The sequence below is a fragment of the Tenacibaculum sp. M341 genome (assembly GCF_004337695.1).
Classification (GTDB): Bacteria; Bacteroidota; Bacteroidia; order Flavobacteriales; family Flavobacteriaceae; genus Polaribacter.
Window position 1 is genome coordinate 210,148 of record NZ_SJXJ01000007.1, and the last position, 57,671, is coordinate 267,818.

The 57,671-nt window shown below is 30.3% G+C and carries 52 protein-coding genes (1 of these 52 running past the window's edge); 40 read left to right on the plus strand and 12 right to left on the minus strand.

Annotated elements, in window-relative coordinates:
• From EYW44_RS09925 to EYW44_RS09940, 4 genes are all read left to right on the plus strand, one after another.
• On the plus strand, nt 1-7,124 hold a 7,124-nt coding region (locus tag EYW44_RS09925; RefSeq protein WP_165872196.1), incomplete at its 5' end, for a gliding motility-associated C-terminal domain-containing protein.
• A 30-nt stretch (nt 7,125-7,154) separates the two neighbouring features.
• On the plus strand, nt 7,155-8,072 hold the full coding sequence (locus EYW44_RS09930; RefSeq protein WP_243643634.1) for a PorP/SprF family type IX secretion system membrane protein: 918 nt from the start codon (nt 7,155-7,157) through the stop codon (nt 8,070-8,072).
• Between the two features lie 18 nt (nt 8,073-8,090).
• A complete protein-coding gene (locus EYW44_RS09935) occupies nt 8,091-10,058 on the plus strand; it encodes an OmpA family protein (protein ID WP_132723513.1) in 1,968 nt (655 codons plus the stop codon).
• Nucleotides 10,059-10,168: 110 nt separating this feature from the next.
• Nucleotides 10,169-11,992, plus strand: coding sequence for a DUF885 domain-containing protein (locus EYW44_RS09940; protein ID WP_132723514.1), 1,824 nt, complete (start codon nt 10,169-10,171; stop codon nt 11,990-11,992).
• 70 nt (nt 11,993-12,062) lie between these two features.
• On the opposite strand, the gene EYW44_RS09945 is transcribed toward EYW44_RS09940, so the two are convergent.
• The gene (locus EYW44_RS09945; protein ID WP_132723515.1) at nt 12,063-12,791 is read right to left on the minus strand and encodes a hypothetical protein; all 729 of its coding nucleotides are present in this window, start codon (nt 12,789-12,791) and stop codon (nt 12,063-12,065) included.
• Between the two features lie 384 nt (nt 12,792-13,175).
• Between EYW44_RS09945 and EYW44_RS22705 the strand changes: the two genes are divergently transcribed.
• The 11 genes from EYW44_RS22705 to EYW44_RS09990 all read left to right on the plus strand — a co-directional run bounded on the left by EYW44_RS22705 (nt 13,176) and on the right by EYW44_RS09990 (nt 20,022).
• A complete protein-coding gene (locus EYW44_RS22705) occupies nt 13,176-13,310 on the plus strand; it encodes a hypothetical protein (RefSeq protein ID WP_256369375.1) in 135 nt (44 codons plus the stop codon).
• A gap of 32 nt (nt 13,311-13,342) precedes the next feature.
• Nucleotides 13,343-13,513, plus strand: coding sequence for a hypothetical protein (locus EYW44_RS22175; protein ID WP_165872197.1), 171 nt, complete (start codon nt 13,343-13,345; stop codon nt 13,511-13,513).
• Between the two features lie 41 nt (nt 13,514-13,554).
• Nucleotides 13,555-15,198 carry a tetratricopeptide repeat-containing sensor histidine kinase gene (locus EYW44_RS09950; RefSeq protein WP_132723516.1) on the plus strand — a complete coding sequence of 548 codons (1,644 nt, stop codon included), beginning with the start codon at nt 13,555-13,557 and terminating at the stop codon, nt 15,196-15,198.
• A gap of 1 nt (nt 15,199) precedes the next feature.
• Nucleotides 15,200-15,868, plus strand: a complete 669-nt coding sequence (locus tag EYW44_RS09955; protein ID WP_132723517.1) for a response regulator — start codon at nt 15,200-15,202, stop codon at nt 15,866-15,868.
• An 87-nt stretch (nt 15,869-15,955) separates the two neighbouring features.
• Nucleotides 15,956-16,138 carry a YegP family protein gene (locus EYW44_RS09960; protein ID WP_132723560.1) on the plus strand — a complete coding sequence of 61 codons (183 nt, stop codon included), beginning with the start codon at nt 15,956-15,958 and terminating at the stop codon, nt 16,136-16,138.
• A gap of 262 nt (nt 16,139-16,400) precedes the next feature.
• Complete coding sequence (locus EYW44_RS22470; protein ID WP_207893767.1) at nt 16,401-16,679, plus strand: hypothetical protein; 279 nt, start codon at nt 16,401-16,403, stop codon at nt 16,677-16,679.
• A gap of 45 nt (nt 16,680-16,724) precedes the next feature.
• A complete protein-coding gene (locus EYW44_RS09970) occupies nt 16,725-17,120 on the plus strand; it encodes a TerB family tellurite resistance protein (protein WP_132723518.1) in 396 nt (131 codons plus the stop codon).
• 1 nt (nt 17,121) lies between these two features.
• Nucleotides 17,122-18,402 (plus strand): APC family permease, encoded by a 1,281-nt coding sequence (locus EYW44_RS09975; protein ID WP_132723519.1) that lies wholly within the window; start codon nt 17,122-17,124, stop codon nt 18,400-18,402.
• Nucleotides 18,403-18,409: 7 nt separating this feature from the next.
• Complete coding sequence (locus EYW44_RS09980) at nt 18,410-19,339, plus strand: hypothetical protein (RefSeq protein WP_132723520.1); 930 nt, start codon at nt 18,410-18,412, stop codon at nt 19,337-19,339.
• Nucleotides 19,340-19,408: 69 nt separating this feature from the next.
• Entirely contained in the window at nt 19,409-19,678 is a 270-nt protein-coding gene (locus EYW44_RS09985; protein ID WP_132723521.1) for a hypothetical protein, read from the plus strand.
• Nucleotides 19,675-20,022, plus strand: coding sequence for a hypothetical protein (locus tag EYW44_RS09990; protein ID WP_132723522.1), 348 nt, complete (start codon nt 19,675-19,677; stop codon nt 20,020-20,022). The genes EYW44_RS09985 and EYW44_RS09990 overlap by 4 nt, the downstream gene beginning before the upstream one ends.
• Before the next feature lie 54 nt (nt 20,023-20,076).
• Here EYW44_RS09990 and EYW44_RS09995 read toward each other — a convergent pair whose 3' ends face one another.
• Together EYW44_RS09995 and EYW44_RS10000 are read right to left on the minus strand one after the other, a co-directional pair.
• Nucleotides 20,077-21,087 carry a M28 family metallopeptidase gene (locus EYW44_RS09995; protein WP_132723523.1) on the minus strand — a complete coding sequence of 337 codons (1,011 nt, stop codon included), beginning with the start codon at nt 21,085-21,087 and terminating at the stop codon, nt 20,077-20,079.
• 17 nt (nt 21,088-21,104) lie between these two features.
• Nucleotides 21,105-21,680, minus strand: coding sequence for a non-canonical purine NTP diphosphatase (locus EYW44_RS10000; protein ID WP_132723524.1), 576 nt, complete (start codon nt 21,678-21,680; stop codon nt 21,105-21,107).
• A gap of 206 nt (nt 21,681-21,886) precedes the next feature.
• Between EYW44_RS10000 and EYW44_RS10005 the strand changes: the two genes are divergently transcribed.
• Complete coding sequence (locus EYW44_RS10005) at nt 21,887-22,105, plus strand: hypothetical protein (protein WP_132723525.1); 219 nt, start codon at nt 21,887-21,889, stop codon at nt 22,103-22,105.
• A 257-nt stretch (nt 22,106-22,362) separates the two neighbouring features.
• Nucleotides 22,363-23,172, plus strand: coding sequence for a helix-turn-helix domain-containing protein (locus EYW44_RS10010; protein ID WP_132723526.1), 810 nt, complete (start codon nt 22,363-22,365; stop codon nt 23,170-23,172).
• On the opposite strand, the gene rlmH is transcribed toward EYW44_RS10010, so the two are convergent.
• Nucleotides 23,163-23,636 (minus strand): 23S rRNA (pseudouridine(1915)-N(3))-methyltransferase RlmH, encoded by a 474-nt coding sequence (gene rlmH / locus EYW44_RS10015; RefSeq protein WP_132723527.1) that lies wholly within the window; start codon nt 23,634-23,636, stop codon nt 23,163-23,165. The genes EYW44_RS10010 and rlmH overlap by 10 nt on opposite strands.
• Before the next feature lie 126 nt (nt 23,637-23,762).
• On the opposite strand from rlmH, the gene EYW44_RS10020 reads away from it, so the two are divergent.
• From EYW44_RS10020 to EYW44_RS10085, 14 genes are all read left to right on the plus strand, one after another.
• Complete coding sequence (locus EYW44_RS10020; RefSeq protein WP_165872198.1) at nt 23,763-25,154, plus strand: glycoside hydrolase family 71/99-like protein; 1,392 nt, start codon at nt 23,763-23,765, stop codon at nt 25,152-25,154.
• Between the two features lie 480 nt (nt 25,155-25,634).
• Complete coding sequence (nadC, locus tag EYW44_RS10025) at nt 25,635-26,495, plus strand: carboxylating nicotinate-nucleotide diphosphorylase (protein WP_132723529.1); 861 nt, start codon at nt 25,635-25,637, stop codon at nt 26,493-26,495.
• 32 nt (nt 26,496-26,527) lie between these two features.
• The gene (locus EYW44_RS10030; RefSeq protein ID WP_132723530.1) at nt 26,528-26,950 is read left to right on the plus strand and encodes a hypothetical protein; all 423 of its coding nucleotides are present in this window, start codon (nt 26,528-26,530) and stop codon (nt 26,948-26,950) included.
• Nucleotides 26,951-26,953: 3 nt separating this feature from the next.
• Nucleotides 26,954-27,586 carry a CatB-related O-acetyltransferase gene (locus EYW44_RS10035; RefSeq protein WP_132723531.1) on the plus strand — a complete coding sequence of 211 codons (633 nt, stop codon included), beginning with the start codon at nt 26,954-26,956 and terminating at the stop codon, nt 27,584-27,586.
• Nucleotides 27,583-29,700 (plus strand): M3 family metallopeptidase, encoded by a 2,118-nt coding sequence (locus tag EYW44_RS10040; RefSeq protein ID WP_243643635.1) that lies wholly within the window; start codon nt 27,583-27,585, stop codon nt 29,698-29,700. The genes EYW44_RS10035 and EYW44_RS10040 overlap by 4 nt, the downstream gene beginning before the upstream one ends.
• Nucleotides 29,701-29,844: 144 nt before the next feature.
• A complete protein-coding gene (locus EYW44_RS10045) occupies nt 29,845-30,126 on the plus strand; it encodes an acetyltransferase (RefSeq protein WP_132723532.1) in 282 nt (93 codons plus the stop codon).
• Nucleotides 30,127-30,137: 11 nt separating this feature from the next.
• Nucleotides 30,138-30,551 carry a hypothetical protein gene (locus tag EYW44_RS10050; RefSeq protein WP_132723533.1) on the plus strand — a complete coding sequence of 138 codons (414 nt, stop codon included), beginning with the start codon at nt 30,138-30,140 and terminating at the stop codon, nt 30,549-30,551.
• 36 nt (nt 30,552-30,587) lie between these two features.
• On the plus strand, nt 30,588-31,292 hold the full coding sequence (locus EYW44_RS10055; protein ID WP_132723534.1) for a hypothetical protein: 705 nt from the start codon (nt 30,588-30,590) through the stop codon (nt 31,290-31,292).
• Nucleotides 31,293-31,346: 54 nt separating this feature from the next.
• Nucleotides 31,347-31,916: a pentapeptide repeat-containing protein gene (locus EYW44_RS10060; RefSeq protein ID WP_132723535.1), complete on the plus strand. Its 570-nt coding sequence runs from the start codon at nt 31,347-31,349 to the stop codon at nt 31,914-31,916.
• 135 nt (nt 31,917-32,051) lie between these two features.
• Complete coding sequence (locus EYW44_RS10065) at nt 32,052-32,981, plus strand: YihY/virulence factor BrkB family protein (protein WP_132723536.1); 930 nt, start codon at nt 32,052-32,054, stop codon at nt 32,979-32,981.
• Between the two features lie 110 nt (nt 32,982-33,091).
• On the plus strand, nt 33,092-34,768 hold the full coding sequence (gene hisS, locus EYW44_RS10070; protein ID WP_132723537.1) for a histidine--tRNA ligase: 1,677 nt from the start codon (nt 33,092-33,094) through the stop codon (nt 34,766-34,768).
• A 48-nt stretch (nt 34,769-34,816) separates the two neighbouring features.
• Nucleotides 34,817-35,506 (plus strand): GTP cyclohydrolase I FolE, encoded by a 690-nt coding sequence (folE, locus tag EYW44_RS10075; protein ID WP_243643636.1) that lies wholly within the window; start codon nt 34,817-34,819, stop codon nt 35,504-35,506.
• A gap of 119 nt (nt 35,507-35,625) precedes the next feature.
• Nucleotides 35,626-36,708: a hypothetical protein gene (locus EYW44_RS10080; RefSeq protein WP_132723538.1), complete on the plus strand. Its 1,083-nt coding sequence runs from the start codon at nt 35,626-35,628 to the stop codon at nt 36,706-36,708.
• A 152-nt stretch (nt 36,709-36,860) separates the two neighbouring features.
• The gene (locus EYW44_RS10085; RefSeq protein ID WP_132723539.1) at nt 36,861-37,052 is read left to right on the plus strand and encodes a cold-shock protein; all 192 of its coding nucleotides are present in this window, start codon (nt 36,861-36,863) and stop codon (nt 37,050-37,052) included.
• Nucleotides 37,053-37,136: 84 nt separating this feature from the next.
• Here the strand turns inward: EYW44_RS10085 and EYW44_RS10090 are convergent, their stop codons facing one another.
• The 5 genes from EYW44_RS10090 to EYW44_RS10110 form a co-directional block, all read right to left on the minus strand.
• Complete coding sequence (locus tag EYW44_RS10090; RefSeq protein ID WP_132723540.1) at nt 37,137-38,984, minus strand: DUF349 domain-containing protein; 1,848 nt, start codon at nt 38,982-38,984, stop codon at nt 37,137-37,139.
• Nucleotides 38,985-39,090: 106 nt separating this feature from the next.
• On the minus strand, nt 39,091-39,846 hold the full coding sequence (locus EYW44_RS10095) for a shikimate dehydrogenase family protein (protein WP_132723541.1): 756 nt from the start codon (nt 39,844-39,846) through the stop codon (nt 39,091-39,093).
• A complete protein-coding gene (locus EYW44_RS10100) occupies nt 39,827-40,834 on the minus strand; it encodes a DUF368 domain-containing protein (RefSeq protein WP_132723542.1) in 1,008 nt (335 codons plus the stop codon). The genes EYW44_RS10095 and EYW44_RS10100 overlap by 20 nt, the downstream gene beginning before the upstream one ends.
• A gap of 11 nt (nt 40,835-40,845) precedes the next feature.
• Nucleotides 40,846-41,766: a DUF368 domain-containing protein gene (locus EYW44_RS10105; RefSeq protein ID WP_132723543.1), complete on the minus strand. Its 921-nt coding sequence runs from the start codon at nt 41,764-41,766 to the stop codon at nt 40,846-40,848.
• Nucleotides 41,763-46,142, minus strand: coding sequence for a translocation/assembly module TamB domain-containing protein (locus tag EYW44_RS10110; RefSeq protein WP_243643637.1), 4,380 nt, complete (start codon nt 46,140-46,142; stop codon nt 41,763-41,765). The genes EYW44_RS10105 and EYW44_RS10110 overlap by 4 nt, the downstream gene beginning before the upstream one ends.
• Before the next feature lie 213 nt (nt 46,143-46,355).
• Between EYW44_RS10110 and tsaD the strand changes: the two genes are divergently transcribed.
• The gene (gene tsaD, locus EYW44_RS10115) at nt 46,356-47,384 is read left to right on the plus strand and encodes a tRNA (adenosine(37)-N6)-threonylcarbamoyltransferase complex transferase subunit TsaD (protein ID WP_132723545.1); all 1,029 of its coding nucleotides are present in this window, start codon (nt 46,356-46,358) and stop codon (nt 47,382-47,384) included.
• A 74-nt stretch (nt 47,385-47,458) separates the two neighbouring features.
• Here tsaD and EYW44_RS10120 read toward each other — a convergent pair whose 3' ends face one another.
• Both EYW44_RS10120 and EYW44_RS10125 read right to left on the minus strand, forming a co-directional pair.
• Nucleotides 47,459-48,073, minus strand: coding sequence for a thioredoxin family protein (locus EYW44_RS10120; RefSeq protein ID WP_132723546.1), 615 nt, complete (start codon nt 48,071-48,073; stop codon nt 47,459-47,461).
• 5 nt (nt 48,074-48,078) lie between these two features.
• Nucleotides 48,079-48,492, minus strand: coding sequence for a TlpA disulfide reductase family protein (locus tag EYW44_RS10125; protein ID WP_243643638.1), 414 nt, complete (start codon nt 48,490-48,492; stop codon nt 48,079-48,081).
• Between the two features lie 241 nt (nt 48,493-48,733).
• Here EYW44_RS10125 and EYW44_RS10130 point away from each other — a divergent pair, with 241 nt between their 5' ends.
• Genes EYW44_RS10130 through EYW44_RS10150 form a run of 5 tightly spaced genes read left to right on the plus strand, consistent with a single transcriptional unit; the run spans nt 48,734 to nt 51,350 of the window.
• Nucleotides 48,734-49,594: an SPFH domain-containing protein gene (locus EYW44_RS10130; RefSeq protein ID WP_132723548.1), complete on the plus strand. Its 861-nt coding sequence runs from the start codon at nt 48,734-48,736 to the stop codon at nt 49,592-49,594.
• Nucleotides 49,595-49,604: 10 nt separating this feature from the next.
• The gene (locus tag EYW44_RS10135; RefSeq protein ID WP_132723549.1) at nt 49,605-49,760 is read left to right on the plus strand and encodes a DUF4177 domain-containing protein; all 156 of its coding nucleotides are present in this window, start codon (nt 49,605-49,607) and stop codon (nt 49,758-49,760) included.
• 5 nt (nt 49,761-49,765) lie between these two features.
• Nucleotides 49,766-50,254 (plus strand): hypothetical protein, encoded by a 489-nt coding sequence (locus EYW44_RS22475; protein WP_207893768.1) that lies wholly within the window; start codon nt 49,766-49,768, stop codon nt 50,252-50,254.
• 2 nt (nt 50,255-50,256) lie between these two features.
• Nucleotides 50,257-51,180 carry an alpha/beta hydrolase family protein gene (locus EYW44_RS10145; protein WP_132723550.1) on the plus strand — a complete coding sequence of 308 codons (924 nt, stop codon included), beginning with the start codon at nt 50,257-50,259 and terminating at the stop codon, nt 51,178-51,180.
• Nucleotides 51,181-51,182: 2 nt separating this feature from the next.
• Nucleotides 51,183-51,350 (plus strand): Arc family DNA-binding protein, encoded by a 168-nt coding sequence (locus tag EYW44_RS10150; RefSeq protein WP_132723551.1) that lies wholly within the window; start codon nt 51,183-51,185, stop codon nt 51,348-51,350.
• Nucleotides 51,351-51,371: 21 nt separating this feature from the next.
• Here EYW44_RS10150 and EYW44_RS10155 read toward each other — a convergent pair whose 3' ends face one another.
• Nucleotides 51,372-53,141, minus strand: coding sequence for a CocE/NonD family hydrolase (locus EYW44_RS10155; protein ID WP_132723552.1), 1,770 nt, complete (start codon nt 53,139-53,141; stop codon nt 51,372-51,374).
• Between the two features lie 215 nt (nt 53,142-53,356).
• On the opposite strand from EYW44_RS10155, the gene EYW44_RS10160 reads away from it, so the two are divergent.
• The 3 genes from EYW44_RS10160 to EYW44_RS10170 form a co-directional block, all read left to right on the plus strand.
• Nucleotides 53,357-56,566 carry a VPS10 domain-containing protein gene (locus EYW44_RS10160; protein WP_132723553.1) on the plus strand — a complete coding sequence of 1,070 codons (3,210 nt, stop codon included), beginning with the start codon at nt 53,357-53,359 and terminating at the stop codon, nt 56,564-56,566.
• 150 nt (nt 56,567-56,716) lie between these two features.
• The gene (locus EYW44_RS10165) at nt 56,717-57,394 is read left to right on the plus strand and encodes a DUF2490 domain-containing protein (protein ID WP_132723554.1); all 678 of its coding nucleotides are present in this window, start codon (nt 56,717-56,719) and stop codon (nt 57,392-57,394) included.
• Between the two features lie 3 nt (nt 57,395-57,397).
• Nucleotides 57,398-57,671: the 5' end (the start) of a DUF819 family protein gene (locus tag EYW44_RS10170; protein WP_132723555.1), read on the plus strand. It continues 1,118 nt past the right edge of the window; only the first 274 of its 1,392 coding nucleotides appear in the window; its start codon is at nt 57,398-57,400; its stop codon lies beyond the right edge, outside the window.

The window sequence follows — 57,671 nt, forward strand, 5'->3', positions numbered from 1 at the left end:
CAGATGATGTTTGTCAGACGGCAACTTTAACAATCACTGTTACAGGTCCAGATAGTGATGGAGATGGAGTAGTAGATGCACAAGATTTAGATGATGATAATGATGGAATTTTAGATACAGCAGAGGCAAACGGACAACCAGATCCAAGTGCAGATGCAGACAATGATGGAATTCCAAACTATTTAGATACAGATATTGGAGCAGATGGAAATGGAGATGGCGTTGTAGATGCATATGATGCAGATGGAGATGGTGTTCCAAATCATTTAGATTTAGATAGTGATAACGACGGAATTTACGATGTTGTAGAAACAGGAGGAACTGATGCCGACGGAGATGGAACAGCAGATGATACAGATGGAGATGCCACAAACAATGATGGAATTCCAAGTACAGCAGGAACAGGAGTAGCAACACCAACTGATAGTGATAGTGGAACTGATCCAAATAGTCCAGACTTCTTAGATACTGATAGTGATGGAGATGGATGTAATGATGCCGATGAAGCTTTCGGAACCGCTACAGCAGATGCAGATGATAATGGAACATATGGAAGTGGAACTTTAACATTAGGATCAGGAGTTGATGCAGACGGAACTGTAACAGCAGCAGATTATTCAACAGGAAGTAATTCAGATGTGACTACAGCAGGACCAGATTTAGATGGAGATGGTATTGCAACGGTTTGTGATATGGATGATGACAATGATGGAAATCCAGATACAAATGATACGAATCCAAATACGGCAACTGTAGCAGATGATACAGCTACAGTAGATGCAGGGACTCCAGTTACAACGAATGTTTTAACCAATGATGATTATTTAGGAGATACAGATCCAAATAATACAGGAAACACGATTTTATATCAAACAGGAGGAACAGCCGCAGGTACAGTAAGTATTGATCCAGATACAGGAGAAATTACTTATACACCAACATCATCAGAAGCAGGCACAGATGTAACGATAGAGTATACAGTTTGTAATGATGTAAACGACGATACTACATTTGATGCAGTAACCGGTTTACCAAATGCAAACACAACAGATGATGTTTGTCAAACAGCAACTTTAACAATTACAGTTACAGGTCCAGATAGTGATGGAGATGGAGTAGTAGATGCACAAGATTTAGATGATGATAATGATGGAATTTTAGATACAGCAGAAGCAAATGGACAACCAGATCCAAGTGCAGATGCAGACAATGATGGAATTCCAAACTATTTAGATACAGATATTGGAGCAGATGGAAATGGAGATGGCGTTGTAGATGCATATGATGCAGATGGAGATGGTGTTCCAAATCATTTAGATTTAGATAGTGATAACGACGGAATTTACGATGTTGTAGAAACAGGAGGAACTGATGCCGACGGAGATGGAACAGCAGATGATACAGATGGAGATGCCACAAACAATGATGGAATTCCAAATACAGCAGGAACTGGTATATCGACACCAATTGATAGTGATAGTGCTATGGATCCAAACAGTCCGGATTTCTTAGATACTGATAGTGATGAGGATGGATGTAGTGATGCAAATGAAGCATTCGCTAATTCAAATGCTGATGGAGGAGATGGTGCTCAATATGGAACAGGAGATCCATTAACTTTAGGAGCAGGTGAAATAAATTCAAATGGAACCGTAACTGCAGCAGATTATTCAACAGGAACAAATGCAGATGTTGTAACAACTGGTCCAGATACAGATGGAGATGGTATTTCAACAGCTTGTGATACAGATGATGACGGTGACGGAGTGCCAGATACACAAGAAATTACTGATGGAACAGATCCAAATGATGCTTGTTCATATAACGTGGCTAATCAAGTAATCGCTAATGTTTCAGCTTCATGGAATGCATTAGATTGTGATGGAGACGGAGTAACTAATGGACAGGAAGTAATTGATGGAACAGATCCTAACGATGGATGTGCATATAATGTAGCTAATCAAGTTGCAGGTTCAGTATCGGCTACTTGGAGTGCATTAGACTGTGATGGAGATGGAGAGACGAATGGAGTAGAGTTAGGAAATTCAACAGATCCATTAGATCCTTGTTCAGGAGGAGATGTAAACTCAGTAAACTTAAATGATACAACTTCTGATTGGTTTACCGCAGATTGTGATGGAGATGGAGTGGTTAATGGAGTTGAAGTAGATCCAAATGGAGATGGAATAGCAGGACCTGGTGGAACAGATCCAAACGATCCTTGTTCATTTGATGCTTCAGCAGTAACATTAACTCAGAGTGGAGCTTATTTAACAGCGGATTGTGATGGAGACGGTGTAACGAATGGTCAAGAAGTTACGGATGGAACAGATCCAACAAATCCTTGTGAATATAATGCAGCAAGTCAAGTAGCAGGATCAGTATCTGCAGCTTGGAGTGCGTTAGATTGCGATGGTGACGGAGAAACGAATGGAGTAGAATTAGGAAACTCAACAGATCCATTAGATCCATGTAGTGTAACAACAGCTACAATACCAGTATCTACAGCTCCTAATTATGCAGTATGGGCAGCAGCAGATTGTGATGGTGATGGAGAGACAAATGGAGAAGAGAAAATAAATGGAACAGACTGTGCAGATCCTTGTAGTTATACAAATGCACCAATAGTTACGGATCCAGCTTATGCTACATGGTCAGTACTAGATTGTGATGGAGATGGCGTAAATAATGGTCAAGAAATTTCTGACGGAACAGACCCTGTAGATCCTTGTTCATACAATGTGGCAAGTCAAGTAATAGCAAGTGTTACAGCAACATGGAATGCAGCGGATTGTGATGGAGATGGTGTAACAAATGGTCAGGAAGTTACAGATATGACAGATCCTAACGATGTTTGTAGTTATAACACAGCTAGTCAGGTGATAGCAAATGTAACAGCGGCATGGAATGCAGCCGACTGTGATGAAGATGGAGTAACGAATGGACAAGAAATTACAGATAGTACAGACCCTACAGATGCTTGTAGTTATAACCCAACAAATCAAGTAATAGCAAATGTTGGTACTTCTTGGAATGTTGCAGATTGTGATAGTGATGGATTGACAAATGCTGAAGAAATTACTGGAACAGATGATCCAAGTACACCAGCCGATCCAAATGGAGTAACAACAGATCCAAATGACCCAGATACTGATGGAGATGGAGTTACTGATGGACAAGAAGCAATAGATGGAACCAATTCAAATGATGTTTGTGATTATAATGCTGCAAGTCAGGTTCTTGCAAATGTAGAGCCAGCATGGAGTTCAGCAGATTGTGATAGTGATGGATTAACAAATGCAGAAGAAACTTCTGGAACAGATGATCCAAGTACACCAGCCGATCCAAATGGAGTAACAACAGATCCACAAGATCCAGATACAGATGGAGATGGAGTTACTGATGGTCAAGAGGCAGTTGACGGAACTAACCCGAATGACGTTTGTGATTATGAAGCAGCAAGTCAAGTTTTAGCAAATGTAGAAGCTTCTTGGAACGATGCAGATTGTGATGGAGATGGATTAAATAATGAAGAGGAAACATCAGGAGTTGATGATCCAAGTACGCCAGCCGATCCAAATGGAGAAACAACAGATCCTAATGATCCAGATACAGATGGAGATGGAGTTACCGATGGACAAGAGGCAATAGATGGAACTAATCCTAATGATCCTTGTGATTATAATGTTGCAAGTCAGGTATTAGCAAATGTAGAGGCATCATGGAATGCGGCAGATTGTGATAATGATGGATTAACGAATGCAGAGGAGACTTCAGGAACAGATAATCCAAGTACGCCAGCCGATCCAAATGGAGTAACAACAGATCCTAATGATCCAGATACAGATGGAGATGGAGTTACTGATGGTCAAGAGGCAATAGATGGAACCAATCCAAATGATGTTTGTGATTATAATGCTTCAAGTCAAGTATTAGCAAATGTAGAAGCATCATGGAATGCAGCAGATTGTGATAGTGATGGATTAACGAATGCTGAAGAGACTTCAGGAGTAGATGATCCGAGTACACCAGCTAATCCAAATGGTGAGACAACAGATCCAAATGATCCAGATACAGATGGAGATGGAGTTACTGATGGTCAAGAGGCATTAGATGGAACCAATCCAAACGATGTTTGTGATTACAATGCTTCAAGTCAAGTATTAGCAAATGTAGAGGCATCGTGGAATGCAGCAGATTGTGATAGTGACGGATTAACAAATGCAGAAGAAACATCAGGAGTTGATGATCCAAGTACACCAGCCGATCCAAATGGAGTAACTACTGATCCAAATGATCCAGATAGTGATGATGATGGAGTTACTGATGGTCAAGAAGCTGTTGATGGAACCAATCCAAATGATCCTTGTGATTATAATCCTACAAATCAAGTAGCAGCTAATATAGGAGCTACATGGAATGCAGCCGATTGTGATAGTGATGGATTAACAAATGGAGAAGAATTAACAGGAAATGATGATCCAAGTACGCCAGCCGATCCAAATGGTGTAACTACTGATCCAAATGATCCAGATACAGATGGAGATGGAGTTACTGATGGTCAAGAGGCAATAGATGGAACCAATCCAAATGATGTTTGTGATTACAATGCAGCAAGTCAAGTTATGGCAAATGTAGAAGCGTCTTGGAGTTCAGCCGATTGTGATAATGATGGATTAACAAATGCAGAGGAGATTACAGGAACAGATGATCCAAGTACGCCAGCCGATCCAAATGGAGTAACTACCGATCCACAAGATCCAGATACGGACGGAGATGGAGTTACCGATGGTCAAGAAGCAATAGATGGAACCAATCCAAATGATGTTTGTGATTACGAAGCGGCAAGTCAAGTGTTGGCAAATGTAGAAGCATCATGGAACGATGCAGATTGTGATGGTGACGGATTAAACAACGAAGAAGAAACATCAGGAGTTGATGATCCAACTACACCAGCCGATCCAAATGGAGTAACTACTGACCCACAAGATCCAGACACGGATGGAGATGGAGTTACCGATAGTCAAGAAGCAATAGATGGAACCAATCCGAATGATGTTTGTGATTACAATGCTGCAAGTCAGGTAGTAGCAAATATTGAAGCATCATGGAATGCAGCAGATTGTGATAATGACGGATTAACAAATGCTGAAGAATTAACAGGAACAGATGATCCAAGCACACCAGCCGATCCAAATGGAGTGACTACTGATCCACAAGATCCAGATACAGATGGAGATGGAGTTACCGATGGTCAAGAAGCTGTTGATGGTACGAATCCGAACGATCCATGTGATTACCAAGGTTCAAGTCAAGATGTTGCTTTAGTAGATGCTGCTTGGAGTGAATTAGATTGTGATGGAGATGGATTAAATAATGGAGAGGAATTAACAGGAGTTGATGATCCAGATACAACATTAGATCCAGATGGTGTTACTACTGATCCATTAGATGCAGATACAGATAATGATGGTCATTCAGATGCTACAGATCCAAATCCAAACGATCCAACAGCACAAGATGATACGAGTTTAGCAGAATTAGGAGAATCTACATTAATAGACATTTTAGGAAATGATGATTATTTAGATAATTCTGATCCAAATAACTTAGGAACAACAAGTATTGTAAATACAGGAAATGGAACTGCACAAGGAACAATCATATTTGATCCAGGAACAGGAACATTATTATACACTCCTTTAGCTGGAGAAGCTGGTCAAACAGTAACTGTAGAATATGAAGTGTGTAACAATGAATCAGGAACACCAGTTTGTGATACAGCAGTAGTATTCATAACTGTTTCAGACGAAAATGATAGTGATGGTATTTCTAATTCGAATGATGTTGATGATGATAACGATGGTATTTTAGATGTAGATGAAACACCAGGAGGAATTGATCCTGATACCGATGCAGATGGAGATGGAGTGCCAGTATATTTAGATGATGACGATTCTGATCCGACTGTTGGAAACAATGACAACTTACCAGAAGATGGATTTGATACCGATGGAGATGGAGTAGCAAATCACTTAGATATTGATTCAGATGATGATGGTATTCCTGATAATGTTGAAGTACAACCAACTGATGGTTATGTGCCACCAACAGGAAATGACACCGATGGAGATGGTTTAGATGATGCTTATGATCCTGATAATGGAGGTACACCAATTGGAACACCAGTAGATACAGATGTTGATGGTACACCAGATTACTTAGATCAAGATTCAGATGGAGATGGCGTATTAGATACTATAGAAGCTTTTGATTTAAACGGAGATGGAGTTGCAGACATTGTACCAGATAGAGTTGATACTGATGGAGATGGACTAGATGACGCTTTTGAAGGAACTAATTTAGATGATGGTTTTGATTCAAATGATAATTTAGATGGAGGAGCAATTGATACTGTAGATTCAGATGGAGATGGTATTCCAGATTTTAGAGATGATGATGACGATAATGACGGAGTAGCAACAGGAGAAGAAGATTTAGATGAGTTTGGTAATCCAACAGGTGATCCTGCGGATATTGATACGGATGGAGATGGAACCCCAGATTATTTAGATCAGGATGATGATGGTGATGGAATATTAACAGATCAAGAGAATCCTGATTCAGATGGAGATGGTATTCCTGTAGATGCTCAAGATACAGATGGAGATGGTATTCCAGATTATTTAGATCAGGATGATGATGGAGATGGAAATGAAACAAGTGATGAAGATCCTGATCCAGATTCAGATGGTAATCCATCAGATGCAATTGATACTGACGGAGATGGTACACCAGACTATTTAGATACAAGTGATGATGACATTGAAGTGTTTAATATTTTAACATTGAATGGTGATGGAGACAATAGCTTCTTTAATATTAGAGGAATTACGAATGAGAAGTATAGAAATAATACTGTTGAGATATTTAACCGTTGGGGTAATACTGTGTACAAAGTACAAGGTTATAATAATGCAGAAAAAGCATTTAGAGGCTTGTCTAATGGTAGAGCAACAATCATAGAAGATGATAAATTACCTACAGGAACTTACTTCTATGTAATTGACTTAGGTGACGGTTCTGAACCAATGACAGGATGGTTATACATTAACAATAAGTAGTAATTCATGATAAGAAAAAATCATTATACAATGAAAAACATCATAAAGTATACAGTTGCCTTATTATTATTTATCGCTAATGTGGTAAATGCGCAACAAGACCCACAATTTACACAGTATATGTACAACACAATGAGTGTTAACCCTGCTTACGCTGGTACTAATGATTTTACCATTATAACAGCAATAGCTAGAACTCAATGGGTTGGTGTAAATGGTGCTCCTGATTCACAAACATTAAGTTATGATACTCAATTAGGAGCAACAGGAGTTGGTTTAGGTATTAATTTAATTCATGATGAGATAGGACCAGCTAGAGAATTATCTTTAGATGCGAATGTATCTTACGGAGTTAAATTAAGTGAAGATGCTAATCTATCATTCGGTTTGAAACTGGGTGGTAGAAGCTTAAATGTAGATCCTAGAAGAGGAAATCCAGAAACACAGTCAGATCAATTATTAGGAGTTTTAGATAGATTTTTACCAACTATTGGAGCAGGTGTCTTCTATTACAAACCTAAATGGTATTTAGGAGCAGCCGTGCCTAATATTTTACGTACGGAGCATTATGATGATACTATAAATGGAGGTGATGTGGCAACTGAGCGTTTGCACTTTTTCTTAATTGGTGGTTATGTGTTTGATTTAAGTGAATCGGTAAAGTTTAAACCAGCATCTTTGGTGAAAGTTGTAAACGGAGCCCCTTTATCATTAGATCTTTCTGCTAACTTTTTATTTAATGAAAAAGTTAACGCAGGTTTAGCCTGGAGATGGGATGATTCTGTTAGTGCATTGATAGGTTTTAGGTTTGCCAAGAATTTTAATTTAGGTTTTGCCTATGACTTAACAACATCTAATTATAGTAATTATAATTCTGGAACTTACGAATTAATGTTGCGTTGGCAAGGAACACCAAAGCAAACAGTGAAATCACCAAGATTCTTCTAATCATTAAAATATATACTGATGAGAAAAGTACTATTTACACTAATCGTTTTTAATATAGCAGCTGCTTTTGCTCAGCTAAGAACTGCTGATCGTTATTTTAAAGAATTCGCATATAAGAAAACAGCTGATATGTATTTAGATATTAATAAGAAAGGAGACAATTCTTATTTAGTATTGAGTAGGCTTGCTGATTCTTACTACTTTAATAGTGAATTTGAAAAAGCAGTACCATGGTACAAGAAGCTTATGAAAAATTACGCTAAGGAAGCTACAGCAAGTCATATATTTAGATATGCACAGTCTTTAAGAAGTACTGGAGATATAGAAGAATCAGATTTATGGTTGTTAAAAATAGAAGATGTTCAAAGAGATGATAGCAGGCCAAGAGCTTTGGTGAAAAATTCAGATTATTTTAGTGAATACTCATCTACAAATGATGCTTTTGTAAATGTTCATAATATTTCTTCAAATACTAAATATTCAGATTTTGGAGGATTTATTTACGATGATCTTTTCTATTTTGCTTCTACTAAACCAGTAATAGCAGAGGACAAGTTAAAGAAAAAAGATCTGTACAAATGGAATGATCAGCCGTATTTGAATATTTATAAAACTTATTTAGTAAAATCTACTAGTAAGATTTTAGAAGTAGAAAATCCAATGAAATTAAACTCTATAAGTACAAAATATCATGAGTCTAATGTAATTATTACTAAAGACGGTAGAACGATGTTTTTTACAAGGGACAATTACAATGGAGGTTCATTAAAAGGTGACAGAAAGAATATTTCTCATTTAAAGATTTACAAAGCAAAAAGAGAAGGAAATGAATGGACAGATATTAAAGAATTACCTTTTAATAGTGATGATTATTCTATTGGACACCCAGCATTAAGTCCTGATGAAAAAACATTGTATTTTGTTTCAGATATGCCTTATGGTTATGGAGAGACAGATATTTACAAAGTAAAAATTTATGAGGAAGATGTTTATGGGAAGCCTGTGAATTTAGGTAGAGAAATTAATACAGAGGGTAGAGAAATGTTTCCTTTTGTAGGAAGTGATGAAACTTTGTATTTTTCTTCAGACGGACATTTAGGATTAGGCGCTTTAGATGTTTTTGAATCTAAATTATATAATGATGAATATACGAAACCTGTAAATCTTGAAAAACCTGTAAATAGTTCGCGTGACGATTTTGGTTTTGCAATAAATAAAGAAAGAACTAATGGATTTTTTTCATCTAACAGAAAAGGAGGAAAAGGAGATGATGATATTTATAGTTTTACAATTAATATTTGTAAAGAAGATATTACAGGTGTTGTTACAGATTTAAAATCAGGAACCCCAATTTCAGGAGCTTTAGTTCGTTTAATAGACAAAGATGGAGAGCCGCTTTCTAAGCAAGTTACTAAAGCTGACGGTAAGTATAGTTTTAAAAATATTGATTGTAAAAAAGACTTTACTGTTTCTGCTGAAAAAGATGATTATAGAAGTGATCAGAAGAAAGCAGCAACACTTAATATTGATAAAAAAATAATTACAGCAAATTTAGCTTTAGAATCATTAATTGTTAATAAAGACGGTCAGGAATCGCAAATTGTAATACATCCTATTTACTTTGATTTTGATTTATATAATATTAGACAGGATTCTAAGTATGAGTTAGAGAATATTATATCTGTAATGAAGAATAATCCAGATATGGTAATTAGAATAGAATCTCATACTGATAGTAGAGGATCAAAATCTTACAACAGGAATTTATCGACTAATAGAGCAAATGCAACAAAAGATTATCTGATTTCAAGAGGAATTTTACCATCTAGAATTGATAGTGCTGTAGGTTATGGTGAAGATCAATTACTGAATAATTGTAATGATGCTAATCAAGATAAATGTTCTGAAGCAGAACATCAACGAAATAGAAGATCTTACTTTTATATTGTACGAGGAGGAAAAAATGTAACTTCAAGCAATCAATAAAAGTTATAAATAGTTAATATTATACATTAAAAAGCATTTCTGTTAAAGGAAATGCTTTTTAGTTTTTAAACATTATAATTTGGTATATTTCAGCGTCAAAAATTAAACCAATGAGATTAACCATTTTAAAAACATCTGTTATTAGTGGATTTGCGTTGTTTATTTCATGCAAATCTGAAACAGTAAAAGAAATTACTTCCGAAGAAATAACCAAAGAATCAGCAAAAGTTAATGCTTTTTTTCAAAAACAATTTGAAGAATCATTAGATCGACATCCTATGTATCAGTCTTACTTAGGAATAAAGAAAGATGCTGATAAGTGGAATGACATATCTGATAGTTTTTTAGATAAAGAGTTAGCTTTAACAAAAGAAGCTTTACAATGGATGGTTGATTCCGTAAATACAAAAGCTTTAGATAAGGACACTAAATTAAGTTACGATTTATATAAACAAAGTTTAGAGAATACAATTGCTGATGATACATTTAGATTGTACACTTATCCTGTAAATCAAATGCATGGATCTCAGTCAGAAATTCCTGCTTTTTTAATCAACATGCATCAAATTGGTAACAAAAAGGATGCTGAAAATTATATCAGCAGATTAAAAGGTATTCAACCAATGTTTGCCCAATTAACTGAGAACTTAAAAAAGCGTCAAGAAGCAGGCATAATGATTCCGAAGTTTGTTTTTGCTAAAGTATTAGATGATTCTAGAAACATAATTAAAGGAGCGCCTTTTGATTCATCTTCAGAAAAAAGTACCTTATTAAATGATTTTGAAACCAAAGTATCTAAATTAGATATTGAAGATTCAGAAAAATCAGCATTAATAGAAGAGGTGAAAAAAGCTCTTAAAAACGAATTTTTAACAGGGTATAACAATTTAATTTCAACTTTAGAGGCTCAAGAAAAAGAAGCAACTACAGACGACGGAGCATGGAAGTTTCCGAATGGAGAAGCATTTTATAATAATGCATTAAAAAGAACAACTACTACAGAGTTAACAGCAAATGAAATTCATGAAATAGGTTTAAATGAAGTGAAAAGAATTCATGGTGAAATGAATGCGATTAAAGAAAAAGTAGGTTTTAAAGGTTCTTTACAAGACTTTTTTAAGTTTATGAAAACCGATAAGCAGTTTTACTATTCAGCTGATGACAAAGGAAGAAAAGAGTATATGGATAAAGCTGAGTTTATAATTGATAGTATGAAAACTCGTTTAGATGAGTTATTTATTACAAAGCCAAAAGCTGATTTACAAGTAAAAGCTGTAGAAGCATTTAGAGAAAAATCTGCAGGTAAAGCATTTTATCAGCAACCAGCGATTGATGGATCTCGTCCAGGAACGTATTATGCTAATATGTATGATATGGAAAGCATGCCGTCTTATCAAATGGAAGCATTGGCTTATCATGAAGGAATACCAGGACACCATATGCAAATTGCTATTGCTCAGGAATTAAAAGAGGTTCCTATGTTTAGAAAATTTGGTAGATATACAGCGTATGTTGAAGGTTGGGGACTGTACTCAGAATTTATTCCAAAAGAAATGGGCTTTTATGCAGATCCTTATTCTGATTTTGGTCGTTTAGCCATGGAGTTGTGGAGAGCTTGTCGTTTAGTAGTAGATACAGGAATTCATGCTAAAAAATGGACACGAGAAGAAGGTATTAAATATTATACTGATAATACACCAAATGCTGAAGCTGATGCCGTTAAAATGGTTGAAAGACATATTGTAATGCCTAGCCAGGCAACAGCTTATAAAATAGGAATGCTTAAGATTTTAGAATTAAGAGAAAAGGCTAAAAAAGCATTAGCTGATAAATTCGATATTAGAAAGTTTCATGATGTGGTATTAACTAATGGTCCGTTACCATTGAATGTTTTAGAAAACTTAGTTGACGATTATATTTCGTCTGAGAAATAAAATAAGCTTATCTTAAAATAAAAAAATCCGTAGAAGTAAATTCTACGGATTTTTTTATTGAATTCTATTTTTATTGACATATATATTTATGAATCATATGCTCAGTAATATGTTTTAAAGTTTTTCCTGTTTCTGGATGAATTCCAACAGAAGTAAATATTTCTAATTCTCCAAAATTATTCTTTCCGTACCATACATTAGGATTTCCAGATTCATCAAAGAAATCATATTCACAGTTGACTTTGATTTTTTTAAAGTATTTGATTCGGTCTTCTTTATATAATTTTAATTTTCCTAGCTCGTACTTTTTAGTATCAAAAGAGACTTCTTCGTAATGATCATCTTTCCAAATCATCCAACGTTGTTTGGTAGATGCATAGAAGTAAGCAACTCCAGCAAATGAAATAATGCAAAAAAGAGTAATAGATGTCTTGTTTTTTTGAATCCTATTTAAAAGGAGATTTAAAAGTGTAGTTGATATTTTTATAGATTTAGAACTTTTTGAACCTTTTAAATCTATAATTACATTAGATTCTTTTTTGTTTTTTTCTAAAAAGTCTTGATAATCTTCGTAGTCTAAAAATTTACAAAGAGCTAAAACTGTTTTTTCTTTTTTAATATTTTTTTTACCATAGTAAACATCTCTAAGAGTTCTATCACTTACAGAAGCATTGTATTGGTCGGTTAAAATAATCGAAAGATTTTCAGAAGTAGGTGTGTCGTTTAATGGAATACCTGAATTTTTTACTTCTTTTTTTTTTACTTTTTTAAAAGCTTGGTCTACTAATTTTTGATGCATAATAGTTTGGTTTTTAGATTTCTAAATTTCGGAATTTTTTAAGAAAAAGATTTCTGAAAACTTTCTCAATACTTTCTTTTTCTCTTCTTAATCAGTCAATTTATCTGATGTTTATTTGTGTCAGAATTAAGGAGCTGATCAAATTAATTAATACACAGATTTCTCTTTTCTTCTATTAAAAGAGTAGCGAGTATAGCAGTTAGAAAATAGGAAAGTGCTATCTACTTTACTCACTTCTCTTTTCACTTTCCGTAAGGCCTTATTAAACGTGTTAGCACACAAAAAACAATTCGATGCAAAACTCGAGCAGGCATCACTTATGTAAAATTTTAAAACAGAAACAAAATGAAAAAAATATTTTCAATTATCCTTACGGGTTTCCTTATGTCTGGTTTATTTTCATGCACAGATAACGAAGAAGTTGTAACAAACAAATTAGAATTAAATAAGAGTAAAGTAGAGTGTTGTGATGAAGATGGTGAAATTTTGCCACCACCACCACCACCTGAAGATGATTAAAATTTATTACCTTGGAATCTAAAGTTAAAACTATGAGAAAAATATTATTAATTATTCTTACAAGCTTCTTTATGTCTTCCTTGTTTTCATGTACAGATACGGAAGAAATAGTATCTAGTAAATTAGAAGCGAGTAAAAGTAAAGTAAAATGTTGTGGTGAAGAAGAGGAAATACCGCCTCCACTTCCACCAGATAAAGATTAAAAAGTATTTAAGTTTAATCTTAGATTTAATAAATTAGAGGAATGAAAAAAATAAATAAATCATTCCTCTTTTTTATTTGTCTTCTATTTACTACAATCGTGTTTGGACAAAATAAAGTTGATAGTTTGTTGTACTATTCCAAATTAGTACAGCATCCTTCAAAAGATAAAGATTTAGTTAGAGCCTATGTTTTTTTTAAAAAAAAATATAAAGAAGCTACAGATAAAGGATATGGTTCAAGTGCTATACATGCATTAAGATATATTTCTAGTGTAGAATTAAAGCAAAGTTTTTTTGAAGAAAGTGAAAGAACAAGTATTGAGGCTTTAAAACTAGTTGAAAAAGAAAAAAAATCAAACTATAAAAAAGAATTACAAATAGGTTTATATAATCATTTAGGAATCCTTTATAGAAAACAAAAAAACTACGACAAAGCTCATAACCTTTATATTAAATCATTGAAACTATCAGAAAGTTTAAAGGATAGTATTATTATTTATAATAACATAGCAAATGTTTTTAAAGAAGAAGGAAATTATTATAAATCAAAAGAAATACTGGTTAAGATTTGTGAAAAAATTAAAAATGTAGAAAACCATATTTTAAGAGCAAGAGTTTTAGATAATTTAGGAGTGATAAAATCTAAAATGCAAAAAGAGGAAGGAAAAGAGGAAATGTTACTTGCTTTAGGATTAAGAAAACAAAACAATTATAATATTGGTATTCACACTAGCTATAATAATTTATCAGAGTTTTATAGAAGGAATTTAAATTTGGAAAAAGCTGAAAAATATGCTTTAAAGAGTTTGTCAGTAGCAAATGAAATTAATAATGATGGTTACAAACATAAATCTCTTGGACTTTTAACAGAATTAAGTAAAGATGCTTATGCATATGAATATAAAAAGCTAAATGATAGTATTACTGAAGCTAGAATGAAAAGTTCAAATAGATTTGCTTTATTAAAATATAATACCTCTAAAGAAAAGCAAAAAACAAAAGAAAGTCAGTTAAAAGCAGAAAAAGCAGAAAAACTACGAATAATTTATCAATTTCTAGGATTGATAATTCTGATAATATCCATAGGTTTTTATTTTTATTATAATGAAAAGCATAAAAAAAATGTTGTAGAAAATGTAATTATTACTGAGGGTAAAATATCTAAAACAATTCATGATGTGATAGCTAATGATGTATATCATATAATGACAAAGTTTCAATCTGATATAAATACAAAAGAAGAATTATTAGATGATTTAGAAGCAGTATATGAAAGGGCTAGAGATATTTCTAGAGATAATTATATGATTGATAAAGATATGGATTTTGAAAAGGTGTTAGGAGATCTATTTTCTAGTTATAAAAACAATAGTGTAAATGTCATTACAAAAAACTTACAAGAAATAGCTTGGGAAAAGTTTTCCGTTCAGAAAAAAAATATTTTATATAGAGTATTAAAAGAACTCATGACAAATATGAGGAAATACAGTGAAGCTAGCTTTGTAACTATTGGATTTGAACAGAAGAATAAAGTTCATCTTACTTATAAAGATAATGGGGTAGGAGCTGTACTTTCAAAAAAGAATGGATTGATAAATGCGGAAAGCCGTATAGAATCTGTTGGAGGAAAGATTATTTTTAACTCAGAACCAGAAAATGGTTTCATTGTAAAAATAGTTATATAACATGTATCAAAAAATTTTAGTAGTAGAAGATCAAGAAATTATAAATATAGGTTTACAGTCAGAACTGAAAAAGTTGGATATTGAAACTGTAGATCATGTTAAGTATTGTGATGATGCGAATTTAAAAATACAAAAAGCAATTAAAGACAAAGTTCCTTATGATATTTTGATCACTGATTTATCTTTTGAAAAAGATCATAGAGAACAATATTTAACATCAGGATTAGAGTTAGTAGCAAAATTAAGAGAAAAGAAAATAAATATTCCTGTAATAGTATATTCTGTAGAAGATAATTCTGAAGTAGTAAGAAGATTAGTACATACTTATAATGTAAATGCTTATGTATGCAAAGGAAGAGATGGAACAAGAGAATTAGTGCGAGCCTTGCATAATATTTTTAATGGACAAGAAATATACTTGTCGTCCAAAGTAATGAATGCCAGACAGAATACGATGGATAGTAATATTGATGATTACGATATTCAATTATTACAAAAATTATCCGAAGGTTTTTCACAAAAAGAGATTAGTCATTATTTTAAGGAAGCTAAAATTACTCCAAGTGGATTGAGTTCTGTAGAAAAAAGATTGAGTAAATTAAAAGATATTTTTAGAGCAAATAACCCTGTACAGTTAATAGCAATAGCAAAAGATGCCGGTTTTATATAATACTTTCCTTACATATGGTTTTCCGTATTATTATTTTTATTGATGATTATAAATTTGGATTCAGTATTAATTAAAAAAATAAACGAAATGGGATATCCAAAGTTTACCATCAAAAAAAGTGAAAATGATAAATATTATTTCAATTTGTATGCAAAAAATTATGAGGTTATAGCAACAAGTCAAATGTATAAAACTAAAAGTGGTTGTATCAATGGTATTAATTCAGTAAAAATAAATGCTCCTGAAGCCGAAATAGAAGATATGTCTTGATAGCCTCTATTTTTATCACACTATAAGCCTTACAGTAATTCTGTAAGGTTTTTTATTTATCATTCTTTCTTAACGGATTCCCGTAAGGTTTTGTTTGGTAACTGTTTTAGTTTTGAAGTAGTTAATACCTAATATAATGTATCATTTTTCAAAACGAAAAAAAAAGAAAATTGTTAAATAAAAGAAAGCCTTACGGAAATCCGTAAGGCTTTCTTTTTGGTAGTGAGTAAGTTTGAGCAACAAACTATTAAATAATTATAAGATGAAAACTAAGTATACACAATTAGAAAAATTACCAAAGTCAAAAAAGATGAATTTAAAAATTAAAAGTATTTCAATGGTACTAATTGTTGGAATGGTATTGATATTTAGCTCTTGTGGTTCGTCTGATGAAGATATGTTGAATACAAAAGCTGAGTCTGAATGGAAATGTGGAGTACATAATGGAAAACAACTTTACACTGGTCCGCAAGGAGGGTGTTATTACTATAATAGTAATGGTAATAAAACATATGTAGAAAGAAAAGAGTGTGCTTGTTAAATAATTATTTCTATTGAATAAAAGAAACTATAAAATTGACCGATTATGAATATAATATCAGAAGAATTAAAAGCCCATTTTTTAAGGCTGTATAGTATTGCCTTTACAGATGATAATTTCCATCATTTAGAATTAAAAATGTTATATGACTTTGCCAAAGAAAGAGGAGTTCCAAAAGAAAACTTAGACGCTTTATTGTTAAATCCAACAGAAGTAATTGCAACAATTCCTGAAGAAACTCATCAAAAAATAACCTATTTATACCAGTTAAGCCAAATGATTTGGGCTGATGGTAAGGTAGACGATAATGAACGAAATGCTTTAAAAAAGTATATAAAGCTATTTGGGTTTGAAGAGGGAAATGTAGAAGAACTGTCAGATTATTTATTGCATGTAGTAAAAGAGAATATTTCATTAGAAAACGTATTAAAAGAACTGTAAAATGATGCTTAAGAAATTAAAAGAATTGGTGCAAGTTTCCACAGTAGAAGAAACGCAAAATGAACAAAATACTAAATTGATCCACTTAGATGAACGACAACGAAAACAAACTTATCATGAGTCTGGTTTTAGAGATAGTACTCGTAATTTTGGAGATAGAGTAGCATTGAATATCTGTTTACAGGCTATTTATGCGAAGTTTCAAAATGAAGAGAAAGAAAATGAACTGAAACAACAAAAGTATAATGAACCTTATTTGATAGAAAAATTAGAAAAAGAAACAGAAATTAAAACAAAAAATGTAGTTATTGATAATTTGAATGAAAAAATTATAAATAGAGAAAAAAGAATAGAAGAACTAAAGCATGAGATTGTTGACATTCCTAATAATCCGGAAAAATATGGAATTCAAGCAAAAAAAGGAGCTTCTGTCAAATTTTGGATTGGTGTTGTTTTATTACTTCCTATTACATTGTATTTATTCACTTTTTATGTTTCAACATCCTACTCTGCATTTTTCAAACAGTTTAGTTTAGGAGATGGTTTAATGCAATCTATTTTAGATGCAAATGCTTTTTCGAAGGCATGGCAAGACGGACCTGTAGAGGGAATGTTTGTATCTTTTATTCCTTTTGTATTTATGGGATTGGGATTTTTGATACATATGTTTGGAGAAGTTAAAAGTTTTGAAAACACTATAAAAACAGTTTCACTGTTTGTTGTCACTTTTATGTTCGATGTTATTTTGGCATATCAAATTGAGAGTAATTTATATGAGCTTACAAGAAGTATTAATTCAGAAGACTTTTCATTATCTATAGCATTTCAGGAAGTAGCTTTTTGGGGAATCATTTTTGCAGGTTTTATTGTCTATATTATTTGGGGATTGGTATTTGATTTTGTAATGAAAGAGCATAAAGAAAAGGACAAAATTAAAATGGCTTTAGAAGAACGTACTAACAAGATTACCATAGAAAAAGAAAATTTACAGCAATTAGATAATGATTTACACAAACTCAAAGAAAGTATTCAAAGTTTAAAAGGGAAAATTGATCAGTTAAACAAAATGATAAATGGTATCATTATTCCTGTAAAAGAATATCAATTATATGCTTCAGAATACATGCAAGGTTGGATAACTTCTATAAATCAAAATTTACATGGTTCTTTTACTAAAAAACAAGATCTAATTCAAGGATGTAATGAAGCGTATCATATGCATGTGAATGAAATGGGGGCTAACACAGAATATCAACATAAAATATTTTTATCTCAATCTTAATTAAACTATGAAAGCAATTATTTACACATCGGTTTTTTTCTTGTTGCTATCATGTAAAAATAATAATGATGTAAAACAAGTAGAGGAAGAGATAAATAACGAGCAAATGTCTACACTAAAAGTTGATTGTCCTGATTATATTTTTAAGAATAAGGAAAATAATTTAAATGTGAGTATTCTCCTGGATCTTTCAGATAGAATTGATGAATTAAAATACCCGAATCCAACAATGGAGTATGTAAATAGAGATCTTGGAAATATTAATACAATAGCATCAAATTTTATTGAGCATGTTCAGCAGAAAAAAATAGTATTAATGAATGATGAAATTCAAATTTATTTTGAACCAGAGCCACAAGATCAAACGATCAATCAGAAATCAAAAGAGTTAAGAGTGTCTTTTTCTAAAAATATTTCAAAGGAGTCAATAGAAAAAGCAAGACAGAATTATAAAAAAATTCCAAAAGAAATTTATCAGTTAGCTAAAAAGGAAGGTAAATATTTAGGTTCGGATACTTGGCGTTTTTTTAAGGACAAGGTAAAACGATATTGTATTGATACTTGTCATAGAAATATCTTAATTATTTTCACTGATGGCTATATGTATCATGAACATACTAAAATAAAGGAAGCAAATAAGAGATCTTACATTACTCCTAGTGTTATAAGAAATTTAGGTTTAAACAAGAGTGATTGGAAACATAGAATAGAAGAAAAAAATATAGGGTTTCTTCCAGCTACAGATCAATTGAACGATTTAGAAGTTTTAGTTATAGGCCTAGAAAATCATGATAAAAAGAATCCTTATGGTCAAGATGTATTACACTTTTTTTGGAAAGCATGGCTAGAAGATATGGGGGTAAAAAAGTATGAAATATATGGAGCTGATTTACCAATTCATATGGAGAAAACAATTTCAAATTTTATGCTTAAATAACATAAATTATGATTTTGAACTATGCTTATTATTTTATTAGTAATTATAACAATGTTCTTTCTTTTCTGAATGATCAAATTTTTTTCCTTCGATAAAGGAAAAGGAAGAGCTGTATTTGGTAGAAATGATCAATTAAAAGGAATCATATTTTACATTGGCTTACAAAATGATAATCTTACAAGAGGTATAGGGTTCAATATAAGGGTTGTAGCTGTTAAAAAGGTAAAAGAATATCATGATGTAATTTATAATAGACAAAGAAAAGAACCTAACTATTTAACCTTACATAAAGTGAAATTAAAGATAAGAGAAAAAAGAGTTAGAATACCAGTAGAATGAAAAGGTTTCTATTATTAATAGTTTTGTTTTTATTTGTTGTAGTAAATTCTCAAACAGTTTACATAACAAAAACAGGGAAGAAGTACCATAAGAAAACGTGTAATTATTTAAAGTATTCAAAAAAAGCAGTACCATTAAAAAGAACTTTATATTTTGGATATTTACCATGTAAAGTTTGTAAACCAGTAAAAAGCAAAGAAAAAAGTAAAGAAATTAAAAAAATGAATTCTTTTTTTAATTCTGAAAAAAAAGGAATTGTAGTTCAGTGTACAGGAAAAACTAAGTCTGGTAGAAGGTGTAAAAGACGTACAAGAAATGAAAGTAAACGTTGTTATCAACATTAAAAGAAAAAATCCGTAGAAGTAAATTCTACGGATTTTTTTATTGAATTATTTTTATTAGTTAGCTTTATCAACAACTAATCTTTTTTCTCTGTTTGCTATTTCCCAAGCAGTATAAAAAATTAATCGAGTTCTGTTTTCTAATAAATTATAATTGATTTTGTCTGGTGTATCAGTTGGTTTGTGATAATCAGCATGAGTTCCGTTAAAATAAAATATAACTGGAATGTTATGTTTAGCAAAATTATAATGATCTGAACGATAGTAAAAACGATTAGGATCATTTTCATCATTGTATTTATAATCTAAATTAATATTCATATATTTTTTATTAGTTTCTTCAGATACTTTATGAAGATCTGTACTTAGTTTATTAGAACCAATCAAATATACATAGTTAGGATTTTCTTTGTGAAATTTGTCAATTCGACCAATCATGTCAATATTTAAATCGGTAACAGTATTTTTTAATGGAAAGATTGGGTTTTCAGTATAAAACCTTGACCCTAATAAACCTTTTTCTTCACCAGTAACATGTAAAAATAAAATGGAACGTTTGGGACCATAACCATCATTTGCAGCTTTTTTAAAAGCTTGAGCAATTTCTAAAATAGCCACAGTACCAGATCCATCATCATCAGCACCATTGTAAATATCTTCACCTTTTACCCCTTCATGATCTAAATGAGCAGATATTACAATAATTTCATCAGGTTTTTCTGTACCTTTTATAAAAGCTACAACATTTTCAGAGTCATTTAACTTCATTCTTCTCCTGTTGTTGCTTAAGTATTCAGAAGGAACGTTTTGAAAATAATTATCACCACCAAGAGGAGATGCTATTTTTTGACTAATGTAAAAGTCTCTTAAATAATTAACCGCTTTTTTTTGTCCAGGTTCTCCAGTATCTCTTCCTTCAAATTCGTCAGAAGCATATGTAAATAAGTGATTACCTAAATCTTTAGCGGTTATTGTTTCAGCATATTTTGTTGGAGACACTGATTTTTGACCAATAGCAACAGAAGTTGTCATTAGCAATGAAAGTGTAGTATATATAATTTTTTTCATGTGTTTATGTTTTAGATTTATAATTCAGATAAAAAAGAAACAAGTTTTTGAATAGCTAATCCTCTATGACTAATTTTATTTTTTTGTTCTGATGACATTTCAGCAAAAGAAGTATCATACCCTTCAGGAGAAAAAATTGGATCATAACCAAAACCTTTTTCCCCTTTTTTATGAGTTAAAATATCTCCTTTACAAACTCCATCAAATAAAAATTGTTTACCATCTAAATTTAAACAAATAGAAGTCCTAAACTGAGCTTTTCTATTAGATGCATCACTCATGTTGGTAAGCAATTTGTTCATATTGTTTTCGGCATTTGCAGGCTCACCAGCATAACGAGCAGAATAAACACCAGGTTCATTATTTAAAGTTTCTACTTCTAAACCAGTATCATCCGCAAAACAGTTATAACCAAATTTATCAGTAATGTGATTTGCTTTTAATTTAGCATTTCCTTCTAATGTAATAGCTGTTTCTTCAATTTCATCAAAACAATCAATATCTTTTAAAGATAATAATTGAATAGATGGCGGAAGCATTTTTTGTACTTCTTGTAATTTATTAGGATTGTTTGTTGCAAAAACAAGTTTCATATAAATCTATTATGATGTTTCATTGCAAATTTACGAAGATATAGACTTATAAGAGGAATTAGTAGTTTTTTGAATTTAAACCAGTTTAAGTAATTCATAAATAGAAGGTTATTTATTAACAAAAAAACGTTTTCGTAGTAATGTAGATTTGGTAATAGTTTGCTAATTAGATAGATTTAAAAGAATTAATCTAAAACCTATTAAAAATGAAGAAAAACATCTTAAAAGAAATTAAAGGAGCAATTTTATTAAAAAAAGAAGAAAGTAAAACAATAGTAGGAGGGTATTTAGGAATTCCTATAAATACTTGCGGACTGCCTGTATGTGTCTCTAAATTTTATGTAGTGGGCAATTGTAATCATTTAAAAATTTATAAAGGAACAGCTGTAGGATCTACGGGAAATGTTTATTGCGTGTTTAATTAAAAACATAAAATTATTATTTGTAGAAAGGGTCTTAGAATTTATATTTTAAGATCTTTTTTAGTGTTTATCACTTTGTTTTAATGGCAATAATTAAAGTTTTTAATAAGTTTTGTTTTTTTAGCAATTCACTTTTTAACTTTGTGTTTAGCTAGTAATAGCTGGAATGTCGGGTAAATGTCAGGTCAAAATCAGAGGAAATGTTTTATAAAAACCAAAAGCTAAAGTAAGATTGTATGAAAAATAAAAATATCTATATTATGAAACAGCCAGCTTTAGGAAAAAAGATTTTTGAATTAAGAAAACAAAAAGGATTAACTCAAGAAGAACTTGTTGAAAAATGCAATATTAATGTTCGTACTATTCAACGAATAGAAGCAGGTGAAACATCACCGAGAAGCTATACAATTAAAACAATATTAAATGCACTTGGAGAAGAATATGAAGTTGTTGAAGAAAAAATAAAAAAAGTAAATTTTGAAACTACTTTAGGAGTTTCTTCTGTAAACATAAAAAAGGTATTAAAACTATCTTGGATTTTAGGAATTGTATATTTTATTTTTGGGTTTGTAGAGTTTACAAGTGAATATTTTAGAATAGAGCACGAAGTATCTGTTTTTAGTACCATTATTTTAGCATTGGTAAAGGTAATAAGCATTACAACTTTTTTCTTTTTTATGAGAGGTTTTACTGCATTAGGTAAAGTTTATGAAAATAATCTGTTAACAATTATTTCCATTATAACCATAGTTACTTTTTCAGTTTTTGGAGTAATAGAGATTGCAGCTCTCTTTATGCTATTTGAATGGATTTATTTTATCCTAATAATTAAGATGCTTTTGTTTGGTTTGCTTACAGTAATGTTAGGAATAAGTGTAGCATTATTACACAAACAAATAGGAGTGTTTGCTTTAGTAACGGGTGTTGTAGAAATAATTGCAGGATTGTTTTTACTAATGCTTTCTGCAGAAAAATCATTATCAATTATTTTTCCAATGCAGTTATTAGAAATTTTACTAATCTACTTTGCTTGTGCAGAAATTAATAAAAAAGAATTAGTTTATTCATGATGATAAGGTTCATTCTTTAAAATAGTGAAACCTCTGTAAATTTGTTCAACAATAAATAAACGAATCATTTGATGGGAAAATGTCATTTTAGATAATGATAATTTCCCATTTGCTTTTTTATATACAGCATCTGAAAATCCGTAAGGACCACCAATAACTAAAATCAATTGTTTTATACCAGAATTCATTTTTTTCTGAAGAAAAGATGAAAATTCTACAGAAGTATATTGTTTTCCTTTGTCATCTAATAAAATTAGTTGATCAGTATTTTGAATTTTAGATAAAATTAAATTTCCTTCTTTTTCTTTTTGTTGTTCTTCAGAAAGATTTTTAGCATTTTTTATATCAGGAATCACTTCAAAATCAAACTTTACATAATGTTTCAATCTTTTTTGATACATTTCAATTAACTGAATAAGGTTTTTATCGTCAGTTTTACCAATTGCAAGTAATTTAATCTTCATTTTATTCCATTTAGGGGCGAAATTAATTTAAAAAAGGATTTTTTTCCCGTATGCTAATGCATTTTTTTTAAATACTTTTACGGTGAGGGGGCATGATATTGAAATTAATTTTTAAATATGATGTATATGAAGGTTATTAGACTAATGGGGATTAATTTAATATTAGTCCTACTTCTAGGATGTTCAACAGAGAACGAACTAGAAATTGAAAACGCTATTTTAGAAGAAGAAGAAAAAAAAGAGCTTTACAAAGTATGGATGGATGAGCTTGAGGATTATGATCTATCCGGAGTAATTGAAGAAGAAAAGAACACGGATTTAACTCTTGTTACTACTAACACAACAAGAGGAATGCAAAGAGCTACTAAATCTGGAAAAAAGTTATATGTGCATTATATGCCATGGTTCCAAACCTTAGAGGTTGATGGTTTTTGGGGTCAGCATTGGACAATGACAAATAAAAATCCAGATGTAAAAAACAAGAAAGGTAAAAGAGAAATAGCTTCTCATTATTATCCACTAATTGGTCCATATTCTACAAACGATAAATATTTGCAGCAGTACCATTTATTATTGATGAAATTATGTGGTGTTGATGGTGTTATTTTTGATTGGTATGGCTCGAGAGATGTACTCGATTTTGAAAACATAAAAGTTGGTATGGAAAATTTTATAAGAGAATTAGAGAAAACCAATTTAGAGTTTGCTGTGATGTATGAAGACAGGGTTATTGACGTTCAGTCTAGAATAAATTTAACAGAATTACAAACAAGGCAAGCAATTGACGATATTAGGTATATTGAAGAAACCTACTTTACAAACAGCAGTTATATAAAAATAGAACAAAATCCTCTGTTAATGATTTTTGGACCAAATTATATAGATAATCCAGATGATTGGAGTGTGATTTTTGATGCAATGAAAACTGAAGCAGAAGTTTTAACTTTATGGGATTCTTCTGATAGAATTAGTTCAGAAGATGCTACAGGAGAGTATGCTTGGATAGATAGAAATCATGTAGAAACATTGTCTAGTTATTTTACAAATGTTGTAGATTTTAATTCTAGAACAGTTGGTGGAGTAGCTTATCCAAGGTTTAATGATTATTATATTGAAGGAGGTTGGAAGCCTGATACGGCAGATGATTGGAGAGTAAAGGGGCGCAACTTAAAAACGTTTAAAGAATCGTTTAAAGAGTCGATGAGTCATCCTATAGATTTTATTCAAGTAGCTACTTGGAATGATTTTGGAGAAGGTACGCAAATTGAACCAACAGAGGAATTTGGTTTTAAACATTTAAGATTATTACAAAAATATTCAGGTGTATCATTTAGTAAAGAAGATTTGAGGATTCCTCTTTACATTTATGAACTAAGAAAAGAGAATAAAGGAAACAGAACAGTTCAGTTTTTAATGGATATTGCACATTATTATGCTATGAAAGGAAATGTGCGAAAAGCTAAAAGATTAATTGGATTAACTGTATTCTACTTTGGATATAAAAATCAATCTAGATAGTTAATATTTAGAGTTAGTTAACAATATTGTTTTATTATTTGTAGTTTATTTGATGTTATGGGTATAATCGTGGTTTTATGTGCCAAGGTTATACCCATTTTTCATACCGTATATTTAAGTTTCTTATTGTAAAGAATCATTTTCAACAATCAAAAATCTGTATTTTTGTAGTAGAATCTAATAAATGAAATCTTTTTTAAAAGTAGTATTACTTTCATTACTTGTTTTTTGTACAGTTTCGTTTTTAACTGTTTTAAATACAATTCATTCACCTCTAACTAAACATTTTCAATTAAACGAATTTAGAATAGGTTTTCCTTTTACGTTTTATAAAGAGTTTATAGTTGATTGTCCGCATACTAATTTTGGGTGGAATCTTAAAAATTTAATGTTTGACTATTTACTTATATTTACAGTACTATTACTACTATATTTTGCAAAAAATAAAATCATAAAAAAGATATAAAATCAATCTAAAAAATGATATCAAAAGAACAATTTAATAAAGAGTTAGCGTTAATAATTAGCAATGCAATAAGAGAAGATATAGGTGATGGAGATCACACATCATTATCTTGTATTCCTGCGGAAGCAACAGGTAAAGCTAAGTTATTAGTAAAAGATGAAGGTATTATTGCAGGAGTAGAATTTGCAAAAATGGTTTTTAAATATGTAGATGCAGATTTAGAAATTGAAACTTTAATAAATGATGGAGAGAGCGTAAAATACGGAGATATTGTATTGTATGTTTCAGGTAAATCGCAATCAATTTTACAAGCAGAACGATTAGTGTTAAATGCAATGCAACGTATGAGTGCTATTGCTACTAAAACACGTTCGTTTATGGATTTGTTAGAAGGTACAAAAACAAAAGTATTAGATACACGTAAAACAACTCCTGGAATTAGAGCTTTAGAGAAATGGGCAGTAAAAATTGGAGGAGGAGAGAACCACAGATTTGCGTTGTACGATATGGTAATGATAAAAGATAACCATATTGATTTTGCAGGCGGAATTACTCAGGCTATAATAAAGACCAAAAAATATTTAGCAGAGAAAAATTTAGATATAAAAATTATTGTTGAAGCTAGAAATTTAGAAGAGATTAAAGAAATTTTATCAAATGAAGGTGTTTACAGAATTTTAATAGACAATTTTAATTATGAAGATACTAGAAAAGCGGTTGAGTTAATTGGTGATACTTGTTTAACAGAAAGCTCAGGAGGTATTAACGAGAAAACAATTCGTAAGTATGCTGAATGTGGTGTTGATTTTATTTCTTCTGGAGCTTTAACTCATTCTGTTTACAATATGGACTTAAGTTTAAAAGCTGTTGACTAGTGAAGATTAAATGCTGGCTTTTAATTTTTTTATTGAATCAAGTTTTAGCTGTAGCGCAAGCTTGCGGTTCAGGTGTTTTTACACTCGAAATAAAATCAGATAAAAATGAAAGGTTAGCATATGAAATACTACAAATACAGCAAGAGTTTGAAAATTTAGTGTATAGTGATTTTTATCAAGGCTATTTAATTAATCAAGATAAACTCAAAACATTAAAAAAAGAACCCATAGAAGTTGATAGAATTCCGTCTCTCAAAAATCAAGTCCCTGTTTCAAATTCTAATGTAAAAGAAAACACAATAGCATTTAAAACTATAGAAACAGGATATTATGTTCATTTATTAAAAATAAAAACAAAAAAGAAAGAAATATATATGCTGGCAAATTTGTTTGGTGGATGTAATAGAAAAACGACAATGGTTTTAGATGAAAAAGTATATTTAATTAAACATTAATAAATGTTTGGACCAGATAAAGACACACAATTTCCTTTAGAGAATTATAATAGACTTTGCTTTTTAAAAAACGTAATTAAAAATCCGAATATTATAGTTGGTGATTACACCTATTATGATGATTTTGAAAATGTAGAAAACTTTGAAAAGAACGTAAAATATCACTTTGACTTTACAGGAGATAAGTTGATTATAGGTAAGTTTTGTATGATTGCTTCTGGTGTTAGTTTTATAATGAATGGAGCAAACCATCTAACAGATGCTATCTCTACATATCCATTTGCAATTTTTGGAAATGGATGGGAAAAAGCGATGGAAGGTAAATCATATCCAAACAAAGGAAATATAGTGGTAGGAAATGATGTATGGATTGGACATAACGCTACTATAATGGCTGGAGTAACAATTGGTGATGGTGCTATTATAGCTACCAATGCAACTGTAGTAAAAGATGTACCTCCGTACACAATAGTAGGAGGGAATCCTGCAGAAGAAATTAGAAAACGCTTTGACGATGAAACGATAGAAGAATTGTTGAAAATACAATGGTGGAATTGGTCAATAGAAAAAATTACAGCAAATATTCAAAACTTAACAAACAATACAATACATAAATTAATAAGCAAGTCGGAATGAAAAAACACATAATGTTAGTGGCAACTTTAGCCTTTATGGCAAGTTGTAATACTAACGAAACTAAAAAAGAAAACAGTGATATGGCAGCTACAGAAATAACTGAAAATCCACTATTACAAAAGAGTACTTTAGACTATGGTGCTCCAGATTTTACAAAAATAAAAAATGAACATTTTATGCCTGCTATATTAAAAGGTATGGAAGTTCAAAATGAAGCAATAGCAAAAATTGTAGCAAATACAGAAGCACCTACTTTTGATAACACCATATTAGCGTTAGAAGAAAGTAGTAAAACATTAGATAATGTAAGTGCAGTGTTTTCTGCTTTAGCAGGTGCACATACAAATGATGTAATTAGAGAAAATCAAAAAGAATTAGCTCCAAAGTTTTCAAAACACGGAGATGAAATTTTACTAAATACAAAGTTATTTGAACGAGTAAAAGCTGTTTACAACAGTTTAGAAAGCGCTGATTTAGATGCAGAATCTAAGCACTTGGTAAAAGAATATTACAAGAATTTTGTAAAAGCAGGTGCAAATTTATCAGAAGATAAAAAGAAAGAATTAAAAGAGATAAATGCTGAAATAGCTGGTTTATCAAATGATTTTGGTAAAAAATTATTAGATGCAAGTAAAAAAGGTGGTGTTGTTATTTCTGATAAAGACAAATTAAAAGGTTTTTCAGAAGAAAAAATTAAATCTATTGCTAAAGAAGATGGTACTTATGAAATTCAATTAATTAATACAACACAACAACCATCTTTACAAACTTTACAAAATAGAGAAGTTAGAGAAGATTTATTTAAAAAATCTATTTACAGAGCAGAAGGAGGAGCTTTTGATACTAGAGAATTAGTAACTGAAATGGTTGCTTTACGTGCTAAAAAAGCTAAAATTTTAGGTTTTGATAATTATGCTAGTTGGAGTTTGCAAGGAACTATGGCTACAACTCCAGATAAAGTTTTTGAAATGTTTAAAAACTTAATTCCAGGTTCATTAGACAAAGCAGCATCAGAAATAAAAGAAATTCAAGCAGAAATTAAAAAAGATGGAGGTGATTTTAAATTAGCTCCTTACGACTGGAATCATTATGCTGAAAAGGTTCGTAAATCAAAATATAATTTAGATGAAGAAGAAGTAAAACAATACTTTGAAATTAATAATGTATTAGAAAAAGGAGTATTTTTTGCTGCTAAAAAGTTATATGGATTAACCTTTAAAAAGCGTACAGATATTCCTGTTTATCATCCAGATGTTGTGGTATATGAGATTTTTGAAGAAGATGGAAGTAAGCTAGGATTGTTCTATGGAGATTTCTTTGCAAGAGATAGTAAACGTGGAGGTGCTTGGATGAGTGCATTTGTAAAGCAATCTAAGTTAAGAAATCAAAAACCAGTAGTATACAACGTATGTAATTCACCAAAACCAGCAGAAGGAGAACCAGCTTTAATTAGTTTTGATGAGGTAGAAACAATGTTTCATGAGTTCGGACATGCTTTACATGGTTTATTTGGAAATCAAAAATATGCATCAATTTCAGGTACAAGTACCGCAAGAGATTTTGTAGAGTTTCCATCACAAGTAAATGAAAATTGGGCAACGCATCCAGATGTGTTAAATAATTATGCATTACACCATAAAACAGGAGAAGTGATTCCAGATGCATTATTAAAGAAAATAAAAGAAGCAGGAACTTTTAATCAAGGATATTCAATTATAGAAAATTTATGTTCTTCTAATTTAGATATGCAATGGCACACAATAGGTGTTGATACAGAAATTAAAGATGTAGCTAAGTTTGAAGAAGAAGCTTTGGCTAAAATGAAATTAAAGATTGATGAAATTCCACCAAGATACCGTTCAACATATTTTGCTCATATTTTTAGTGGAGGTTATGCAGCTGGATACTATTCATATTTATGGACAGAAATGTTAAGTCATGATGCATATGATTGGTTTAAAAACAACGGATTATTAACTAGAGAGAATGGAGATAAATTCCGTAAACAAGTATTATCTAAAGGAAATACAATGGATTATGCAAAAATGTATAGAGAGTTCGCAGGACGTGATCCTCAAGCAACTCCAATGCTAAAAGCTAGAGGATTGAAATAATTTTTAGCTTCAAATTATGATACTTTAGTATTTACTAAAAAACGATATTTCTTTACAAATATTAATTACAAACGATCAGAATTAAATTCTTCTGATCGTTTTTCGTTTTATAACAGTAAATTTATATCATATTCTATAACAAAAATGATTTACAGTTTAATCAATTTATTAGCTATTGTTGGTGCCATTATTTTAGGTTTAAGAAAAAATGGAGCTTTTATCAATCCCCAAAAATATTTTCAGCAAATGTCAACTGTAGCATTCATTACAGGAACTATTTCTGGAGTAGTTCAAGGAACTGCTTATTCTCATGGATTTGATTTTTACTGGTGGATGTTTAGTATTTTGAGTTTTATTATCATCATGATAATTTCTATAATAGTTATAGGTATTGGATATATAAAAAGAAGTATTAAAAGAATGTAAATAACAGGGAAATGAAATTAAACTTGATTTTTATATTGATAGTAATTACAATTCAAGCACAAAAATCAGATCTAAATCTATTGGGTAACACATTTTCAGCCAATGTTAATTCAGTATGTGAAGAAACTCCAGATGATAATCCTTGTGCAGGAGAACAAATTTATATCGTTGTTACATTTTCTGAAGAAGAAGTAAAACTTATAGAAAAAGGAATTTCTAGTTGTGATAAAGAAACTTATTCTTATTCGTTTAAATACAAATGGGAATTTATAAATAATGAAATTAAAATTCATTCCAATCCAGAAGAAGTAAAGTATACATATTTGAAAAAAATGAGATTGATTTTAAAAGAAGAAGAACTTTTTGGTTTTATAACTTATGATAATGGAAAAGTAATAGAACACAAGTTTACTATGAATAATTAAAGAAAAAAGAAGTTATATTTACAAAAGAAAAAGCATATGAAAAAGATAACTATACTACTCATACTAACAATTCTAATTGCTTGTTCAGTAACAACAAAAGAAAAATCAAAAGTTAGCCCGGAAATTAAAAAAGAATATGTCGTTTTTTTAGAAGAAGTAATATCTAAAAGAGATAGTTTTCATATTGCTTATAAAACTTCAAATGCAGCAGTTAAAAAGAAGATTGTAAAAGAAGCTAGAGCGTATTTAATAAAAAATATAGCAGAAGAAGTGTTTTCTTATTGGCACGGTACTAAATGGAGTTTTAGTGGAATGACAAGAACTCCGAAGAAAGGTAGCATTGCTTGTGGATATTTTATAACAAATACATTAACAGATGTTGGTTTTAATATTCCTAGAATAAAATGGGCGCAATCTGCTTCAGAGGTATTCATTAAAAAATTATCAAAAGAACAAATAAAAAGATTTGTGAATAAACCTGTTATTGAGGTTGAAGAATATTTGAAAACCGCTGGTAATGGTTTGTATTTGGTAGGACTCGATTCACATACAGGGTATATTTATGTGAATAATGATAAAGTTAGGTTTATACATGCCGATTATTACGAACCAGAGAAAGGTGTAGTTTCAGAAAAATTAAACTCTTACAGCCCAATAGCACATTCTAAATACAGAGTAATAGGAAAGTTAATGTCAGATGAAATGATCATTTCTTGGATTTATAATGAACGTATCAAATAGCTATCATCTATTATAACATTATTTGTATATTTTACAAGAGTAAAAAATTATTTAATGAACGATTATTACGATAGTGAAACATTTATAAAAAGAAGTTTTACAAACGAAGAAATTAGCAGATCAGATTTTGATTCTTGTACTTTTCAGAATTGCGATTTTTCTGATATGCATATTGTAAATTCTGAATTTTTAGATTGTGATTTTATTGATTGTAATTTAAGTAATACCCGATTGAAAGAGAGTAGTTTTAAAGAAGTTCACTTTATAAACTCAAAATTATTAGGAGTAAAGTTTTATGAAATAGATCCTTTTTTATTAAAGATAAATTTTACCAATAGTCAACTAGATTACGCTTCATTTTATCAATTAAAAGCACAAAATTTTCAGTTTATAGAATGTAGCATTAGAGAAGTAGATTTTTCTCAGGCAGATTTACAGCACAGTTATTTTGATAATTGTGATTTACTCGGATCTGTATTTGAAGAAACCGATTTAAGAAGTGTAAATTTTAAAACATCAAGTAACTTTTCTATAAATATTGAAACTAACAAATTAGAAAAAGCAGTTTTTTCAAAAGATAATGTGGTTAATTTATTAGAAAAGTATAAAATAAAAGTAGAGTAATCTTTTTAAATAGTATTCTAATTGTGTTTTATATCAGTATAAAAAATAGAAAAAACTGAAAACCTTCGTACCTTTGAAATTGAAAATTAGAGGGAATCTATAAACATTTGCACTAAAAAAGACCAAATACAAAAAATGTCGAAAGAAATAGAACAAAGCCTTGAAAAAATTCCAGTAATAAATTGGTTGGTAGTACTAGGGAAAAAGATTAAAATCCCTGGACTAGAAGGAATGTCTTTGTATGATGTTATTGAAATGTATGTAATCGGAATTGTTAGAGGAGCTTTAACAACTAGAGCAGGAGGGATTGCATTCAGTTTTTTTATGGCTATTTTTCCTTTTTTACTGTTTATATTAACACTACTTCCATATATTCCAGTAGAAGGTTTTCAAACGACGTTATTCGATTTAATGAGAGAAGGTTTGCCACCTAAAACATTTGATGCTGTTGACGGAGTTATAAAAGATATTTTAAATAACCAGTATGGAGGGTTATTATCTTTTGGTTTTTTAGGGTCTATATTTTTAATGACAAATGGAGTCAATGCTATTTTTGGAGGATTTGAATATTCCTATCATGTAAAAGAATTCAGAAATGTTTTTAAAGCCTACATTGTATCATTAGCAGTTTCATTGTTAATGTGTTTCTTTTTAATTATAACAGTGTCATTAATTATACTATATCAAATAGCATTAATCAGAATCAATAAAATAGGTTGGTTTGATACAGACGAGTTGAATTTATTTTATTTAGGTAGAGGTTTAATCTTTTTAATAATGATATATACTATTGTAGCATTGTTGTTTAGATATGGAACGAAACAAGGAAGTAATATAAAATTCTTCTCACCAGGGGCTATTTTAACAACAGTGGTGTCGTTATTTACATTTTATTTATTCGGAATATATGTAGTGAAATTTGCTAAGTACAACCAGTTATATGGTTCAATAGGTACATTATTAATTTTAATGTTATTTGTTTGGTTAAACTCAATTATACTGTTGTTAGGGTTTGAGTTAAACGCAGCTATTTACCAGTTAAAACATCGAAATAAAACTTCATAAACTGCCAATAAATTCAGATATTTGCAAACTAATTTTAAAAATATAATTTTTCAATTATAAGTTTGCAGAATCACACTTAAAATTGAAAATTAAAAAATTCATAATTAAATATGAAACCAGAAATTCCAAAAGGGACAAGAGATTTTTCATCAACACAAGTAGCTAGAAGAAATTATATATTCAATACAATAAAGCATTCTTTTGAGTTATTTGGTTTTCAACCTATAGAAACACCAAGTTTTGAAAATTCAGATACTCTTATGGGTAAGTATGGAGAAGAAGGAGATCGTTTGATTTTTAAAATTTTAAACTCTGGAGATTATATGAAAGTAAATTCCAAATATGGAATTGAAATTAATAATTTTATAGTAGAGATTTACAGAAATTTAATTGGTAGAATTAAAAATGATACCAAAAGTAATATAGAAAAAAATTTCGAGCTGATTGTAAGACAATACAAATATGTCTTTAAGAGTATTAATGATTTTGGTGCAGAATTAATATTTAATGAATTAAATAAATCAGATAGAAGAAAAAGGATAATAGATAAAATTATTGAGTTTAATAGTAATCCTAATTTAAGAGAAGATAACTTTGAACATTATTTTTCAGTTTTAAAAAGATCTTCAATATCTAAAATATCCAATTATATTTTAAGTGCATTATACAAAAATAGTAAGTTCTTATCTAGTGAGTTATCTGAAAAAGCATTGCGTTACGATTTAACAGTGCCATTTGCTCGTTATGTAGTACAACACCAAAACGAAATTACATTTCCGTTTAAACGTTACCAAATACAACCAGTTTGGAGAGCAGACAAACCTCAAAAAGGTCGTTACAGAGAATTTTATCAATGTGATGCAGATGTAGTAGGTAGTAAATCGTTATGGCAAGAAGTTGAATTTGTTCAATTATACGATGGTGTTTTTAGTAAGTTAAATATAAAAGGAACGACCATTAAAATCAATAATCGTAAAATTCTTTCAGGAATTGCAGAAGTTATTGGTGCAAAAGATAAATTAATCGATTTTACGGTAGCTTTAGATAAGTTAGATAAAATTGGTAAAGATGGTGTTACAGCAGAAATGATATCAAAAGGAATTTCTGAAGAAGCCATTAATAAAGTGCAACCATTATTTGATTTTACAGGTACCAATACAGATAAATTAAATTCATTAAAAACAATGTTAGCTACTTCTGAAGAAGGTATGAGAGGAGTAAAAGAATTGGAATTTGTTATCAGTAATATTGAAAAGTTAGGTTTAAAAACGGCAATTTTAGAACTAGATGTTACTTTGGCACGAGGATTGAACTATTATACTGGAGCAATTTTTGAAGTAGCCGCACCTAAAGAAGTTAAGTTAGGTTCTATTGGTGGCGGTGGAAGATATGACGATTTGACAGGTATTTTCGGATTAAAAGATGTAAGTGGTGTAGGTATATCTTTTGGTTTAGATAGAATTTACCTTGTGATGGAAGAATTAGGTTTATTTGAAACGGTAGAATTACCAAAACCTAAAGTCTTATTTTTAAATTTTAACGAAGAACAGAGCTTACAAAAAGTTCAAGCGATTGCAGAATTACGTGCAAATGGAATTAAATCAGAATTATATCCAGACGTAGCAAAAAGTAACAATCAACAAAAGAAACAATGGAAATATGTTGATAAGAGGGCTATAGAATATGTAGTTACTGATGTTGAAGGTGATAAATTTATGTTCAAAAACTGTGAAACTAGAGAACAAAATTTATTAACGATTAGTGAAATTATTAAAAAAATAGAATAAAAACATTTTTTTGTTTTATCTTTATAGTATAATGTTAAACAAAAAAAGATGTTTGAGAGTACAACTAATATGAAAGACGATAGAATCGACGAAATTGGAGATAATCATATAGCTACATCTGCATCAACACCATTGCGCGCTGATGCTTTTGATATTACCAATGAAGAAAAAATTGAAAGAATTCAGGAAAGTGTAAAGGATATTCTAATAACACTTGGAATGGATTTAACTGATGATAGTTTACGTGGAACGCCAAAGCGTGTTGCAAAAGCTTTTGTTAATGAGCTTTTCATGGGATTAGATCCTAAAAATATGCCTAAAGCATCAACATTTGACAATAAGTATAATTATGGTGAAATGTTGGTTGAGAAGAATATAGTCGTATATTCTACTTGTGAGCATCATTTATTACCAATAGTTGGTCGTGCTCATGTAGCATATATATCTAACGGAAAAGTAATAGGTTTATCTAAAATGAACCGAATTGTAGAGTATTTTGCTAAAAGACCACAGGTACAAGAGCGTTTAACTATGCAAATAGTTCAATCAATGCAAGAAGCATTAGGTACAGAAGATGTTGCATGTGTAATTGATGCAAAGCACTTGTGTGTAAACTCAAGAGGTATTAAAGATATTGAGAGTTCTACGGTTACTGCTGAATTTGGTGGTAAGTTTAAAGATAAAGAAACGAAAAGAGAATTTTTAGATTACTTAAAAATGGATACTAATTTTAAGTAACCAATATAGTTTAATAATAATATAAAAAACCATTGATAATCAATGGTTTTTTTGTGCTATAATTTTAATATTTATAAAAAAATAATATTTTCGTAGCTGTTAACTTAAAAAATTTAATCATGAAGAAGTTCAATACTTTTTTATTTGCTATGGCAATTTCATTTTCAACCTTATTAATCTCTTGTAGTGATGATACAACATCACCTCCAGTTGATAATGGAGAAACAATTGCCGACGAACAAAATGCTTCAGAGGATACAAATATTCCTTTAAATTTATTAGAAAGCGGAATGTCTATTCCTGGAGCGAACAAAATTACTGGTACGCCACCGTCTCCAAGTGGATCTTTAGATTTTACTTTAAACAAAACAGAAACGACAGGAATTCAAGGTACAGGGTTTTCTATCAAATTCTCTTCGAATGATCAAATAGCAGGAGCTTATGTTCGTGTAAACGATGCAGATGGTAATCCAACTAGTAGTTATTTTGACATTCCAAGCTCAAGTTTTGGATTTAAATCAGGAAATAAAACAGCTTTATTTTCTAACAATACAAAAAATACTGTAGCTAAAGTACAAGTAGATGATCGTTCTATAGATGTAAATTTCAATAGTACTATACCTGCAGGTAAGTTTTGCTATGAAATATGTCTTTACGATGAAAATAATAACATTAGTGTTATAGAAACAGTTTGTGTTGTTATTGAATCTTGGGGAGGAAATGCCGATTTAGTAGGAGAATGGGTATTAGATAGAGTAGAAGGAGAAGTTGGTGTTATTGAGCAAGTAGATTGTCAGAATGGAGATCAGATTGCGATTTCGGATTATAGTAAAGAAATTAATAGAGAAGTTACATTTTCTATGAGTCAAGATGGTACATATACTGATAGAATAGACGATGAAATAGCTGAATTGGATTATGACGAAACAGTTGCAAATTGTGAGTTAGTGTATTATGATTCAGAAGTAAGAAGTGAAGAAAGAGATGGTAATTGGGCTTACGATGAAGATGATAATGAGTTATTAATAGCTGTTTTTAAGTTTAGAGATTTATTAGATGCAGGAAACAATCAAGAATTTGATTTAGGAGAAAGAATTTTTGATGATTTAGTAGTAAAAGAAGTTACAGCTACTGAATTAGTAATTGAAGAAAGAGATCAATTTTTAAATGATGCTATTACTTATTATTTTAAAAGAAAGTAAGTAAAGTACAAAGTCTCAATAAAGAGATAAGATAAATAAAAAAGGTCGTTGAATTTCAACGACTTTTTTTAGTGTAAAATATATTTTGGCATTACATTTGTAATTAACAAACAGTTACTTGTAATAAAATAAGTAACGTATTAATTTTTTATATGAGTATAGGTACAGTAAAATTCTTCAACGATTCAAAAGGATTCGGATTTATTACAGAAGAAGGAACTAACAAAGAACATTTTGTACATGTTTCTGGTTTAATTGATGATATCAGAGAGAATGATAAAGTCGAATTTGAACTTCAACAAGGAAAAAAAGGAATAAATGCAGTTAATGTGAGAGTATTATAAAAGCATTAGATTTTTAGAAATTAAAACCCCATCAAATCAATTTGATGGGGTTTTATATTTATATTATTACAATTAACTAAAAAATTAGTAGTCTAATTTTTTAATATAATCTAGTTTTAATTGCCAGATATCAAGTTCATTTTTAAATTCTTGGATTCCTTTACGAACGTTTTGAACTAAAGGATTATCCTCTGTAGCATTAGAAATAAAGCTTAAGTTATTTTCTAACTGTTGCATTTCTCTAACAGTTTCACTGATTTTCTTACGTATAAAGAATTGCTCACTATCTAGTTTTCTGAAGTCTTCTTGAGCTAAATAATTATCAATAACGTTTCTAAATTTCATCATCTCTATTTCTTCACGACCTAGATTTAATTTCGTTAAATGTGCATCAACAACTTTATTAAATTTACCATCTAAATGACGAGCATTTCTAGGTAAAGAACCTAATTCTCTCCATTTAGCAATAGCATCTTGAATTTCTTCAATAGTTAAGCTATCATTTTCTTTAAATGACTCTATAAATTGTTTTTTACTAACAACCACAGCTTCCATCTCTTCACTCACACCATTTCTATGAGAATTTAATCTATCGAAATATCCATTACAAGCAGTTTTAAAGCGATTCCAAATTTCATCAGAAAACTTCCTAGGCACATGACCAATTTTTTTCCAATCAGATTGTATGCGCTTCATAGTATTAGTTGTAGTCTCCCAATCTTCACTGTTTTGAAGACTTTCAGCTAGTTCAACTAATTCCATTTTCTTTTTAAGATTCTCGGTTTGAGAAGATTTTTCTACTTTGTAAAAAGCATTTTTAGCACTATTAAATCGCTTAGTTGCTTCTTTTAATTTTTGCCATACACCCTCACTTTTATTGTAAGGAAGTTTTCCAGCATCAAAATATTCTTTTCTTAGAGCTTCTATCTCTCTAATACTTCTTTGCCAATCTTTATGATTTTTATTACTAGAGAAATCATAATTACTGATTTTTTCAACAATAACTAATTTAGCTTCAATGATTTCTTGATGCTTAGATCTTACATCTCTGTAATAATCATGTCTTTTATCGTGTAATTTTTTGGTAGCTTCGCTAAATTTGTTCCATACATCTTCTCTAAACTCTCTACCAACAGGCCCTATTTCTTCTTTCCATAAACGATGTAATTCTTGTAACTCTTTAAAAGCTACATTCACATCATCAATGTTAATTAAAGCTTCAGCTCTTGTAATTAATTTTTGTTTTTCTTCTAAGTTATGTTTGAAGTCTAGCTCTCTAAAATCTTGATTTAAGTGTAATAAATCATAGAAACGCTCTACATGGTGATGATAAATTTTCCATGTATCATTATATTTAGTTCTAGGTACGCCACCAATTGCTTTCCAACGTTCTTGAATTTTTTGAAATTCATTATACATTGTTTTTGGATCAGCATTTTCAATTAAAAGCTTCAATTCTTCAATTAAAGTATTTCTTTTTTCAAGATTATCTTTTAATTGATTTTCTAACTGAGAGTAATATGCATCTCTTTTGGTTTTATAGTCTTTCAACAATGCGTTGTATTCAGACTTTACAGGGCTTGAAAATTGGAAGTCAATAGAATTTCCTCCTTCAGCTAAAAACTGTTCTTTTTTTTCAGACAACAATTTGCCAAATTTAATATTAAAAGAACTTTTAATACTATCTGCATTAGGCTTAATTAGTTGTATTGGATTGTTTTTAATTAATTTTTTTAATTCAGAAACAAGTTGTTCAAGTTCCATAGAAGCATAATCTAACATTGGTATTTTGTCTGCTTCTTCGGCTTTTTCAGAATTCTCAGCTACTACGTCTTCTATTTCATTTACAGCAGTTTGAGTTTCTTCAGATACTTGATTTTCTAACGTATTTTTTACGTTTTCCTCTACATTGTTGTCGTTGTTTTCTAACATATTAATTATGTTTAAGTTCCGTTAATTCGTTTATAAAGATAATGAATATTGAATAATGATTCTTGCTATTACTGATTGATTTTAAACTTCATTCAAAAAAAAATCATTATTGCCATATTTCCCAAGCTTTTTCAGCTTGGAGTTCTAACATTTCCAATCCGTTTTTTATAGCTGCACCTTGTTGTTTTCCCTTAGATAAAAATAGAGTTTCACTTGGGTTGTAAATAAGGTCGTATAACAAATGTTTGTTAGAAATAAATTCATAGGGAATATTAGGAGACTGATCTGTGTTAGGATGGGTTCCTAAAGGAGTACAATTGATAAGAATGTTGTATTCTGTTATAATTTTTTCGTTCAAATCATTGTAGCTTAAAATAGTTTCACCATCACCGCTTCTAGAAACAAATTTATATTCAATATTTAGTTTTTTTAAAGCATAGGCAATTGCTTTAGAAGCACCACCTGTTCCTAAAATTAAAGCTTTTTTATGATGTGTTTTTAACAATGGTTTTATAGAGTTTTTAAATCCATAAAAATCCGTGTTATATCCAATAAGTTTTCCCTTTTTAGTGAACTTAATAGTATTAACAGCACCTATTTGACGAGCTTTTTTGTCTACTTTATCTAAATATTGAAAAACAGTTTCTTTGTACGGAATTGTAACATTCATTCCTTTTAAAGAAGGTTCGTTTTCTTTTAAAACAGTTTTTAATTCAGAAATATCTTGAATATCAAAGTTTACATATTTATGATTTACAAGTTTTAGTAATTCAAATTTTTCTGAGAAATATCCTCTAGAGAAAGAATATGAAATATTTTTCCCTAGGAGTCCAAATAAATAATTATTTTCTTCTGTTGCCATAATAGTCAATCACTAAAATTAAAACAATTCCTAATACAATAAAACCGATAGCTGTCCAGGTATCAATCTTTTCAATGTTTGGAATGAAACGTTCATAATTTTCGATTATTTTATTGCCTTTTTTGTCTAATAAAAAAGCTCCATTTTCAATTTTATAGATAGTTTTTTTCCATGGCCAAACAATTCCTAAAGAACCACTAATAAAACCAATAATAATGGCATTTACTTGAGAATTCCATCTTTTTAAAACATAACCTAAGCCATGAGATATTGAAACCAGTCCAAATGCTGAGCCTAATGTAAATACACTTATTATTTTAAGATATCTGATTTTTACAGTGTCTTTTAATACAGAAAAATCTCCTGACAGACAGCTTGTAATTACGCTACCTAAAACATTAACACTATCTACTAACAATAATACATAGTTTCCTAATAATATTAGAATAAAAGAACCAGAAAGACCGGGTAATGTCATTCCAGAAACACCAATAATTCCGCATAAAAAGACAAACCATAGATTGTCATTTTCTCTAGCTGGAGTCATAAAGCTAATCAAAAGACCAATAGTAATTCCTACAATTAAAGAAATTATGTTAGCGCTAGTCCATTTACCAAAATCTTTAGAAATATAATAAATAGAGCCTATGATCATACCAAAAAACCAAGCCCATACATATAATTCGTAATGCTTTAAAAAGTAATCTAATAGTAGTGATACACTAAAATAACTACACATACTTCCTAGCATTACGTATGCTAAAAAAGTAAAATTGGTGTATTTTAAAAAAGATGAAAATCTACCTTTTAAAAGTAGTTTTAAAGCTTTGCTATTAACTCTTTGGAAGGAAAAGATCAGCTCTTCATAAAAGCCCATAACAAAAGCGACCATTCCTCCAGAAACGCCGGGTACTTTATTTGCACCACCCATTGCAATTCCTTTTAAGAATAATGTTACTTTTTGAGTAAATGTCTTTTCCTGATACATTTGAAAAAGGTTTATTTTTTTACTGCAAGTTTTTCTAAAAGTAAAATTAAAGCAAAGCCAACAATCATTAGCAAAATAGCATACATTAAGTATGGTTCTCCTTCATATGAAAATGGAGATACTGATAATTCATTAAAAGGAACTTGCTCTCCATGAGAATTAGTTCTGTAACGTAAAACTTTTTTCCAAGGCCATATTTTGTTTAAAGAACCGATAATAAAACCAGTTAAAGTAGCTAAAGTGTAGTTTTTATAATTGGCAAATAACCATTTTAAAATTCTTGAAAAAGATAACAATCCGAATAAAGAACCTAAAGCAACAGTGATAATAACAACAAAATTTCTATTACTTACGGCTGCTAAAATAGGTTTATAAGCTCCTAATAAAACTAAAATAAAAGATCCAGAAATTCCAGGTAAAATCATAGCACAAATAGCTATAGCTCCTGCTAAAAACAAAAATAAATTAGATGAGTTTTCAGAAACTAAAGGAGGTAATGTTGTAATGATGTAAGCAAGCGTAGTAGCTATAAGTACAAGAAACATTGTGAGTATATTCCATTTGGTTATTTGTTTAGCAACATAAATAACACTTGCCAGTACTAAACCAAAGAAAAAAGACCAAAGTAAAATAGGATGTTTTACTAGTAACCATGAAATTACTTTAGCTAATGAAATAATACTGATAAAAATTCCAGAAAATAGTGCTAATAGAAAATTTCCATTTAGTTGTTCCCAAGCTTTTTTAAATCCGTCTTTTTTTAATGTTTTAAGTAAGCTAAGGTTTATATTACTTATGGATTGTAGTAGCTCTTCGTAAATTCCAGAAATAAAAGCAATGGTTCCACCAGATACTCCAGGAACCACATCTGCAGCTCCCATAGCCATTCCTTTTAAAGTTAGAATGACATAATTTTTACCAGTTCTTCTCATTTTTTGATTTTAGTAGTGTCTTGTTGTTTGGCCTTAAAGTTAATTAACTTTCTTTTCTTTACAATAATACTATCTTTTTTTTCTTCTTTCTTCTTCTTTTTCTTTTTTAATCCTAATTTTTCTCCTAATTCAGAAAGCGTATTAAAATTAACTTGGTATGAGAGTCCTAGTCCTTGTGTATATCCTTCGTTGTCAATATCAAATTGAATGTCGTTAGGTTTGTTGAAGAAAGTACCTCTTAACGTACCTTGTTCATTTAATAAAACTTCTACTTTAACTTCTCCAACCACACTTGTTTGTGTGTTGGCGCCTACAGGTACACCAACTTTACCATTTACCAGCACACGGTCTGATATTTGAGTAGATACAGAAACATCTACTTGGTCATCTGTTGCGTTTTGAAGTTGTTCTACATTTGTTCTATCACCTTGTGTATAACCTACACCTACTTTAAACTTACTTCCTTCTTTATTTATAACACTAGATAAAATATTAGAAGCCATTTGAGCTGCAGTTCCTGTTAAACCAACAGAAGCACTGTTACCAATAGTTTCTTCATTATAAAAAGTACCAAAAGCCATTAAAAAAGTAAAATGTTGCATTTTGGTGTTCAAGTCATTTTCATTTAATTGAAATTCTAATTCAGACGCTACTGTTGAGTTGGCATTAGGTATTTTGATATCAAAATCTTGTTTAGAGTCAAATAAACCACCAGTGATTTTCGTGTATAAATCAATAGGTATTTTTCTAGTAGAATTAATATTATCTAATAATTGAGCAGGATTAGCCTTTGTTTGATACACTGCGGTTAAATCTAATTCAGCTTTTAACGGGTCACCACTCCAAGAAATGGTTCCTCCTTTTTGTACTTCAAAAGGTTTACTGATAATTCCACCATATTTAAAGTTGTAAAAACCATTATCTATGGTAATACCACCATCCATGATAAATTTACCACGAGTATCTATTTCTATGTGAAGGTTTCCGTTTCCGCTACCTTTTAAATCACTACCAGAAACTTTGTCAATTACAACCTGAGCAACTGCATCTTTGGTAACGGCTAAATCAAATTTTAAGTTTAAACCCTTTATTTTATCTATGGTGCGATCTTTAGTATCTTCTTGTTCCCCTGTTTTAAATCGAATTAATTTGTAATTGTTAACAGTAGTAACATCATTTAAAGGAATCACAAAAACAGTTCCAGGTTGTGTTCTTCCATTTACACCAATACTTAAATTACTGGTTAGTCCTCTAATTCTTGCGTTTCCTCTGATAAATCCTTTACCATAGTATGGAATTTCTTCTGCTTCTTTGGTATCTAAAACCAGTAGGTTAGGAGTGTCAATATCTAATTTTAAGTACCACTTCTGAAAATCTTCATGAGTTACACTACCATTTAAATAACCTCTCGTATCATATTTGGTATCTTGTAATACAGTACCTCCAAAGATGAACGATTGATTTTGCAATCTAATTCTTGTATTTTCAACAAGGTCAAAATCAATATTTAAGTAAGGAAAAGTTACCCCAGCATCATCTAATTGTAGATATCCTTTAAAAATAGGGTTTAAAGCAGGGCCTTTTGCTGTAAACTCACCAGATAGTCTACCTCTTAAATTGTCTATAATGTCTTTGGCAAAGTCATTATAACCATTCAATTCATATTCTTTAAAGTTAACCTTTAAGTCAACTTGAGGGTTATCAGTAGAAAAATCTAATCCACCAACTATTTTAACATTATCAAAGTTATAATCTCTCAAAGAAATATCTATATCATATTTCTTGTAAGAATTATCTCCATCTATTTTCATTTTTAAAACCCCTTGAGAGAAATCATTTACAATAACATCATTTACGGTTAAGTTTGCTTTTGGGTCAATAATTCCATCTTTTTCTTTCAGAGAAACTTCTCCATTTAAAGTACCAGCAAGAGTAATATCATCCATGTCTGGTAAAAAACTAAGTAACGAAACATCAGTAAAATTAGCTTTTAAATCTTTTTCTGAATCGCCAATTACTTTACCTTCAAAAGCAATTTTCTGATTTTCTGAAATCAATTCAAAAGGACTAAATTCGTAATGTTTTTCTTTTACATTGAAAGATACTTTATTGTTGTTATCTTTTTTAGGGTTGATAATCCAATCAAAATCATTGTGATTAAATGTGGATTTTTGGAGTCCAACTACAGAACGTTTATCTTTATTAATAGTATAAAAGAAATTCAAATTGAAATCTTCAGTTTCTCTTTTACCACCTTTGAATGTCGATTTAAAAAACAATGTATCATTAACAGTACGATTCAGTAAATTCAAGTTTTTGATATCGTAATATTTTGTTTTAATTTTTTTTGTGGTTAAGTGTGTGTTGTAAAGTTTGTTTTTATTGTCAACTCTTAAAACAATTTCATCTAACACATTTTTATATGCATTTACATAAGGAGAAGAAAAGGTAAGTTTTACAGCGTTTTTGTTCGAGTTTATTTTTCCTTTGATTCTGGTATCTTTTCCAATAGAAATTTCGGGTAAAAAAACTTCTACAATTTGATTGTGAATAGTAAAATCAAAATTTAAAAATTGATTTTTCTCAACCGGTATCGGTTGGTAGTTAGAATATACACTACCCAAAGCATTTTGAACTACAGGAGATAAATCTTTAAAAATAAATTTACCTTCAAGCTTTCCATTTACAATATCTTTTGAGTTAACTTCAATAGTTTTAATACTATCTTTTACAGAAGAATTAATATTAAAATTGGTGAACTTGTAAGTTCTTTTTTCATTTTTATAAATGAAATTTTCAAAAGTTGCTTTACCAACAATATTATCTAAGTTATTACCAACTACATCTAATTTTACAATACCTTTTATTTCAGAAATACTATCACGACTAAAAAAATGGGTTTTGTTTAAATCTAATTTATCAATGTTAGCGGTAAAGTCAAATTCATTAATTTCAGAAGAAAAATCAGCTAAACCTTTAAAATCTAGTTTGAAATTTTCATCATCTGAAATTAAAATTCCATCAAACTTTCTATTCTGAAATTGACCATTTACAGTAAGGTTTTGATAAGGATATCCCCTGAAATCAACCTTGTAAACTTTACCAATAATAGTTGAGTTTATATTTTCTACTTTAAAACCACTACCAATTACATCTGCTTTTAATGAGATGTTTTTTAAATCTTCGTTATCAGTAATTTTACCAAGATCAAAATCAATAAATTCAATTGTACCACTATAAGAAGCATAATCAATGTTTTCAATATTGGTAAATTGTAAATCAGAAATAGTACTTCCAATAGAGGAGTCTAAGTTTAAGGTGGCGTCCATTTGATCAGGAGTTAACCTTATAATACCAGCAATAGAGAAGTTTCCAATTTTTTGAAAGCTTGTAGGAAGCGTTTTTCCTAGAATATTTGGAAGTATGCTTTTTAATTGGTTGTAATTTGAAGAAACCTTTTTTAAGTTAGCATCAAAAACGAAACCTCTGTCGGTATTAAAAGAATTAACAAATCCCATATCACCTTTAATCACCATTCCGTTTTTGGAATACATGTTTAAATTAGGCGTACTAAAGTTGTTTAAAGTACCATTTATACTTCCTGTAAAAATTAGTTTATCGTTTCCTCTTAATTCGTTGTAAAATCTATTAGCATCTTTTACAGCAACAATACTTCTTTTAAAGTTTCCTTTTAATCTAACTTTGTCTGTGAAATTAGCAAAATCTTTTCTGTTGTAATTAAACTTCACATCACCAACTATTTTAGATCCATAATTCGTTTCTAATGTTAGTCTTTCAAACAACATTTTCGTTTTACTGTAAAAGAAATCAGTGGTAAGATTAGTGACGTTTAATTTTCTATTGTCTATTAAATACAGCCCTCTAATTTTTGCGGTAACATCAGGACCTGTAAGATTAAAATCCTGAACACTTCCACCAGCTTTGTAGGCACCATATTGTAGCGGCTCTTTTTTGTTGTTGTCAAAAAGTTGATAGGTTAAATCATCAATATAAATATTACTGGCATTTAAAATAAAAGGAGTATCACTTTCTTCATCATTTCCATCATCAAAACTATCAATAAATATACTCATACTGTCATCTTCTTCACCTTTATATTTAGTCATATAAAAATGAACGCCAGAAAGCGTAACATCATCTAAATTAACTTTATTATCAGTTATTGTTTTAGCGTTTAGTAATGATGTTTTTAAATTTTTTACAAAAATAAGGGTATCGTTGTGGTGATCTCTAATTTCAATTCCTTTCAATTGAACATTACCAAGAATAGATAAATCTATTTTTTTTACTACAATATTAGTATTGAATGCCTCATTTACTTTTTTTGTAGCTATTTGCGCTATTTTGCTTTGCACTTGCGGAATAGAAAGTATGAGCATCAATAAAAGCAGAAGAATCAATATGATTCCTACTATTCTTAGTACTATTTTTCTTAGCTTTCTTATGATGTTTGATGTGTATTTTGGTAAAGTCTAAACGCAAAAAACTTGCCTAAATGCAAAGAAACATCAATTTTAACGAATATCTAACGTATTATAGATATTTTTGCAGTTATAAATTTGAAATAATTGAGCGCTAAAAACACATATATATTAGGTATTGAAAGCTCTTGTGATGATACAAGTGCAGCAGTTATTTGCGATGGTAAAGTTTTAAGTAATATAGTTGCCAATCAAGAAGTGCATGCAAAATATGGAGGTGTAGTACCTGAGTTAGCTTCTAGAGCACATCAACAAAATATTGTACCAGTAGTACAACAGGCTATAGAGCAGGCAGGGATTAAAAATGAAGATTTAAGTGCTATTGCTTTTACTAGAGGACCAGGATTAATGGGGTCTTTGTTAGTTGGCACTTCTTTTGCAAAATCTTTGGCATTAGGTTTAGATATTCCTTTGATTGACGTAAATCATATGCAAGCGCATATTTTAGCTCATTTTATTAAAGAGGAAGGAAGTAAAATTCCTGAATTTCCATTTATTTGTTTGACAATTAGTGGAGGACACACTCAAATTGTTAAAATAGATCATCATTTTCAAATGGAAGTTTTAGGTGAAACTATTGATGATGCTGTTGGAGAAGCTTTTGATAAATCTGCCAAAATATTAGGATTACCTTATCCTGGAGGACCTTTAATTGATAAGTACGCACAGTTAGGAAATCCAAAAGCATTTCAGTTTACTCAACCTAAAGTTGGAGATTTAGAATTTAGTTTTAGCGGATTAAAAACACAGATACTTTACTTTATTCAGAAAAATGTAAAAGAGAATGCAAATTTCATAGAGGAAAACTTATATGATATTTGTGCATCTATTCAATATACAATTATTGAAATTTTAATTAAAAAATTAAAAAATGCTGTAAAGCAAACAGGAATTAAACATATTGCAATTGCAGGAGGAGTGTCTGCTAATTCAGAAATTAGAAAGCGTTTAATTACAGCAGAAAAACATTGGGGGTGGACTACTTACGTTCCTAAGTTTGAGTATACGACAGATAATGCAGCTATGATTGCGATTACCGGTTATTTAAAATTTTTAGATAATTACAAAGCAGATATGTCTGTTTCAGCAAAAGCTAGATTAAAAGTAACTGAGTAAAGTATTATCATAAAAAAAAAGCGGTTGAATAATTATTCAACCGCTTTTTTTATGTTTTAAACAAATATTATTTGTTATGCTTTCTTAGTTTTAATAGAACATCCTATAGCTTTTGTTTCCATTCTTTTTAAAGGTTTTCCTTCAATTAAATTGTTAACAGCATCTTCTACATACAGTTCAGAAACATTTTTAGGATCTCTAGCATTATCATCAATAGCTCCTATATAAGATAAAACAAAATCATTATTCTTATTTTCTAAAATGAAAACATGAGGGGTTTTTGTAGCTCCAAATTTTGGATATACTTTTTGACCATCGTCAAATAAATAAGGAAAAGTAAATTCCTTGTTTTTTGCACGAATTTTCATTGATTCAAAATCATCTCCTTTAGATACAGAAGGATCGTTTGGATTGATTGCTACTACTGGGTAACCTTTATCTTTAAATTTTTGATCAATTGCGATAATTCTATTTTCATACATTTTAGAGTATGGACAATGGTTACAAGTAAACACAACGATTACACCTTTTTTATCTTTGTAATCATCTAACGAAACCATTTTTCCGTCAATGTTTTTAAGTGTAAAGTTATCTACTTTATCACCTATTTTATATCCATCTTTTTTACCGATAAAAGAAAAACTTAAAGCTACAACAGCTAAAAGTAAAATTGATTTAAAAGCTTTCATAATTATTAGTTTATAAATTGTTGTAATTCCTTAGTTAATAATTCATAGCTAAAAGATTGTTCAAAAAACGATCTTTTATTTTTATTGTAAATTAAAGTAGCAGGTATAGATCCAGACCATGATTTGTCAATTCCATTAATCCATTTGTTTTGGTTCGGATCATCTAAAACAATTACTTTAGGTTGTAAATTTCTATCCTTAATAAAAGGTATTAATTCACTTTCTATTTGGTTTGGAAAGTCTAAACTCACCAATATCACTTCCACATTTTTATCCTTGTAAGTTTCATGTAATTTCTCAAATGCTGGTAATTCTTCCACACATGGCTTACACCAAGTTGCCCAAAAATTAATAACATAAGTTTTGCCATCATCTTTTTGAAGCATTGGAGCTAGTTGGTCATAATTAAGAACTTCCATTGGAGTTTCTTTACAAGCAAAAAATAGTGGGAATAGAATAAAAAGATACTTGAATTTCATGTCCTAAAATTACTCAATAAAGTATTACTGATTAAAAATATTAACTGTTTTTAACTAAAAATTACCTCATTCATTTGCTTTTCATTTTAACTAAAACTTAATTTTTTTTTCATGTATGTTAAAAGTTAATTTAAATTTAGTATATTTATGATATCAAAATAATATCATAATAATTTTTAATATGGAGACAGAAAAAATAATTAAGCCAGCGAACGGATATTTAATGTTATTAGTATTCTTTGTTTTATTCTTTGGAAGTATAGCAGCTATGATCAAATTGCAAAGTGGTTATTTTGCAATAACAGTTGTAATATCAGTAGTAATGCTATTCGGATTTATTCTTGTAAATCCAAATACATCTAAAGTAGTGTTGCTTTTTGGTAAGTATATTGGAACTATAAAAACCAATGGATTGTATTGGGCAAACCCTTTTTATACCAAGAAGAAAATATCGTTAAGAGCGAGTAATTTCGATAGTGAACGATTAAAAGTGAACGACAAATTAGGAAACCCTGTTATGATTAGTACCATTTTAGTATGGAAAGTAACAGATACTTATAAAGCTGCTTTTGATGTAGATAATTACGAGAATTTTGTGAGAGTACAAACAGATGCGGCTGTGAGAAAATTAGCAAGTATGTATCCGTACGATAATTTTGCAGATGAAGGACATGAAGAAGATATCACTTTAAGATCTAGTGTAAATGAAGTAAGTGAAACCTTAGAAAAAGAGTTAGAGGAAAGATTGTCAATTGCAGGTATTGAAGTTTTAGAGGCAAGAATAGGATATTTGGCTTATGCACAAGAAATAGCTAATGCAATGTTAAAACGTCAACAAGCTACTGCAATTGTAGCGGCAAGACATAAAATTGTGCAAGGAGCTGTAGATATGGTTGAAATGGCTTTGGAAGAGTTGAATAAGAAAGATTTAGTTGAGTTAGATGAGGAACGAAAAGCAGCTATGGTGAGTAATTTACTAGTTATTTTATGTGGAGATAAAGAAGCGTCACCAGTTGTAAACACAGGAACATTAAGTCATTAAAACAAATATTATGAAAGAATATAAAGTAGTAATGCCTAAGCTTGGGTTTTCAAATAGATTAAAGAAATATGAAGACTTTTTAAATCAATATGCCAGAGAAGGTTGGGTAGTTAATCATGTATCACCACATGGTACAGTGGTTTTTGAAAGAGATAAAAATAGATAAGTTATATGAGGGTTTTTAAAGAAGAGCAAAGATTTACACAATTATGGTTGATTGTACTTTTAGCAATAAGCATGATTGTTCCATTAGTATTTATAAGTAAAAGTTATATCAATAATCAAATGTCCACAATAAGTTATGTGTTGGTGTTATTACTAATTATTATTAGTACTTGTGGTATCTTTTTGTTTCAATTAAAAACCAGAATAGATGAGCGTGGAATACATTATAAATTTTTTCCGTTTCATTTCAAGTACAAAACCATACAATGGAAAAATATTGATGAAGCTTATGTTAGAAAGTACGATCCAATATCAGAATACGGTGGATGGGGAGTAAAAGGAGGTGCTTTATGGAATAAGCAGAATGGCATTGCGTATAATGTATCTGGAAATATAGGTATACAATTAGTTTTAAAAGAGGGTAAAAAGGTTTTGATTGGAACTAAAAAAGAAGGAGAAGCCAATCAAACAATTAATCATTATTTAAAAGAGTAAATATGGTACGAATTTTTATGTATGCTGTAGTTTATATTTTAAGTTTTTTAGCGTCATATGCACAAGTAAAGTCAGAAGAAATAATTGTGTATAATGATAGTATAGAGTTACCAGGTGAATTATCATATTTTAAAAAAGAAACTCCTTTGGTAATTTGGATTCATGGTTCAGGAAATGTAGATAGGAATGGAAATCAAGGTACTATTGTAAAAGCAAACTATATTCAACAATTTAGAGAATTGATGGTTCAGCATGAAATTGCTTTTTTTAGTTACGATAAAAGAACGAGCAACTCTAAGAATTATAAACACTTGAAAGGAATTCAATTTGAAGATTTAGTGATAGATGCTCAAAAAGTAATTGAAGCCTTACTTAAAAAAAGAAAATTTTCAAAAGTAATTTTGCTAGGTCACAGTCAAGGTTCACTAGTTGGTATGTTAGCGTTAAATAAGCAGATTGATAAATATATTTCTTTATCGGGACCAGCATATACTATAGATGAAACATTGATAAAGCAAATAGCAAAAAACTCACCTTCTTTAGAAACTACTGTAACAGACCATGTAAAAGAGTTAAAAAGTAAAGGAGAAATTAAGGAAGTACATCCAATGTTAGTTTCTATTTTTGCAAAACAAAATCAACCTTTTTTAAAGTCTTGGATGAAGTACAATCCAGTAGAGGAAATAAAAAAAGTAACCATTCCTTTATTAATAGTTAATGGAACTAAAGATATTCAAGTGGCTTCAGAAGAAGCCAAAATATTGCATCAAAATAACATAAATTCAGAGTTATTATTAATTGATAATATGAATCATGTTATAAAAGATATAATTAAAGATGAAGATAATTTGAGATCTTATTATTCTCCTGATTTTAAGATTTCAAACAAGTTGATTAATGAAGTAGTGAAATTTATTAAAAAATAATTATGGCTAAAAAGAAAGCCTTTGCATTAAGAATAAATGAAGAAATGCTCAAAGAAATTGAAAAATGGGCTGCTGATGAATTTCGTTCAACTAACGGACAAATCGAGTGGATGTTAATGCAGACCCTAAGAAATGCAAATAGAGAACCTAAAAAGAAAGAAGAGAAATAAAGTATTTCTCTTCTTTTTAGTTTATTCCTTAATAGGAAGTATTATTTTACTTGGATATTTTTTGTTGTGATATAGTTTAATCACTGCAGTTTTTGCTTTTAAAGGAGATTGTATAGCTGGATCTTCTTCGTAATTATAATTTTTCTGAACGCCAGGTGAATCTATAGCCGAGAAGATCAAACGTAATTTACTTCCCTTTTTAATAGTTCTACTAAACATATTTTCTCCTTTAAATATGTATTTTTCAATAGCGCCTTTCTTTACAAGTTCTGGTTTTTCCAACCCTTTCCTGTAACGAGCTCTTAGTTGATCTGTTTGTAAAAAAATAGATTCATTGTTATTGGTTATTTCATAAATAGCAACTTGAAAATCTGTATCAACAACATTTAAAGAAATATAAGCTTCAAAAGAAATTTTACCATTAATTTGAACGTCTTTTGACAAAGGTTCAGAATGATACATTAAAACCTCTTTATTGTTAACATAGCTTTGATCTTTAAAAAAATCTCTGTTTTTACTCAGATAGCTAGCATCTTTAGTGCCTTTATTTTTTAAAGGATCATAGATAATGATGTCAGGTTCTTTGTCTTTTTCTACCAATTTTTCTGATAAATTTCCTGAGTAAAAAAGATTTTTAGCATCAGAATTCACAGAGTTTAAAAAGTATGTTTTTGAGCTATTGGCTATATTTTTAAGTTTAGGTTCGTATTGCCATTTGCTTGTTCCCATGGTGTAATAAGCAACTCTATCTTTTAAAAAAGTAGGTTTTTTACCTTCTTTTAAAGTCCAATTAAACCAATCTAAATGAAGAGAATTTATATTTAAAACAGCGTTGTCTTTAAATTTAAAACCTCCTAATTCCTTCTGTGGTCTTCTTGTACCACCATGACTCCAAGGACCTACAATTAAATAATGATTTAATTTAGCAGCATTATTCCCATTTTTCATATGGTCAGTATAATATTTCATAGCTCCTGGTTGATCAGAATCAAAATGACCAGTGATACTTAAAATAGGAATGTTTATTTTTTTAGCTTCATCAGCATTAAAGTAAAATTGTTGCCAAAAAGAATCGTGGCTAGGATGAGAAATCCATTTTTGAAAAGCTTCTTTAGGATATCCTACTAATGAATCATAAGAATTGAATACAGCGTTTTCTTTATAAAGCTGCTCTTGTTTTAATTTCCAAAAATCGACACCAAATAATTTTTGATTGATTGTTTTTCCGCTTGTTAACATTAACCAACGCATTACGTACGGATAAAAAATGTTGTTGTATTTTGGAAAATCTAAACCAGGACCTACAGAAGCTGTTGGAACAATTGTTGTTAAGTTTTTTGGAAACTTCTTTAAAACAAACCATTGATTCATTCCTCGGTAAGATCCGCCCATCATGCCAACTTTGCCATTACTCCATTTTTGATTACCAATCCAGTCTATAACTTCAGCACCATCTTTAGCGTCATCTTCAAAAGGAAAAAAAGTACCTTCTGAATTTCCCCTTCCTCTACAATCTACAGTCATAAAAATGTAACCATTCCTTGCAAAAAACAATCCTCTTTCGTGGTTTTCATCAGAAACATAAGGAGTAATAATAAGGATGGTTGGTAGTTTTTGTCCTTCTTTATAATTTTCAGGAAAATAAATATTAGAAGAAAGTTTTATACCGTCAGAAAGTTTAATTTTTTGATAAAATTTTATAGCAATATTTAATGAGTCTATTATTTTACTTGTTTTAGCATTGACAGCTACGGATAAAAGTAAAAATAGGGAGAATAGTTTACGATTCATAATTTTTATGTGGTTGCATCTAAATGTAAATTTACTACTTTAAACTTGCAAACTAAAGTTTAGCGTTAACACTTTTTTAAGAAATAAAAAATGAATTAGCTGTATTTTTAGGCACTTAATCGACTAAGCTATCTATTACAAAAAGAAATGAATTTTTAGTACTTCAAAAGAGTTCTTTTTTTGAGTAATGGGTTATTTGTTCTAATACACAATACATGAAGAAATTAATTACATTTCTGTTATTTCTATGCCATTTAGCAATATTTTCACAAGATTTTTCCATGGATATGGTAAAAAATATGAAACCAAGAAATATTGGACCTGGTGGAATGAGCGGAAGAGTTACAACAATAGATGTTGTTCAATCTAACCCAGATGTTATGTACGTAGGTACTGCTTCAGGAGGTATTTGGAAATCTACTTCTGGAGGAATTAAATGGGAACCAATTTTTGAAAAAGAATTAACAGCATCTATTGGTGCAATTGCTATTCAACAGTCAAATCCTAGTGTTATTTGGGCTGGAACCGGAGAAGGAAATCCAAGAAACAGTTTAAATGGAGGATATGGAATCTATAAATCTTTAGACGCAGGTAAAACTTGGAAAGTAATGGGGTTAGAAAAAACACGTCATATTCATCGTGTAATTATTGATCCTACAAATCCTGATGTGGTTTATGTTGCTGCTATTGGATCTCCTTGGGGAGAACATCAAGAGAGAGGTGTTTATAAAACAACTGACGGAGGAAAAACATGGAAACAAGTTTTATTCAATAATATTAAAACAGGAGCTGCTGATTTAGTGATGGATCCTTCAAATCCTAATAAATTAATAGCAGCAATGTGGGAACACAAAAGAGATCCCTGGTTTTTTAAATCAGGAGGAAAAGGTAGTGGTTTGTACATTACTCACGATGGAGGAGAAAACTGGAAAAAAATAACAGAAAAAGAAGGTTTTCCAAAAGGAGATTTAGGAAGAATTGGAGTTGCGATTGCAAGAAACAATCCGAATACGATTTATGCTTTAGTTGAGGCAAAAAAGAATGCTTTGTATAAAAGTGTAGATGGAGGTTTTAAATGGACTAAGGTTAATGATAAACCAGGGATAGGAAACAGACCTTTTTACTATTCAGAGATTTATGTAGATCCACAAAATGAAAATAGAGTATACAGTATTTTTACGTATGTGAATGTTTCTCAAGATGGAGGAAAAAACTTTTCTCAATTAATGCCAGCTTATGGTGTAGCTAATGGAGTACATCCAGATCATCATGCTTGGTGGATTCACCCAGAGAATGGTAAATTCATGATTGATGGAAATGATGGAGGTTTAAACATAACTAAAGATGGTGGTAAAACATGGCGTTTTATTGGTAATTTACCAGTAGCACAGTTTTATCACATTAATGTAGATAATGAATATCCGTATAACGTATATGGAGGAATGCAAGATAATGGATCATGGAGAGGACCTGCATATGTTTGGAAAGCACAAGGAATTAGAAATTCATATTGGCAAGAAATCAGTTTTGGAGATGGTTTTGATGTAGTACCAGACAAAGATGATTCTAGATACGGTTGGTCAATGAGTCAGCAAGGTTTTGTATCTCGTTACGATTATAAAACAGGAAATAATTATACGGTACGTCCTACGCATCCTGATCCTAAAGTAGAATTAAGGTTTAATTGGAATGCAGCCATTAATATTGATCCGTTCGATAACTCTACTTTGTATTTCGGAAGTCAATTTGTTCACAAGTCAACAGATAAAGGATTAACATGGGAAGTTATTTCACCAGATTTAACTACAAACGATAAAAACAAACAAAAGCAGTCTGAGAGTGGAGGCTTAACTATGGATGCAACAGGTGCCGAAAATCATTGTACTGTTTTAGTGATAGAACCTTCTCCGTTAGAAAAAAACATGTTGTGGGCAGCAACAGATGATGGTCAGGTGCATTACACTAAAAACGGAGGAGCTACATGGACCGACGTTTCAAAAAATATCAAAGGATTACCTGCAAATAGCTGGATAACACAAATAAAAGCTTCTAATAAAAATAAAGGAGAAGCTTTATTAGTAGCAAATGATTATCGTCGTTTCAATTATACTCCATATGCTTACAGAACAAAAAACTATGGGAAAACATGGGAGCGTATTGTAGATGCTGGAGATGTTAAAAGTTATGCATTATGTATTGTAGAAGATCCTATTGAGGAAAATCTATTGTTTTTAGGAACAGACGATGGTTTATACATTTCTGTAGATAAAGGAAATAAATGGACTAAGTGGACTCAAGGTTTTTCAACAGTTTCAGTTAAAGATTTAGTAATTCACCCAAGAGAACACGATTTAGTTATTGGTACTTTTGGTAGAGCTGCATGGGTATTAGATGATATTCGTCCGTTAAGAGCTATTGCTAAAAACAAAAATATTTTAAGTAAGAAGATTCAATTATTTGAACCTCCTACGGCTTATCAAGCAAGATACCAACAACCATCAGGAAGTAGATTTGGAGCAGATGCTATGTTTAATGGAACTAACAGATCTCGTGGAGGATTGGTTCATTTTTATATAAATAAGCCTAAAGATTTAAACACTAAAAAAGAATCTAAAGACACAAAGAAGTCTGAAAATAGTGTAAAAGACAAAGAGGAGAATACTGTAAAGTGGGATTCAATTACTTTTGAAATATATGACGGAGCAAGATTAATTAGAACATTAAAAAGAAAAACTCCAAAGAAAAACGGTATTCACAAAGGGTATTGGTATTTGAGAGAAAAAGGAGTAGAGCAGGTAGGAAGAAAGATTGTAAAATCTAAAACTGAACCAGCAGGTGTAGGAGTGAAGCCAGGAACGTATAGAGTGAAAGCAATTTTTGGAGATCAAGTATCTGAGCAAAACATAACAGTTGCTTATGATCCTAGATTACAAATTTCTCAAGAAGCAATAAATCAGAAATACACAGCTTCAAAAGATTTGGAGAAATATCAAAAAACAATGTATGGTGCTATAAAACAACTAGTACAGAGTAAAGATATCGCGAATGCATATTTGAAGAAATTTAAAGCAGCTGATAAAGAAAAGTATAAGTTTGAAATTGTTTCTTCAGAAGACATTGTGAAGAGAATAAACAAAGTGTTAGAATTATATTTAGGAAAGGTAGATAAGCGTCAGGGAATTACTCGTAATCCTGAAGTAACGGTAAGTCAACGTTTACGTTCAGCAAGCTGGTATGTGAATAGTAGATTCGGAAACCAAACATCTACAGAAAAACAATTAGTAAGTCAATTCAAAGATTCTTTAAAGGAAGCATTAGAAAAGACAAATGCTCTTTTTGAGAAAGATTGGAAATCATATAAAGAAGAAGTAGAAAAAGTAACTATTTCTCCTTTTAAAGAAATAAAAAGTTTTAGTGTCAACTAATTAAAAGCAACAGTTAAAACTAAGCAAGGCTACTTATATAATTTATAGGTAGCCTTGTTGTTTATTAAAAAATCTTCAAGAAATTGCATTATAAATTAGTATTATTACTTTTACATTCAATTTACAAACAACTAAATAGACTACTAACGAATGAAAAAATACATTTTTTTGCTTGTTTGTGCCTTTAGCCTACAATTAAAAGCGCAAACAACTGTTCAAGATCCACAAAAAGAACTTGGTGTTTGGTATATGTACAACGGTTCGCATCAATTATCAGATGATTTTAGTATTAAATCAATGGCGCATTTCCGTTTTTATGAAATAGGAAGTGATATGCGACAATTTATTGGTCGTGCAGGATTAAACTATAAAATAAACAATACATTCAGTGCTACTTTAGGGTATGCATATTTAAGCACCGATAGAACATTTTCAATAGATGGAGGTTATTTTGGAGATCACCGTATTTATGAAGATTTTAATATAAAACATAAACTTGCTAAACTAAGTTTTGCGCATCGTATTAGAGCTGAACAACGTTTTTTTGAATCGCAAACCGGACATTTGATTCGTTATCAATTAGGTTTAGGGTACCCTTTGTCTGAAAAATGGTCTAGTTATGTATATGACGAGGTGTTTTTTGATTTTACAGATACTATTTATAATCAAAATTGGTTTGGTTTAGGTTTCAAATACAAACTATCAAAAGCTGTGAAATTACAGTTAGGTTATATGAATATCAGTATAAACGGAGGACCTACATTTGACAGAATTCAATTAGGTGTGGCTATTAGTACAGATCACAGAAAGAAAAACAATCAAAAATAATTTATGAGTATTTCAGAAATAAATAACAATATTCCTGTTTTTGCAAATGACACCATCATATTCGGTATTTTGTGTATGATTTTAGCAGGTATTTTTTACACTTCAAAACTAGATTCTTTTCAAAAGTTTTATAAAGTAGTACCTGCATTATTATTGTGTTATTTTGTGCCTTCTATTTTTAGTTCTTTGGGGTTAATAGCAGATAAGTGGATTGATGTAGCTGCTGCAATTGATCATTTACAAGCTTCTTACGGAGCAATTCAAGATAGTAGTTTAG

Excerpts from the sequence above, each read along its gene's own strand:
- EYW44_RS09930 (WP_243643634.1), top strand. The coding sequence starts at position 7,155 with ATGAAAAACATCATAAAGTATACAGTTGCCTTATTATTATTTATCGCT.
- EYW44_RS09935 (WP_132723513.1), top strand. The coding sequence starts at position 8,091 with ATGAGAAAAGTACTATTTACACTAATCGTTTTTAATATAGCAGCTGCT.
- EYW44_RS09940 (WP_132723514.1), top strand. The coding sequence starts at position 10,169 with ATGAGATTAACCATTTTAAAAACATCTGTTATTAGTGGATTTGCGTTG.
- EYW44_RS09945 (WP_132723515.1), bottom strand. The coding sequence starts at position 12,791 with ATGCATCAAAAATTAGTAGACCAAGCTTTTAAAAAAGTAAAAAAAAAA.
- EYW44_RS22705 (WP_256369375.1), top strand. The coding sequence starts at position 13,176 with ATGTCTGGTTTATTTTCATGCACAGATAACGAAGAAGTTGTAACAAAC.
- EYW44_RS22175 (WP_165872197.1), top strand. The coding sequence starts at position 13,343 with ATGAGAAAAATATTATTAATTATTCTTACAAGCTTCTTTATGTCTTCC.
- EYW44_RS09950 (WP_132723516.1), top strand. The coding sequence starts at position 13,555 with ATGAAAAAAATAAATAAATCATTCCTCTTTTTTATTTGTCTTCTATTT.
- EYW44_RS09955 (WP_132723517.1), top strand. The coding sequence starts at position 15,200 with ATGTATCAAAAAATTTTAGTAGTAGAAGATCAAGAAATTATAAATATA.
- EYW44_RS09960 (WP_132723560.1), top strand. The coding sequence starts at position 15,956 with ATGGGATATCCAAAGTTTACCATCAAAAAAAGTGAAAATGATAAATAT.
- EYW44_RS22470 (WP_207893767.1), top strand. The coding sequence starts at position 16,401 with ATGAAAACTAAGTATACACAATTAGAAAAATTACCAAAGTCAAAAAAG.
- EYW44_RS09970 (WP_132723518.1), top strand. The coding sequence starts at position 16,725 with ATGAATATAATATCAGAAGAATTAAAAGCCCATTTTTTAAGGCTGTAT.
- EYW44_RS09975 (WP_132723519.1), top strand. The coding sequence starts at position 17,122 with ATGATGCTTAAGAAATTAAAAGAATTGGTGCAAGTTTCCACAGTAGAA.
- EYW44_RS09980 (WP_132723520.1), top strand. The coding sequence starts at position 18,410 with ATGAAAGCAATTATTTACACATCGGTTTTTTTCTTGTTGCTATCATGT.
- EYW44_RS09985 (WP_132723521.1), top strand. The coding sequence starts at position 19,409 with ATGATCAAATTTTTTTCCTTCGATAAAGGAAAAGGAAGAGCTGTATTT.
- EYW44_RS09990 (WP_132723522.1), top strand. The coding sequence starts at position 19,675 with ATGAAAAGGTTTCTATTATTAATAGTTTTGTTTTTATTTGTTGTAGTA.
- EYW44_RS09995 (WP_132723523.1), bottom strand. The coding sequence starts at position 21,087 with ATGAAAAAAATTATATATACTACACTTTCATTGCTAATGACAACTTCT.
- EYW44_RS10000 (WP_132723524.1), bottom strand. The coding sequence starts at position 21,680 with ATGAAACTTGTTTTTGCAACAAACAATCCTAATAAATTACAAGAAGTA.
- EYW44_RS10005 (WP_132723525.1), top strand. The coding sequence starts at position 21,887 with ATGAAGAAAAACATCTTAAAAGAAATTAAAGGAGCAATTTTATTAAAA.
- EYW44_RS10010 (WP_132723526.1), top strand. The coding sequence starts at position 22,363 with ATGAAACAGCCAGCTTTAGGAAAAAAGATTTTTGAATTAAGAAAACAA.
- rlmH (WP_132723527.1), bottom strand. The coding sequence starts at position 23,636 with ATGAAGATTAAATTACTTGCAATTGGTAAAACTGACGATAAAAACCTT.
- EYW44_RS10020 (WP_165872198.1), top strand. The coding sequence starts at position 23,763 with ATGAAGGTTATTAGACTAATGGGGATTAATTTAATATTAGTCCTACTT.
- nadC (WP_132723529.1), top strand. The coding sequence starts at position 25,635 with ATGATATCAAAAGAACAATTTAATAAAGAGTTAGCGTTAATAATTAGC.
- EYW44_RS10035 (WP_132723531.1), top strand. The coding sequence starts at position 26,954 with ATGTTTGGACCAGATAAAGACACACAATTTCCTTTAGAGAATTATAAT.
- EYW44_RS10040 (WP_243643635.1), top strand. The coding sequence starts at position 27,583 with ATGAAAAAACACATAATGTTAGTGGCAACTTTAGCCTTTATGGCAAGT.
- EYW44_RS10045 (WP_132723532.1), top strand. The coding sequence starts at position 29,845 with ATGATTTACAGTTTAATCAATTTATTAGCTATTGTTGGTGCCATTATT.
- EYW44_RS10050 (WP_132723533.1), top strand. The coding sequence starts at position 30,138 with ATGAAATTAAACTTGATTTTTATATTGATAGTAATTACAATTCAAGCA.
- EYW44_RS10055 (WP_132723534.1), top strand. The coding sequence starts at position 30,588 with ATGAAAAAGATAACTATACTACTCATACTAACAATTCTAATTGCTTGT.
- EYW44_RS10060 (WP_132723535.1), top strand. The coding sequence starts at position 31,347 with ATGAACGATTATTACGATAGTGAAACATTTATAAAAAGAAGTTTTACA.
- EYW44_RS10065 (WP_132723536.1), top strand. The coding sequence starts at position 32,052 with ATGTCGAAAGAAATAGAACAAAGCCTTGAAAAAATTCCAGTAATAAAT.
- hisS (WP_132723537.1), top strand. The coding sequence starts at position 33,092 with ATGAAACCAGAAATTCCAAAAGGGACAAGAGATTTTTCATCAACACAA.
- folE (WP_243643636.1), top strand. The coding sequence starts at position 34,817 with ATGTTTGAGAGTACAACTAATATGAAAGACGATAGAATCGACGAAATT.
- EYW44_RS10080 (WP_132723538.1), top strand. The coding sequence starts at position 35,626 with ATGAAGAAGTTCAATACTTTTTTATTTGCTATGGCAATTTCATTTTCA.
- EYW44_RS10085 (WP_132723539.1), top strand. The coding sequence starts at position 36,861 with ATGAGTATAGGTACAGTAAAATTCTTCAACGATTCAAAAGGATTCGGA.
- EYW44_RS10090 (WP_132723540.1), bottom strand. The coding sequence starts at position 38,984 with ATGTTAGAAAACAACGACAACAATGTAGAGGAAAACGTAAAAAATACG.
- EYW44_RS10095 (WP_132723541.1), bottom strand. The coding sequence starts at position 39,846 with ATGGCAACAGAAGAAAATAATTATTTATTTGGACTCCTAGGGAAAAAT.
- EYW44_RS10100 (WP_132723542.1), bottom strand. The coding sequence starts at position 40,834 with ATGTATCAGGAAAAGACATTTACTCAAAAAGTAACATTATTCTTAAAA.
- EYW44_RS10105 (WP_132723543.1), bottom strand. The coding sequence starts at position 41,766 with ATGAGAAGAACTGGTAAAAATTATGTCATTCTAACTTTAAAAGGAATG.
- EYW44_RS10120 (WP_132723546.1), bottom strand. The coding sequence starts at position 48,073 with ATGAAAGCTTTTAAATCAATTTTACTTTTAGCTGTTGTAGCTTTAAGT.
- EYW44_RS10125 (WP_243643638.1), bottom strand. The coding sequence starts at position 48,492 with ATGGAAGTTCTTAATTATGACCAACTAGCTCCAATGCTTCAAAAAGAT.
- EYW44_RS10130 (WP_132723548.1), top strand. The coding sequence starts at position 48,734 with ATGGAGACAGAAAAAATAATTAAGCCAGCGAACGGATATTTAATGTTA.
- EYW44_RS10135 (WP_132723549.1), top strand. The coding sequence starts at position 49,605 with ATGAAAGAATATAAAGTAGTAATGCCTAAGCTTGGGTTTTCAAATAGA.
- EYW44_RS22475 (WP_207893768.1), top strand. The coding sequence starts at position 49,766 with ATGAGGGTTTTTAAAGAAGAGCAAAGATTTACACAATTATGGTTGATT.
- EYW44_RS10145 (WP_132723550.1), top strand. The coding sequence starts at position 50,257 with ATGGTACGAATTTTTATGTATGCTGTAGTTTATATTTTAAGTTTTTTA.
- EYW44_RS10150 (WP_132723551.1), top strand. The coding sequence starts at position 51,183 with ATGGCTAAAAAGAAAGCCTTTGCATTAAGAATAAATGAAGAAATGCTC.
- EYW44_RS10155 (WP_132723552.1), bottom strand. The coding sequence starts at position 53,141 with ATGAATCGTAAACTATTCTCCCTATTTTTACTTTTATCCGTAGCTGTC.
- EYW44_RS10160 (WP_132723553.1), top strand. The coding sequence starts at position 53,357 with ATGAAGAAATTAATTACATTTCTGTTATTTCTATGCCATTTAGCAATA.
- EYW44_RS10165 (WP_132723554.1), top strand. The coding sequence starts at position 56,717 with ATGAAAAAATACATTTTTTTGCTTGTTTGTGCCTTTAGCCTACAATTA.